The sequence below is a fragment of the Motilibacter deserti genome, from assembly GCF_011250635.1.
Taxonomy (GTDB): Bacteria; Actinomycetota; Actinomycetes; order Motilibacterales; family Motilibacteraceae; genus Motilibacter_A; species Motilibacter_A deserti.
In genome coordinates, this window is the sequence record NZ_JAANNP010000001.1 from 1 (window position 1) to 57,671 (window position 57,671).

Here is a 57,671-nt window from a genome sequence, read left to right on the forward strand (position 1 = left end):
GCAACCCGTCGATCTCAAAGAAACCCATCCCCACCCCCAGGGTCCGAAGACCATAGGACATGAGTGACAGGGCCAAACATATGGCATCCATCCTCAAGCACGCTGTTGAGTTCTCAAGAAACGAACGCACACCCACCCAGGACCCACAAGCCCCAGCCAAGCCGCTTCCGTCCACCCGGACCAAGCCACCCACCGGCGACCCGCCCCGACCTCGCTCCGAAAGCCTACCAGACTTTCTCGGCCCCGGCTCCAGGCCAACCGGCCTTTCACCATCGTCTTTCCTTGCCCTGCGGAAGAGACTTTATCAGACCCTCCCGCCCGGCCCGACCCGGCCACTTCCGCGGCCGTTCCGGTCCTTGCAGAAGAAACTGTAGCAGCCCTTCCGCAGTGGATTCGCGCCTCGCGGCCCTCATCCACCCGAGGAAACAACTCCCGCGACGGGACAATGCCCACGCGGCGCCACACCGTACCCGATGCCGGCAGCAGCCATTTCCGCAGAATGTTGTGACGGACGCTTCGCACCGGCTGAGCCGAGCAGTGGTCCCGTCGTCCCCAACCGCAGGGCCACTCGCGTGTCCACTGCCCGGCGGGGCGAGGATCAACTGTAGCGGACGCGGGCCTGCTGCGCAAACCCCGGCTCTGGCCGGCGCGCGCCTCCACTCGAGGGCGTCACGACCCGCGAGACGCCCGCGTCCCGGCCGGGGGTGGTCTCGAGCCGACGCCTCTGCCGACCCAGGTCTCTTCCCCCTGGGGCCGGGCCGTCCGCACGTGCCACCCGGTGGCCGCAGCATGCGCTGGGCGGCGGGACGGAGCACGGCCCGTTGGCCGGGCCGCGGCGAGGGCTACCCGTCCGGACGTGACCGCAGCGGGGGGCCGAAGGGCGCGACGCCGAAGCGCCCGCGTAGATACGCGTCCCCGCAGGGCCCGCCGACTGTCAGACGCGAACCCCTCGAGCGCGCAGCTGCTCACGCCCGCCACACGTCGGACGTTGAACCACAGCGCGCGCAGCTGCTCACGCCCACCAAGCGTCAGACGTTGAACCCCAGCGCGCGCAACTGGTCGCGGCCGTCGTCGGTGATCTTGTCCGGGCCCCACGGCGGCATCCAGACCCAGTTGATCCGGACGTCGTCGACCAGGCCGTGCAGCACCGACCGCGTCTGGTCCTCGATCACGTCCGTGAGCGGGCACGCGGCGGAGGTGAGCGTCATGTCGAGCACTGCCGTACGCGACCGGTCGTCCACGGTGATGCCGTAGACGAGCCCGAGGTCGACGACGTTGATGCCGAGCTCCGGGTCGACGACGTCGCGCATGGCCTCCTCGACCTCGTCCACCGTCGCGAGGTCACCCGCGGGCTCCGGCTGGGTGAGCTGATCGGTCATCGCACTGCCTCCTGCTTGTCGTCCGCCCCACTAGCAACAGCGCGCGCCGTCGCGTCCTTCCACGCCATCCATCCGAGGAGGGCGCACTTCACCCGGGCCGGGTAGCGCGCGACGCCCGCGAAGGCGACGCCGTCCCCGAGCACGTCCTCGTCGCCCGCTCCCGTCCCTTGCATGAGGGCCAGGAAGGCGTCCGCCACTTGCATGCCCTCGGCCACGGAGCGGCCGGTCAGCAGCTCGGTCAGCACGGACGTCGACGCCTGGCTGATCGAGCAGCCCTCGCCCGAGTAGCTCACGTCCTCGATGACGGCCGCGTCCCCGCCGCCCGAGACACGGACCCGCAGGGTCACCTCGTCGCCGCAGGTCGGGTTGACGTGGTGGGCCTCGGTCGTGAACGGGTCGCGCAGCCCCTTGCGGCGCGGGTTGCGGTAGTGGTCGAGGATGATCTCCTGGTACAGCGCCTCGACGCTCACCCGAACCACTCCTTGACCTTGGCCAGCCCCGCGACCAGCGCGTCCACCTCGTCCGTCGTCGAGTAGACGTAGAACGAGGCCCGCGTCGTCGCGGGCACGCCGAAGCGGTCGCAGACGGGCCGGGCACAGTGGTTGCCCACCCGGACGGCCACACCCTGGGCGTCGAGCACCTGTCCGACGTCGTGGGAGTGGACCGGTCCGCGGGCCGTGTCCAGCACGAACGAGACCGCTCCCCCGCGGTCGACCGGCGTGGCCGGCCCGATGACTCGCAGCCCGTCGACCTCCGACAGCCGCTCGAGGGCGTACGCCGTGAGCGCCTGCTCGTGCGCGGCGACGCGCTCCATCCCGAGCCCGGTGAGGTAGTCCACGGCCGCGCCGAGGCCGACCGCCTCGGCGATCGGCGGCGTGCCTGCCTCGAACTTGTGCGGGAGGGCGGCGTACGTCGATCCCGCCATCGTGACGACGGAGATCATCTCGCCACCGCCGAGGAAGGGCGGCAGCTCCTCGAGCACCTCCCGGCGCCCCCAGAGCACGCCGATGCCGGTCGGGCCGAGCATCTTGTGCCCGGTGAACGCCACGAGGTCGACGCCGGCCTGCGCGAGCGCCGCCACGTCGTAGGGCAGCTGCGGGACCGCCTGCGAGGCGTCGACGACGACCAGCGCGCCGGACACCGCCTTTGCGCGGGCAGCGATCTGCGCGACCGGGTTGACGGTGCCGAGGATGTTCGACACGTGCACGAGCGACACGACCTTGGTGCGCTCGGTGAGCAGCTCGTCCAGCCGGGACAGGTCGAGCCGGCCGTCGTCGGTGATGCCGATCCAGCGCAGCGTCGCGCCCGTCCGCTCGCAGAGCAGCTGCCAGGGGACGATGTTGGAGTGGTGCTCCATCTCGGTGACGAGCACCTCGTCACCGGGGCCGACGAGGTAGGGGCCGGCGCCCCAGGCCAGGACGTTGGCCACCAGGTTGAGCGCCTCGGTCGAGTTCTTGGTGAACACGACCTCCTCGCGCGCCGCGCCGAGAAAGGCGGCGACCTTGTCGCGCGCCCCCTCGTAGAGGGCGGTCGCCTCCTCGGCCAGCGCGTGCACGCCGCGGTGGACGTTGGCGTTGTGCAGCTCGTAGTAGCTGTCCATCGCCTGGAGCACCTGCCGCGGCTTCTGCGAAGTGGCCGCGCTGTCCAGGTAGACCAGCGGCTTGCCCTCGTGCACGGTGCGCGCGAGGACGGGGAAGTCCGCGCGCACGGCGGCGACGTCGAGCGGCGGCACGGAGGTCGCCGCCGCCGACGCGCTGACCGCGGAAGGCGTCACGAAGCCTTCTTCACGTACCGCTCGTAGCCCTCGGCCTCGAGCCGGTCGGCGAGCTCCTTGCCGCCCTCCTCGACGACGCGCCCCTCGACGAACACGTGGACGAAGTCCGGCTGGATGTAGCGCAGGATGCGCGTGTAGTGGGTGATGAGCAGGACGCCCGTCTCCCCGGTCGCGCGGACGCGGTTGACGCCCTCGCTGACGACCTTGAGCGCGTCGATGTCGAGCCCCGAGTCGGTCTCGTCGAGGACCGCCATCTTCGGCTTGAGCAGCTCGAGCTGGAGGATCTCGTGGCGCTTCTTCTCGCCGCCGGAGAACCCCTCGTTGACGTTGCGCTCGGCGAAGGCCGGGTCGATGCCGAGCCGGTCCATCGCCTCGCGGACCTCCTTGACCCAGGTGCGCAGCGACGGCGCCTGGCCGCGGACCGCGGTCGCCGCGGTCCGCAGGAAGTTCGAGACGGAGACGCCCGGGACCTCGACGGGGTACTGCATGGCGAGGAAGAGCCCGGCCCGCGCGCGCTCGTCGACGCTCATCGCGAGGACGTCCTCGCCGTCGAGCGTGACCGTGCCGCCGGTGACGGTGTACTTCGGGTGGCCGGCGATGGAGTAGGCCAGCGTCGACTTGCCGGAGCCGTTCGGCCCCATGATCGCGTGCGTCTCGCCGGAGCGGATCGTGAGGTCGACCCCGCGCAGGATCTGCTTGGCGCCCGTCTCGCCGGTGTCGACGGTGACGTGGAGGTCGCGGACCTCGAGCGTGGACATCTGGAAAGGCTCCTCAGCTGGCTTCGTTGAGCGCGACGTCGACGGAGACGAGCACGTCGTCGCCGTCGAGAGTCACGGGGTAGACGGGGACGGGCTTCGTCGCGGGCAGGCCGGACGGCTCGCCGGTGCGCAGGTCGAACATCGACCCGTGCAGCCAGCACTCGATCCGGCAGTCCTCGACCTCACCCTGCGAGAGCGGCACGTTGGCGTGGCTGCACGTGTCGGAGATGGCGAACACGCCCTCCTCCGTCCGGACCAGCGCCACGGCGACGTCGTCGACCACGAACCGCTTCGGCTCGTCGATCTCCAGGTCGCTCAAGGCGCAGACCCGCGAGCTCATGCTTCCTGCTCCTCGGCGGCAGGGGCGTACGCGGACGCCAGCTCGGCCTCGATCGAGCCGAGCAGGCGCTCCTGCAGCTCGGGGACGCGCACGCGCTGCACGAGCTCGGCGAAGAAGCCGAGCACGACCAGGCGACGGGCCTCGATCTCCGGGATGCCGCGGGCCTGCAGGTAGAAGAGCTGCTCGTCGTCGAAGCGGCCGGTGGCGCTGGCGTGGCCGGCGCCCTCGATCTCGCCGGTCTCGATCTCGAGGTTCGGCACGGAGTCGGCCCGCGCGCCGTCGGTGAGGACGAGGTTGCGGTTGAGCTCGTACGTGTCGGTGCCCTCGGCCGCCGCGCGGATCAGCACGTCGCCGACCCAGACGGTATGCGCCGCGTCGCCCTGCAGCGCGCCCTTGTAGAGGACGTTGCTGCGGCAGTTCGGCACGGCGTGGTCGACGAAGAGCCGGTGCTCCTGGTGCTGGCCCGCGTCGGCGAAGTAGAGGCCGAGCAGCTCGACGTCGCCGCCGGGCGCGTCGAAGGCGACCTGCGGGGTGACGCGGACGACGTCGCCGCCGAGCGTGACGACCAGGTGCTTCAGCGTCGCGTCGCGGCCGAGCCGGATGCTGTGCTGGGTCAGGTGCACCGCGTCGTCGTCCCAGTCCTGGACCGTGACGAGCGTGAGCTGCGCGCTGTCGCTGACGAGCACCTCGAGCCCCGCGGCGTAGGCCCCCGTCCCCCGGTGGTCGAGGACGACGGTCGCCTGGGCGAACGGCCCGAGCTCGACCAGGGTGTGGCCGAACGCGGTGCCGCCCTGCCCGTGCACGGTGAGGTAGGTCGGGCGCGAGGCGACCGCCTCGGCCGGGAACGAGACGACCGTGGCCTGCTCGAAGCCCGCCCACGCCCGCGCGGCGACCCGGTCGCCGGGCTTGCCGGCGCGGCCGAGGCGCTCGTCGCCACGGCCCACGACCTCGACACGCGCCTCGGGGGCGGCGTCGACCTCGACCTTGGCCTCGCTGTCGGCCGGCGCATCGCCCTGCAGCCCGCGCAGGCGGTCCAGCGGTGTGAAGCGCCAGTCCTCCTCGCGGCCGGTGAGCGTGCCGAAGTCGTCCGGGTCGAACGACGCGGGCCGGTCAGCCCGGTTGCGGTCGTCGATCGCGATCGCGCCACCGCCGTGCGAGTGCTCCTTGACGGCCACCCCGGAGACGGGGGCCGCCCCCTCCTCCGGGCGCAGGATCGCGGCCGCCGCCGCGCTCGTCTGGAGCGACTCCTCCAGGGCCGGAGAGACGTTGGTGTTCGAGTCGGTCATCCGACCGCGCCCTCCATCTGCAGCTCGATGAGCCGGTTGAGCTCAAGCGCGTACTCCATGGGCAGCTCGCGCGCGATCGGCTCGATGAAGCCGCGCACGATCATGGCCATGGCCTCTTCCTCGCTCATGCCGCGGGACATGAGGTAGAAGAGCTGGTCCTCGCTGACCTTCGAGACCGTGGCCTCGTGCCCCATCTGCACGTCGTCCTCGCGGACGTCGACGTAGGGGTAGGTGTCCGAGCGGCTGATCGTGTCGACCAGCAGCGCGTCGCAGCGGACCGTGCTCTTGCTGTGGTGCGCGCCCTCGAGGACCTGGACCAGGCCGCGGTAGGACGTGCGGCCGCCCCCGCGCGCGACGGACTTGGAGACGATCGAGCTGGAGGTGTGCGGCGCCGCGTGGACCATCTTCGAGCCGGCGTCCTGGTGCTGGCCCTCGCCCGCGAAGGCCACCGAGAGGGTCTCGCCCTTGGCGTGCTCACCGACGAGCCAGACCGCGGGGTACTTCATCGTGACCTTGGAGCCGAGGTTGCCGTCGATCCACTCCATCGTCGCGCCCTCGTGGCACACGGCGCGCTTCGTGACGAGGTTGTAGACGTTGTTGGACCAGTTCTGGATCGTCGTGTAGCGGCAGCGAGCGCCCTTCTTCACGATGATCTCGACGACGGCCGAGTGCAGCGAGTCGCTGGAGTAGATCGGCGCGGTGCAGCCCTCGACGTAGTGCACGTAGGCGTCCTCGTCGACGATGATCAGCGTGCGCTCGAACTGGCCCATGTTCTCGGTGTTGATCCGGAAGTAGGCCTGCAGCGGGATCTCGACGTGGACGCCCTTCGGCACGTAGATGAACGAGCCGCCGGACCACACCGCCGTGTTGAGCGCGGAGAACTTGTTGTCGCCGGTCGGGATGACCGAGCCGAAGTACTCCTTGAAGAGCTCGGGGTGCTCCTTCAGCGCCGTGTCGGTGTCGAGGAAGATGACGCCCTGCTCCTCGAGGTCCTCACGGATCTTGTGGTAGACGACCTCGGACTCGTACTGCGCCGCCACGCCCGCCACGAGGCGCTGCTTCTCCGCCTCCGGGATGCCGAGGCGGTCGTACGTCGCCTTGATGTCCTCGGGGAGCTCCTCCCACGAGGCGGCCTGCTTCTCGGTCGACTTGACGAAGTACTTGATGTTGTCGAAGTCGATGCCGCCGAGGTCCGAGCCCCAGTCGGGCATCGGCTTCTTGCCGAACAGGCGCAGGCCCTTGAGGCGCGCCTGCAGCATCCACTCGGGCTCGTTCTTGCGGGCCGAGATGTCGCGTACGACGTCCTCGTTCAGGCCGCGCCGGGCCACGGCGCCGGCCGCGTCCGGGTCGGCCCAGCCGTACTCGTAACGGCCGAGGCCCTCGAGCTCGGGGTGGGCGGTCTGGGTCATCGGGACGTCCCTCCTGACGGAGCGGTGGTGCGTGATGCTGCTTCTGACTGCGGGCGCCCACGGTGGTGGGAGCCGGGGCTGGAGCTGCTGACGTGCGTCGTGCAGACGTGCTCACCGTGGGCGAGCGTGGAGAGCCGGCGCGCGGGGGCGCCGACCAGGCGGGCGAAGGACTCGGCCTCGGCGTCGCAGAGCTGGGGGAACTGCGCGGCGACGCTCTGCACCGGGCAGTGGCCCTGGCAGAGCTGGGCGCCCCCGGCGGGCCCGGAGTGGACGCTGGCGGCGTAGCCGTCCGCCGACAGCGCGTCGGCCAGCGCCCGCAGCCGTTCCTCGGCGGAGGGCCCGGCCGCCTCGACCGCGGAAGAGTAGCGGGACTCGATCTCCGCGGCACGCGAACGCGCGAACGCCTCGACGGCCTGCTCGCCGCCCGTCGCGCCGAGGAAGCGCAGCGCCGACGCGGCCAGGTCGTCGTAGGCCGTCGTCATCGCGGCGTGCCCGCTCGTCGTGAGCGCGAACTCCTTCGCCGGCCGACCGCGCCGCCGCGGCCCGGCGACGCGCTGCTCGCGGGCCTCGACACGGCCGCTGTCCACGAGGGCGTCGAGGTGGCGCCGGACCGCCGTGGGCGTCAGCCCCAGCTGGTCGGCGAGCGCGACGGCCGTGGTCGGCCCGCCCTCGAGGATCGCCCTGGCCACCCGGTCGCGGGTGCGCGAGTCCGGCCCCTGGTGCCCCGCAGCGAGCTGCTGCTGCACAGGGGCAGGGCTCTCCGGAGTATCGGCCACGCTTTGCACAACACAAGTGTGGCGTAAATCCCTTCCCGGTGCCGACTCCGCGACCGGTGGCCCTCGTCACGGAAGGCTGCCCTAACCGGTGCTCCGATCGCTCCGCACCCGTACCGGCACCTAACATCTGATGCGTGCACTCCCCCGCCGCCGTCGAGGTCACCGACCTCGTCAAGGCGTACGGCGTCAAGGGGAGGGGCCAGGTGCGCGCCGTCGACGGGCTCAGCCTGCGCGTCGAGCCCGCGTCCGTGACCGCGGTGCTGGGGCCCAACGGCGCCGGCAAGACGACGACGATCGAGACCTGCGAGGGCTACCGGCGCCCGGACTCCGGGCGGGTCCGCGTGCTCGGGCTCGACCCGGTGCGCGAAGCCCGCGCACTGCGGCCCCGGGTGGGGGTCATGCTGCAGGGCGGCGGAGTGCCGAACGCCGTGCGCCCGCTCGAGGTCCTGCGCCACGCGGCCGCGCTGCACGCCCACCCCATCGCCCCCGAGCTGCTCGTCGAGCGCCTCGGCCTCGGCCCTTCGCTGGGTACGCCCTACCGGCGGCTCTCGGGCGGCCAGCAGCAGCGCCTCGCGCTCGCGCTCGCGGTCATCGGGCGCCCCGAGCTGGTGTTCCTCGACGAGCCCACCGCGGGCCTGGACCCGCAGGCGCGGCACGCGACGTGGGACCTGGTCAACGACCTGCGCGCCGCCGGGGTGACGGTCGTGCTCACGACCCACCTGCTCGACGAGGCCGAGCGGCTGGCCGACATGGTCTACGTCATCGACGCCGGACGCGTCGTCGCCGCGGGCACCCCCGCCGAGCTGACGGCCAAGGGCCCGGAGGAGGCGCTGACCTTCGACGCGCGGCCCGGCCTCGAGCTCTCCGAGCTGCTGCTCGCGCTGCCCGAGGGCACGACGGCCGCCGAGGCGCTGCCCGGCCGCTACCGGGTGGCGGGCCCGATGACCCCGCAGACGCTCGCGACCGTCACGGCGTGGTGCGCGGCGCACGGAGTGATGCCGGAGGGTCTGACGGTGGGACGCCGCACACTGGAGGACGTGTTCCTCGACGTGACCGGCAGGGAGCTGCGCGCGTGACGGCCGTCCCCTCGGCGGCGACGGCGCCGCTGACCGACGCGGCGGCGGCGTTCACGCCCCGGCCGGGGGCCGCTCCGGCTCACCGGATGGTGCTGGCCCAGGCCGCCTTCGAGCTCAAGATGGTGCTGCGCAACGGCGAGCAGCTGCTCCTCACGCTGGTCATCCCGGCGCTCCTGCTGGTCGTCGGCGCGACCGTCGACGTGGTTGACGTCGACGCAGGGACGCGGCGCATCGACGCCGTCACCCCCGGCGTGCTGGCCCTCGCCGTGATGTCCATCGCGTTCACCGGACAGGCGATCGCGACCGGGTTCGAGCGCCGCTACGCCGTCCTCAAGCGGCTCGGGTCCACGCCGCTGCCGCGCTGGGGCCTGCTGGCGGCCAAGGCGCTCGCCGTGCTCGCGGTCGAGGCGATCCAGGTCGCCCTGCTCGGCGGCACGGCATTGCTGCTCGGCTGGCACCCGCACGGCAGCCCGCTCGCGGTCGTGGCCCTGCTGGCCGCGGCGTCGGCGGCGTTCACCGCGCTGGCCCTGCTCATGGCGGGGACGCTGCGCGCCGAGGCGACCCTCGCCGGCGCCAACCTGGTGTGGGTCCTGCTCCTGCTCTCCGGCGGCGTGGTGGTCCCGTTGTCGGACTACCCCGCAGGCGCCGCGCGGGTCTTCGAGCTGCTCCCGCTCGCGGCCCTGTCCGAGGGGCTGCGGGCGGTCCTGGAGCACGGGGCGGCCCTGCCCGCCAAGGACCTTCTCGTGCTGCTCGCCTGGGCAGCAGGCGCGGGAGCCCTCGCCGCCCGGTTCTTCCGCTGGGAGTGATCCTCCCGACGCCGCCGCGCGCTGCTGGGGCCGCTCGCCGCGCCTTACCCTGGTGCACGTGCCCGACCTGCCCGACGTGCGCCGCCGTGTCCCCTCGCTGATCGCGAGCCGCCCCACGTGGCGGACGGTCCGGCTGCTCGCGTGGGCGTCCGTGGTCGCCAACGTCGTCATCGTGGTCACCGGCGGCGCGGTCCGGCTCACCGCCAGCGGCCTCGGGTGCCCGACATGGCCCAAGTGCGGCGAGGAGTCGTACGTCACGCACGGCGAGCTGGGCATCCACGGTGCGATCGAGTTCGGCAACCGGCTGCTCACCTTCGTCCTGGCGGCCGTCGCCATCGCGACGCTGGTGGCGGCCGTACGCGCCCGTCCCCGGCGGAGTGGGCCGGTGCGCATCGCGATGGCGCTCTTCCTCGGCATCCCGCTGCAAGCGGTCATCGGCGGCATCACGGTCCTCACGAAGCTCAACCCGTGGGTCGTGATGCTGCACTTCCTGCTGTCGATGGTGCTCGTGGGGCTCGCCACGCTGCTCGTGCAGCGCACCGGCGAGGGCGACGGGCCGGCCCGGCTGGTCGTGCACCCGATGCTGCACCGGCTCGGGTTGGCGATCCTCGGGCTCACGGCGGTCGTGCTCTACCTCGGCACCGTGGTCACCGGCAGCGGGCCGCACGCGGGCGACCTCGACGCGAAGCGGACGGGGCTGGACCCGGACCGGATGAGCCAGCTGCACGCCGACGGCGTCTTCCTGATGGTCGGGCTGACCCTGGCGATGGTCTTCGCGCTGGCCGCGGTGAACGCGCCCGCGCAGGCGCGCCGGGCGGCGGTCGTGCTCCTCGGCGTCGAGCTGGCCCAGGGCGTCGTCGGGTTCGTGCAGTTCTTCACCGGGCTCCCCGAGGTCCTGGTCGCGCTGCACATGCTCGGGGCGGGAGTCACCGTGGTGGCCGCCGTCCGGCTCGTGCTGGCCCTGCGCGTACGGGCGGCCGAGCTCCCGGAGCCGCGCCGGCCCGCGGTCGCGGCCGTCCCGGCGTCGGCGGCCGTCCCCTAGGCCGCGCAGAGCTCGGCGATGCGCTCCATCGCCGCGCGTCCGGCCGACGGGGAGCGGCGGCCGAGCCCGCAGGGGTTGGACACCCCCACGGGGCGGTCGACGCGCTCCTCGATGAGCCGGAGGACCTCGAGCTGCTCGGCGAAGCCCTGCCCCTCGTGGGCGAAGCCGGCCACGAACCGCGTGGTCGTCGGCAGCCGGAGCCGCTCGAGCGGCGCGTAGAACGCCGGCTCCGTGGGCGGCGGGTCCTCCCCGCCCGTGAACGGCGCGTGGACGAACTCCAGCGCCCGGCCGGCCGGCCAGCCGCGAGCGATGGCGTTCGCGAGGTGGACGAGGGGAGCCGCGTCCTGCATCCGCCCGAGCGCCCGGTGGTTCATGTCGCCCAGGCAGAGATGGACCCCGAAGCGGGCCCCCTCCGGCGCTCCGGCGGCGAGGTCGAGCACCCCCCGGGCGAGCACGCGCGCGGCGGCCGGCGCCAGCGGCTCCGGCACCCGGGCCAGCTGCACCAGCTCGGCCGGGGCCTCGATCTGGAACACGACGTCCCGCCCGTGCGCCGCGAAGACGCGCCCGATCTCGGCGAGCGTGGCCTCGGTGAACGCCCGCCGGTGCCGCAGCCCCTCCCGCGGGCCGAGGGTGAAGGCCGCCATGTCGAAGTCGCCCGGGACGCCCACCTGGAACGACAGGCCCGGGCGGGCGTACTCCGTCCGAAGCCGGGAGAAGACCGGCCAGCTCTGCTCGACCGCCGCCACGTGGCCGAAGTCCAAGGTGGCCCCGTAGAGCTTGCGGCCCTTGCGGACGCGCAGGCGCGGGATGCGGTCGTAGTCGGAGAAGTCCCCGTCGCGCGCGACCTCGAGGTCCGGGTGGTCCCGCAGCTCCTCGATCACGGAGACGATCCAGTTGCGCCGCTCCCCCGTCTCTCCGTCGGTGAGGGTCTGCAGCGACGGGCCGAGCGCGTCGAGGGCCAGCCGCATGGCCGACTCCGCGTCCGGCGCCGGGATGCTCCCGACCAGGTGCCCCATCCGCTGGGCCATGCCGCTCCTCTCCCTCGAGGCCGTCGTACGCGAAATGCCGTAGCCCGGGCAGGCTAGTTGCCCCCGAGTTCCCGGGCCATCCCTGCGGCGCACCGGGCGCCCGGGACGGTGCCGGCCCACCCGGCTGCCGCCGGAGGCCCGGCGTGCGCGAGCATGCGACGGGAGCACGCGGGCGCCCGCCGGCCCGGCGGCGGCGCGCTCCATCGAGAGGAGCGCCTGTGCGAGCGATCGCCTACACCCGCAGCGGCGGCCCGGAGGTGCTCGAGCTGGTCGAGCGCCCGGTCCCCGAGCCCGGTCCCGGCGAGGTCCGGGTCCGCGTCTACTACTCCGGCGTGAACCCCACCGACTGGAAGGCGCGCGAGGCTGCCGGGCCGGGGCGGCCGCTGAAGTTCGCGTCGGTGGTGCCGAACCAGGACGGCTCGGGGGTCGTCGACAAGGCCGGGAGCGGCACGAGCCTGGAGCCGGGCCAGCGCGTCTGGCTCTGGGAGGCGGCGTGGCAGCGTGCGGACGGGACGGCGCAGGAGTACGTCGTGCTGCCCGAGCGGCAGGCCGTCCCGCTGCCGGACCAGGCCGGCCTCACGCTGGGCGCCAGCCTGGGCATCCCGGCCATGACGGCGCACCGCTGCCTCACGCTCGGCGACGGCGTCCCGGACCGCCTCACGCCGGGGGCGCTCGAGGGCCGCACGGTCCTGGTGCAGGGCGGGGCGGGCGCCGTCGGCAACGCCGCGATCCAGCTCGCCCGTTGGGCGGGAGCACGGGTCATCACGACGGTGAGCAGCACGCCGAAGGCACGGCTCGCGTCGGCGGCGGGCGCGCACGAGACGGTGAACTATCGCGAGCACGACGCCGCCGCGCTGATCCGCACGCTCGCGCCGGACGGCGTCGACACGGTCGTCGAGGTCGCGCCCGCTGCGAACGCGCAGCTGGACCGGGCGGTCATCGCGCGCCATGCCACCGTCGCGATCTACGCCAACGACGGCGGCGACGAGCTGGCGCTCCCCGCCCGCGAGCTGCTCTCGTCCAACAGCAGGTGGCAGTTCGTCCTCGTCTACACGATGCCGGACGCGGCCAAGCTCGCGGCGGTGGCGGCGATCCGCGCGGCCGTCGCCGACGGCGCCCTGCAGGCCGGCGAGCACGCCGGGCTACCGCTGCACGTGTTCCCGCTCGCGGCCACGTCCGACGCTCACGAGGCGGTGCGTGAGGGCACCGTCGGCAAGGTGCTCGTCGACGTCAGCGCGTGAGGCGGGGGCCGGCGGCAGCGTGAAGGCGAACACCGAGCCGCCCTCGTCGCCGGGGCGTACCCAGATCCGGCCGCCGTGCCGCTCGACGATGCGCTGGCAGGTGGCCAGGCCGATCCCGGTCCCCTCGTAGCCGCGGCGTGCCTCGCGCGCGAACATCCGGAAGATCCGCTCGACGGCGTCCGCGGGCACGCCGATGCCGTTGTCGGCGACCGTGAAGACCCACTCCCCGTCCCCGCCCGGCGCTGCGTCCACGGCGACCTGCGGGCGTACGCCGGGGGCGACGTACTTCAGCGCGTTGCCGACGAGGTTGGCGACCAGCTGCCGCAACAGGGTCCGGTGGGCGTGGACCTGCGGCAGCGGCCCGACCCGCACCCTGCCGCCGGCCCCTTCGATCGCGGGCGCGATGTCGGCGACGACCTCGGCGACGACCACCGCGCTGTCCACCGGCCCGAGCCGCAGGGGCTCGCTGCCGGCGCGGGCGTAGTCCAGCAGGTCGTCGATCAGCGTCCGCATGCGGTCGGCGTTGCGTCGAACGGCGTCCAGAGCGTGCAGCCCCTCAGCCGGAAGCGCTCCTCCGCACAGGTCCGAGAGCAGCTCGCTGTAGCCCGAGATGGAGGTCAGCGGGTTCTTCAGGTCGTGCGCCACCGCGGCGGTGAAGCGGTCGAGCTCGGCGTTGGTGCGGGCGAGCGCGTCGTTGGCCGCGGACAGCTCCTCGTTCGCGCGACGCAGCTCCTCGCGGGCAAGGCGGCGCTGGGTGACGTCCTCGACCTGGGTGACCGTGTAGAGCCCGGCACCCTCCTCGTCACGGACGACGGCGACGTTGACGGCCACCCAGACCGCCTCGCCGTCCGCGCGGATGTAGCGCTTCTCGAAGCGGGCCCGCTCCTTGTCCCCGCGCATGAGCAGCCGCGCCCACTCGGCGTCCTGGGCCAGGTCGTCGGGGTGCGTGATGTCGGCCGTCGTACGTTGCAGCAGCGCGGACCGGCTCATGCCGAGCATGCGGCAGAGCGCCGGGTTCACGTCGAGCAACCGGCCGGCCTCGTGCGGCCGCAGGCTCGCCATCTGCACACCGGTGGGCGCGTTCGTGAAGGACAGCTTGAACCGCAGCTCCGCCTCGCGCAAAGCGGAGGCGGTCTGCCGTTCGTCGGTGACGTCGCGGTGCGCGCTGACGGTGCCGGTCACGCGGCCCTTCGCGTCCTTGAGCACGACGACGACGGCCTCGGCGACTCCGGGCGGCCGGCCCTTGCGGGCGAACGCCAGGTCGCCCCGCCACTCGCCCTGCGCCCGGAGCGCCTCGCCGACCATCGCCAGCCGTTCCGCGGCGCACATCGCGTCGGGACGGCGGCCCAGCAGCTCGGCGCGTGTGTGGCCGGTCATGCGCTCGGCGGCGGGGTTGCAGTCGACGATCGCGCCGGCGGGATCGGTGATGAACACCGCGTCGGTGATCGCGGAGAACACCACGGCCTGGCGCGCGAGGGCGGCCTCCGCGCGCTGCCGCTCGGTCACGTCGTCGAAGACGGCGACGGCACCACCCCGACGCGACAGCGGGTGCGCGCTCACGCGGAGCACCTGAGGGCCGCTGCCGTCGATGTGCACCACGACGTCGACGTCCTCGCAGGACTCCCCGGCAAGGGCACGCGCGAGCGGCAGCTCGTCATCGTCGTACGCCGCGGCGCCGTCGCCGCGCAGCACGCCGTCGCGGTCCTGCAGGGTCTGTGGCATGGCGCCTTCGGCCGTGGTGCCCAGCATCTGCCGCGCCGCCCGGTTGTGGACGACGTAGCGGCCGTCGGCGTCGACCACGGAGACGCCGTCGCTGATGCTCTCCAGGACGTCGTGGAGCAGTTCGGCCTGCTGTCGGGACTCCTCCTCGGCGGCGCGCAGCTCCGCCATCGCCGCGCCCCAGCGCGCGACGGCCCGTTCGCGCGCGATCGCGAGCACGAGCACCAGGCCGGCGAGGAGCACGGTCGCGAGGCCGCCGCCCACACCGATCGCGGTGTCCATCGGGACGAGTCCGGCGGGGGCCGAGCGAACCGGGGGGGCGGTGACGGTGAGCGCCCACGTCCGGTCCACGACCCGGACGCCGACCCTCCGGTGCGGAGCATCACCGGCCCCGGAGCTGCGAAGGGCAGGCTTCGGGTCCGGAGCGACGGCGGCGATCGTCACCGGGTCGCCCGTGACGGCCGGCGCGGCCAGCGTCACCCGGCCCACGGGGCCGACGGCCTCGCGCAGGAGCGCGCGCACCAGGTCGGGGCCGCGTAGGCTGAGCAGGGCCCAGCCGCGGAAGCGCAGGCCCGGGCCCACGACCGGTGCCGCGAGGACGACCGCCAGCTGACGACGGCCGGGCGGCAGCGCCCGGTCGCGCGGCAGGACGAGCGGGCTGGAGACGGCGGGCCGACCCGTCCGGCGCGCGCGTTCGAGCACGTCCGCGAGCTCGGGGTCGGCGGCGGCGTCCCAACCGCTCGCCACGGCGCGTCCGTCGAGGCCGCTCGCGAGCACGACCAGGTCCTCGCCGTCGCGCGGCTCGGCGTACGCGACGCCGCCCGCGCCAGGCAGGTGCGCGAGCGCGAGCGACTGCGCCAGCGCCCCGAAGGACGACCTGTCCGGCGAGACGGAGGCCGAGAGGGAGGCGGCGGCCTGCCGGACCGCGTCCTCGTAGCGGCGGGCCTCGGCGGTCAGCGCGGCCTGAGCGCCAGCCAGCGGCCGCTCGAGGCCGCGGGCGGCGGCGTCCCGCTCTGCCCGGGAGGCGAGGAGCGTGGCCGGCACGACGAGCGCGGCTCCGACGACCAGAACGACGAGGGCGAGCAGCGGCGGGCGCCGGCGCCCGTCAGTTGCTCTCCCGGATCCTCTGGTCACGAGGCCCCTTCGGCGTGCCGGGCACGCAACCTGAGGACAGGAGCCCGCCGGGGCCCGTCAGCCCGCGAGCAGCGCGGGCGCAGCGTGTGGCGGGGTGGGGGGAGCGTCCGGTCCGGTCGGGAAGGTGGCCCGCGCGGTCGTGCCCGCTCCCGGCTCGCTGACGATGCTGAGCGTGCCGCCGTGGGAAGCGGCCACCTCCCGCGCGACAGCAAGGCCGAGGCCGACGCCGGGCTGTCCGTCGTGCCGCGTGGCGCTGCCACGGTAGAAGCGCTCGAGGACACGGGTGCGCTCGTCCGCGGGGATGCCGACGCCGGTGTCGGCGACGTCGACCGCGGCCCAGCCGTCCAGCGCCCGCACCTCGACGCGGACCGCGCCACCGGGCGGCGTGAACGCGACGGCGTTGCACACGAGCGCCTCGACCATGCGCACGAGCCGTGCGCGGTCCCCCTGCGCCACGACCGTGCCGCACGGCACGACCTCCAGGGCCACGCCGCCGCGCTGCGCCGGGCGCGCCCGTGCGGCGGCCGCCGCGCCAGCGACGTCGAGCAGGTCCACGGGCTGCCGGTCCAGGGCCAGCTGGCCGTCCCCGGCCCCCGCTCCCGCGACGAGCAGCAGGTCCTCCACGAGGCGGAGCAGGCGCTTCGCGCCGTTCTCGGCGGAACGGGCCACCAGGGCCTGCTCGTCCGACAGCGGGCCGACGATCCCGTCGAGGAGGAGCTCGAGGTGGCCGAGGGCGGACGTGAGCGGGGTGCGCAGCTCGTGCGACATCAGCGCGAGGAAGGCGTCGCGGACGTCGGCGTCGAGGGTCGCGCCGGGCACACGCTGGTCCGCTGCACGCGCCAGCGGCATGCCCGGCGGCGCCGGCTCGCGCTGCGCGGGGTGCCCGGTCATATCCCGAGGTTCGGCAACCTGATGCCGCCCCGGGAGCGGATCGCCGCCCAGATCACCCGGGTGCCGCAGTACCCCGGATCGTCCGGGCCGGCGGCGCAACGGTCAGTGCAGCAGCGGGTCGATCGCGACGGCGAGGAAGAGCAGCGAGAGGTAGCTGATCGACCCATGGAAGAGCCGCATCGGCTTGAGCCCCGCGCCGCGGGCGCCCGACCCGGCTCGCGCCAGCAGGCGGTGGGCCTCGAGGAGGAAGGCCCCGCCCAGCACGACGGCGGCCACCGCATAGACGGCTCCGGTCCCCGCCACCGGCCAGAGCAGCAGGGAGCAGGCGACCATCGCCCAGGAGTAGGCGACGACCTGACGGGCGACGGTGACGTCGGACGCGACGACCGGCAGCATCGGCACGCCGGCGGCGGCGTAGTCGTCGCGGAAGCGCATCGCCAACGGCCAGTAGTGCGGAGGCGTCCACAGGAAGATCACGCCGAAGAGCACCACCGGCGCCCAGGACAGCGAGCCCGTCACGACGGCCCAGCCGATGAGCACCGGCATGCAGCCCGCAGCGCCGCCCCAGACGATGTTCTGCGGGGTGCGCCGCTTCAGCAGCAGGGTGTAGACGAGCACGTAGAAGGCGATCGTCGCAAGCGTCAGCCCGGCGGCGAGCAGGTTCGTCAGCGCGGCGAAGAGCGCGACCGACACTCCGCCGAGGCCGAGGCCGAAGACGAGGGCCTGGCGCGGGGTCACCGCCCCGGTGACCAGCGGCCGCCGCTCGGTGCGGTGCATGACCGCGTCGATGTCGCGGTCGATGTAGCAGTTGAGCGCGTTCGCGCTGCCCGCGGCGAGCGTCCCGCCGACCAGCGTGACGAGGACGTCGCGCAGGGACGGGAAGCCGCCCGCGGCGAGGATCATCGTCGGCACGGTGGCGACGAGCAGCAGCTCGACGACACGCAGCTTCATGAGGGCGACGTACGCCCGCAGCTGCTCGGCGAGCCTCCGGCGCCCAGCTGCGGGGGCCGCGGGAGCCGCCGACGTCCCGAACCTTCCGGAGTCCGAACCTGCCCGCGGAACCGCGAGAGCGTGCGGACGCGGGTCGACTGCCGTCACTGGCACCTCGTCGAGCATGGGGAGCACCGCTGTGGACGGCGCGCGGACGGGAGTCAGCGTAACCGTCGGTCGCGGGCGGACGACGGCCGGGACACGGTGACGGCGGACACCTCCGTCGTCCGAGCCGGGCGGTTTGCGCAGAGCGCGCCCGCCCCCGCGTCGGGGCGCCGTGATCAGGGCATCCCGCGGCGGGAATAGGGTCTGGGAGCGTAGATGCTGGCCCAACGGGCAGCAGACCCGAGTCGGGGCTCATCGGAGCCGTCTGCGGACGGCGCCTGCCGCGGCCCGAGGCGACATAGGACGTTGTGGAGGGAGACCGGCAAGTGGCGAATACCGAGACCAAGGGCGGCAAGGCTCCGGAGCTGGAGTGGTCGGACGAGGACCGGAAGGTCGTCGACGTCGCCCGTGCGCTGGCGATGGACGCCGTCCAGCAGGCGGGCTCGGGCCACCCCGGCACCGCGATGAGCCTGGCTCCCGTGGCCACGCTGCTCTTCCAGCGGCTGCTGCGCCACGACCCCAGCGACCCGCACTGGGTCGGGCGCGACCGCTTCGTGCTCTCGGCCGGGCACGCCAGCATCCTGCTCTACAACCAGCTATACCTCTCGGGCTACGGCCTGACGTTGGACGACCTCAAGCACCTGCGCCAGTGGGACAGCCTGACCCCGGGCCACCCCGAGCTCCACCACACCAACGGCGTGGAGACCACGACCGGCCCGCTCGGGCAGGGCATCTCCACGGCGGTCGGCTTCGCGATGGCCGCCCGCCGCGAGCGCGGCCTGTTCGACCCGCAGGCAGCGCCGGGCGAGAGCCCCTTCGACCACACGATCTACGTGATCGCCGGCGACGGCGACATGCAGGAGGGCGTCCAGGCCGAGGCCGTGAGCCTCGCCGGCCACCTGCGCCTCGGCGACCTCGTCGTCCTTTACGACGACAACCACATCTCGATCGACGGCAACACCGACGTCGCGTTCAGCGAGGACGTCCTCGCCCGGTTCGCGTCCTACGGCTGGCACGTCCAGCGCGTGGACGACGCCCAGGACGTCGACGCGCTGCACGCCGCGCTGACCGCCGCCCGCGACGAGCGCGACCGGCCGAGCATCATCGCGGCCCGCTCGATCATCGCCTGGCCGGCGCCGAACGCGCAGAACACTGCGAAGGCGCACGGCTCCGCGCTCGGCGAGGCCGAGGTCGCAGCGACGAAGGAGGTCCTCGGCCTCGACCCGACGAAGACCTTCGACGTGCCCGACGAGCTGCTCGCCCACGCCCGTCAGGTAGTCACTCGCGGGAAGGCGCTGCGCGAGGAGTGGGAGAAGTCGTTCCTGGCCTGGCGCGACCGCGAGCCCGAGGGCGCCAAGCTCTACGACCGGCTGCTCACCCGCCGGCTGCCCAGCGGCTGGGACTCGGCGCTGCCGACGTTCCCGGCAGGCAAGGACGTGGCGACCCGCAAGGCCAGTGGCGACGTGCTCAACGCGATCGCCCCGGTGCTGCCGGAGCTGTGGGGCGGGTCGGCCGACCTGCACGAGTCGAACCTCACGCTGATCCACGGCGAGCCGTCGTTCGGCCACCCGGACTCCGGCGCGGCCAACGTCGACCTCTACGGCCGCAACGTGCACTTCGGCATCCGCGAGCACGCCATGGGCGCGGCGATGAACGGCATCGCCATCCACGGCAACACCCGCTTCTACGGCGGCACCTTCCTCGTCTTCAGCGACTACATGCGCGGCGCGGTGCGCCTCGCCGCCATCATGAAGGCGCCGGTCACCTACGTCTGGACCCACGACTCGATCGGGCTCGGCGAGGACGGCCCGACCCACCAGCCGGTCGAGCACCTCTGGTCGCTGCGCGCCATCCCCGGCCTCGACGTGGTCCGCCCGGCGGATGCCAACGAGACGGCGATCGCGTGGCGGGCGATCCTGGAGAAGGACCGGGGGCCGGCTGCGCTCGCCCTCACCCGGCAGGGCGTGCCGACCTACGACCGCTCCCCCGCCGGCCCCTACGCCAGCGCCGAGGGCGTCACCAAGGGCGGCTACGTCCTGATCGACTCCTCGGCCACCACCCCGCACGTGGTCCTCATCGCCACCGGCTCCGAGGTGCAGATCGCCGTGGCCGCGCGCGAGCTGCTCGAGGCACAGGGCGTCCCCACTCGCGTCGTGTCGATGCCGTGCGTCGAGTGGTTCGAGGAGCAGGACGACTCCTACAAGCAGAGCGTCATCCCGCCGGCGGTGCGCGCCCGGGTCAGCGTGGAGGCCGGCATCGCGCAGGGCTGGTGGAAGTACCTCGGAGAGGCCGGCGAGGCCGTCAGCATCGAGCACTTCGGGGCCAGCGCGTCCTACAAGGTCCTCTACGAGCAGTTCGGCTTCACCGCCGAGCGCGTGGTCGCGGCCGCTCAGGCCAGCATCTCCAAGGCCGGGGTCATCCCCGGCAGCACGACGGGCAACTGACCCGCCGCTCGTCCACCCGCGAACAACAATTCGCAGTAGGAGGCACCAGGTGTCCGACTCTCTCCGCCAGCTGTCCGAGCAGGGGGTCGCGGTCTGGCTCGACGACCTGTCGCGGGCCCGGCTGCAGACCGGAAATCTCGAGGAGCTGATCCGTGAGCGCTCCGTCGTGGGCGTCACGACCAACCCGGCGATCTTCCAGAAGGCGATCTCCGGCTCGGAGGTCTACTCCGACCAGCTGCGCGACCTCGCCCTGCGGGGCACGGACGTGGGCGAGGCGCTGCGCGCGCTGACGACCTTCGACGTGCGCTGGGCGTGCGACGTGCTGCGCCCGCAGTGGGAGGCCTCGAACGGCCGGGACGGCCGGGTCTCGATCGAGGTCGACCCTCGCATCGCGCACGAGACCGACCGCACGGTCGCCGAGGCCAAGGCGCTGTGGTGGCTGGTCGACCGGCCGAACCTCCTCATCAAGATCCCGGCGACGCTCGCCGGTATCCCCGCCATCGCCTCCACGCTCGCCGAGGGGATCAGCGTCAACGTGACGCTGATCTTCAGCCTCGAGCGCTACGAGGCCGTGATGAACGCCTACATCGAGGGGCTCGAGCGGGCCAAGGAGAACGGCCACGACATCTCCACGATCGAGAGCGTCGCGTCCTTCTTCGTCAGCCGCGTCGACACCGAGATCGACAAGCGCCTGGACAAGATCGGCTCCGACGAGGCCAAGGCGCTGCGGGGCAAGGCGGCCAACGCCAACGCCCAGCTCGCGTACCAGCTCTACGAGAAGGTCTTCTCCGGCGAGCGCTGGGAAGCGCTCGAGGCCGCGGGCGCCAAGCGGCAGCGTCCCCTGTGGGCGTCGACCGGCGTGAAGGACCCGTCCTACGACGACACGATGTACGTCGTCGAGCTGGTCGCGCCGGACACCGTGAACACGATGCCCGAGGCCACGCTGCAGGCGGTCTACGACCACGGCCAGATCCGCGGGAACACGATCGCCGGGTCCTACGAGGCGGCGCAGAAGGTCCTCGACGACCTCAAGGCCGTCGGGGTGGACTACGACGACGTCGTGCGGCTCCTCGAGGAAGAGGGCGTCGACAAGTTCGAGGTCGCGTGGAACGAGCTGATCGAGTCGGTCACGGGCGAGCTCGAGCGCATGGGCGCCGAGGTCATGCCGGCCGGCGCCACCAAGCCCGCGGGCTCGGGCCCGGCGTCGGCGAGCCCGGAGAGCACGTCCAAGTAGCCGGGCGACCGCGGCGGCCGCCTGACCTCCCGGGGCGGGCGGCCGCGGCGCGTTCAGCTGCGAACAGAAGAGAAGAGGCGCAGTGACAGCGAGCGAGGCCCTGTTCACGAATGGGGCGTCGCCGGGCGGGCTCTCGAGCACGAACCCGCTCCGCGACGTACGGGACCGGCGGCTCCCCCGGGTCGCCGGCCCGTGCGGGCTGGTCATCTTCGGCGTGACCGGAGACCTGTCCCGCAAGAAGCTCATGCCGGCCATCTACGACCTGGCCAACCGCGGCCTGCTTCCCCCGGGCTTCGCGCTCGTCGGGTTCGCGCGCCGCGACTGGGAGGACCAGGACTTCGCCCAGGTCGTCCACGACGCGGTCAAGCAGCATGCCCGCACCCCGTTCCGGGACGAGGTCTGGAAGCAGCTCTCCGAGGGCATCCGCTTCGTCTCCGGCGAGTTCGGCGACAAGCAGGCGTTCGAGACGCTGCGCGAGACCATCCGCGACCTGGACGAGAAGCGCGGCACGCAGGGCAACCACGCGTTCTACCTGTCGGTCCCGCCCAAGTTCTTCCCCGACGTGGTCCGCCAGCTCAAGGAGACCGGCCTCGCCGACGGCCCCGAGCACGCGTGGCGGCGCGTCGTCATCGAGAAGCCGTTCGGCCACGACCTGGCCAGCGCGCAGGAGCTGCAGCGGATCGTGGGCGAGGTCTTCGACCCGTCGTCGGTCTTCCGCATCGACCACTACCTGGGCAAGGAGACTGTCCAGAACATCCTCGCGCTGCGCTTCGCGAACGAGATGTTCGAGCCGATCTGGAACCGCGGCTACGTCGACCACGTGCAGATCACGATGGCCGAGGACGTCGGCATCGGTGGCCGCGCCGGCTACTACGACGGCATCGGCGCCGCCCGCGACGTGATCCAGAACCACCTGCTCCAGCTGCTCGCGCTCACCGCCATGGAGGAGCCGGTCTCCTTCGACGCGCGCGACCTGCGCCTGGAGAAGCTCAAGGTCCTCAACGCCACGCACGCCGGCAAGGACATCTCCCGGTCCACCGCCCGTGGGCAGTACGTCCGCGGCTGGCAGGGCGGTGAGCTCGTGCCGGGCTACCTCGAGGAAGAGGGCATCCCGGCCGACAGCATCACCGACACGTACGCCGCGGTGCAGCTGGAGATCGAGACCCGGCGCTGGGCCGGGGTGCCGTGGTACCTGCGCACCGGCAAGCGCCTCGGGCGCCGGGTGACGGAGATCGCCGTCGTGTTCCACCGGGCGCCGCACCTGCCCTTCTCCCGCAACCAGGTGGAGGAGCTCGGCCAGAACGCGCTCGTCATGCGCATCCAGCCGGACGAGGGCATGACCGTGCGCTTCGGCTCGAAGGTGCCGGGGACCTCGATGGAGGTCCGGGACGTGACCATGGACTTCGCCTACGGCGAGTCGTTCACCGAGTCCAGCCCCGAGGCCTACGAGCGGCTCATCCTCGACGTGCTGCTCGGCGACCCGCCGCTGTTCCCCCGGCACGAGGAGGTCGAGGCGTCCTGGCGCATCCTCGACCCGATCGAGGAGCACTGGGAGAGCCACGGCAAGCCCGACACCTACCCGGCGGGCACCTGGGGCCCGAGGTCCTCGGACGAGATGCTCGCGCGCAACGGGCACGTCTGGAGGCGTCCGTGAGCAGCGTGCGGAGCCCCCTCGAGTCCGAGCGCGCCCGGAGGCCGCAGTGAACATCGACCTCACCGACACCACGTCCAGCAAGATCTTCGGCGCGCTGCTCGACGCCCGTCGGCGCAGCGGCAGCCCGGCGATGGGCGCGGTGCTCACCCTCGTGATCGTCACCGACGAGCAGGGGCACTACGACGCGCTCAAGGCCGCCACGTCGGCCTCGCGCGAGCACCCGTCGCGGATCCTCGTCGTCGTGGCCAGGCCGGGCCGCGGGGCGTCGCGGCTCGACGCCGAGGTGCGCACCAGCGGGGAGACCGGCCCCGGAGAGGTCGTGCTGCTGCGCCTGCACGGCGAGCTGTCCGACCACCCCGACAGCGTGGTGCTGCCGCTGCTGCTGCCGGACGCGCCGGTCGTCGTCTGGTGGCCGGGCACGGCACCGGAGGACCCGGCGCACCACCCGCTCGGGATGATGGCCCAGCGCCGCATCACCGACTCGGCCTCCTGCCAGTCGCCCATCTCCGAGCTGGCCAAGCGCCGCTCTGGCTACTCCGGCGGCGACACCGACCTGTCCTGGACGCGGCTGACCCCCTGGCGCACGCTGCTCGCCGGTGCGCTGGACCACCCGGCAGCGCCCATCACGGGGGCCAAGGTCGCGGCCGAGGCGGAGAGCCCCAGCGCCGAGCTGCTCGCGCTGTGGCTCGGCTCCCGGCTCGGCGTCGAGGTCGAGCGCGCGACGACCGACGGCCCGGGAATCACCGGGGTGCATCTCTGGTCCGACGGCGGCGGCGTGGACATCGAGCGCGGCGACGGCCGGGTGGCGCAGATCAAGGTGCCCGGCTCCCCGGAGCGCTCGGTCGCACTCCCCCGGCGGCCGCTGAGCGAGCTGCTCGCCGAGGAGCTGCGCCGGCTCGACGCGGACGACGTCTACGGCGAGGTGCTCGGCCTGGTCTCGCCCGCGGATGGCTCCGTGGGCGCCGGCGCATGAGCGGGCGGACCTCGCCCGCACCCAGCGTCGTCGTCGCCCCGGACAAGGACGTCCTGGCCGCCGCGATCGCCGCCCGTCTCCTCACGGCGCTCGCCGACGCCCAGGCGCTGCGCGGCACCGCGTCCGTCGTGCTCACCGGCGGAGGCATCGGGCTGGGGGCGCTGCGCGCCGTCGCGGAGTCACCGGCGCTCGGGGCCGTGGACTGGTCCCGCGTCGACTTCTGGTGGGGCGACGAGCGCTACCTTCCGGACGGGGACCCGGAGCGCAACGAGACGGGCGCGCGATCCGCGCTGCTGGACCGGCTGCCGGTCGACCCGGCGCGGGTCCACGCCGTGGCCGCCGAGTCCCCCGACGGGCCCGAGGTCGCCGCGGAGGCGTACGTCGCCGAGCTTGCCGCGGCGGCCGCCGACGGCGCAGCAGCGCCGGCGTTCGACGTCTGCCTGCTCGGGGTGGGCCCGGACTCCCACGTCGCGTCGCTGTTCCCCGAGCACCCCGGCACGCAGGACACGCGGCCGGCGTTCGCGGTGCACGGCTCCCCGAAGCCGCCGCCGACCCGGATCAGCCTGTCCTTCGACACTCTCCGGTCCGCGCGCGAGGTGTGGCTCCTGGTCGCCGGGGCCGAGAAGGCCGACGCCGTCGCGCTGGCGCTCTCGGGCGAGGCCGGCGAGCGGCAGGTGCCGGCGGCGGGGGCGTACGGCACCGAGCGGACGCTGTGGCTGCTCGACCGTGCCGCGGCGGGCAAGCTGCCCGCCTGAGCGTTGCACCGGGCCGGCCGCCCCACCCGCTCGGTGGGACGGCCGGCCCGCGCCCGCGGGCCTCCCGGCCCATCTGCTGCAGAAGTTCTCCTCAAGCCTGTCCCCCGTCCGGCCGATCGAGGCTCGACAGACGAACATCGGAACGGGCGATACGGGGGCCGGCGATGCGCCGACGCAAGAACACGACGGTCCAGGCACCGGTGCCGCGCGACGTCGAGGCGCTCGAGCAGGTCGTGCTCGCGTTCGACGGCGGGCTCGTCGACCTGCAGGACGCGCGGGTCAAGACGACGGACGCGCTCGTACGCGCACTGGACCTCGCCTACGGCGCCCGCTGGGTGCCTGACGGGCAGGGCGGCTTCACCCTCGCCTACGAGACCGGCGAGCTGACCCCTGCCATGGCGCGAGCCGCTGGCGGCGCGCGAACGCTCCCGCCCGACGTCGGGCTGCTCGGCCGGGCGCTGTCGACCCGCAAGCCGGTGCTCGTCGCGCCGCCGGAGGAGGGCGCGAAGTGCCTGCGCTGGGCGGCGGCCCGGGCCGCCGGCGCGGTCGAGGGCGCTCTCATCCCCATGGTCGACGGCAGCGCCGTCGTCGGCGTCATGGAGTGCTACAGCCGTCAGCGGCTCCCCGTCTTCGGCAGTGACAAGTGGGCCGCCATCGGCCGGATCGCGACGCTGGCCCGCAACCAGGCCCTCGCTGCGACCACCCTGCGCGAGACGCTCGACGACCGGCAGGCGGTCACGACGGTCGTCACCCGCGTCGGCGAGGCGGGCAACGAGGAGGCCGCCCTCCGGGTCGCGCTGGAGACCGTCCGCACCGCGTTCGGCTGGGCCTACGGCTCCTACTGGAAGCTCGACGAGGACGAGAAGGTCCTCCGCTTCGACGTGGAGTCCGGCACCGCCGGCGAGGAGTTCCGCCGCGTGACGCTGGCCGCCTCGTTCGCGGAGGGGGTCGGGCTGTCCGGGCGGGCGTGGAAGGCGCGCGACCTCGTCTTCGTGCACGACCTGGCCGACGTGACCGACTGTGTCCGGGCGCCGGCGGCGCAGCGGGCCGGCGTGCGCTCGGGCGTCTGCTTCCCGATCGTGGACGGCACCCACGTGCTCGGGACCATGGACTTCTTCACCACCGAGAGCATCGAGCTCTCCGAGTCCCGTGCCGCGGCGCTGCGCAACGTGCAGCAGCTGGTGTCCCAGCGCCTCGCCGTGCTGCGCCGGGCCGAGGAGGACGCCCAGCGGGCCCGGGTCCTGCTGGACACGGTGTCGCGTCTGCGGGAGGCCACCGACGACGCCGGCCGCGTCGCCGACGAGGCGGTCAGCCGCTCGTCAACGATGACCGCTGAGGTCGAGGGGCTCGCGGCCGCGTCGTCGGCGATCAACGACGTCATCAAGATCATCTCCGGCATCGCCGACCAGACCAACCTGCTGGCGCTCAACGCCACCATCGAGGCGGCGCGGGCGGGCGAGGTCGGCCGCGGCTTCGCGGTCGTGGCGAACGAGGTCAAGGAGCTCGCTCGGGAGACCGGGGACGCCACGAAGCGCGTCGCCGACCAGGTCGCGGGAATCCAGGCGAGCAGCGAGACCGTCGCCGCCGGCATCCACGCCACGAGCGAGATCATCGGCCAGCTCGACGGGGTGCAGGCCCGGATCGCCGACGTCCTCGAGGAGCAGGCGCGGATGGCCGGCCACCTCTGACCGACGCTTCAGCAAAGCGAGCTTCCTACGTCGCAGTCGCATGGAAGTGCGCGGGCGCGACTCCTCGGCGAACACGAGCGCGGAGCGTCTGTGCGGGACCGCCCGTCCGACATGAGCGTGCGCCCCGACGCGCCTGACGCCCACCCATGCAGAGCGCTCCCCGGGACAGCCCTTCCGACCGGGGAGCGACTGGAGAAGTTCGGTGCTCATAGCGCGTCACGCGAAGCAGTCTTCGCGCGTACGACTGACGGCGACTACCCCGACGAGCGACGGCGTTCTAGTTCGAGCTGTTGACGCGAAGGCTTCCGCGGCCGCCGTCACCCTTGTACAGGTCGACCTGCGCAACGTACTCGCCCGGAGTCAAGACGGGCGTTCGCAGCTCCCCGTCCGGCTTCAGCTGTGTGTCACCCACCTCGTTCCGGTGGATGTCGTAGAGAACGAGCTTGCCACGCCGTGGCCAGGTCGCCCCAGAGATGCGCAACGTCAGTCGGTCGGCAGTCACCACACGGAACCGGACGTCCGCCCTCTCCTCGTTGCGATCCACGTCCACGGTCACTGCTTCGCCGTCGACGGCTGCCACGAGCTCCGATCCGCTGACGAACGAGGAGGGTCGGCCACCGCCTGACGTGTCCCCTGCCAACGGCGCCACGACAGCGGCCACGGCCGCCACTGCTCCGGCCCCGAGCGCCCACCCCGTAGCCGTCGGTCCCGGGGCTCGCCCCGTGCGCCGACCGAAGAGCTGGCGGAGGTCGCCAACCAACCGGCGCGCTGCCGCCCGGAGGTCCTCATGGTGCAACTCGACCGCCTCGAGATGAGCGACGTCAGAAGGCGATCCCACTGAGTCGGTGAGCAGGGGGACCACGAACACGCCCTCCCGCGACCGAGCCTCGTCCAATGCCCACTCGCGCTCCTTCGCGCAGAACTCCGAGGCGCGGTAGGCGGCCGTGACCAGCAACAGCACGAGGTCGGACCGACGGACCTGGTGGCGGAGCTCGCGCTCGAAGTCCTGGCCGGCGAGCAGCACCTCACGGTCCAGGACCACACTCAGCCCCCGCGCGCGGAGCTCGCCCTTCAAGGCGTCCGCGAGCACCTTGTCCTTCCGGGCGTAACTGAGGAAGACCCGCGTCCGCGGGCGCCAGAGCCGGTCGGCGACGCGGGAGACGGCGCCGCGTACTCGTGGCGCGACGAAAGGAGCTGCGGTCACGTGGTGGGAGACGTCTGACATGTCGCCCTTGATACGTCTCACCGACCAGTCGACCGCGCGTCGTGGTGCCGACCACGGGGCACTCTGCGCGTCCCCCTGCTCAGCCTCAGCTTGCCAAAGCGGACGAAGAAGCCGAGAGGGGCGGCCCCGGAGACCCCGGGACCGCCCCTCTGACGTACGGGACAGCTACTCGCCGCGCCGCTTGCGCAACTGCTCGAGCGCCTCGGCGAGGATCGCCTCGCCGTCGGACTCCGTGCGACGCTCCTTCACGTAGGCCAGGTGCGTCTTGTAGGGCTCGGTGCGCGGCGGCTCCGGGGGCTTCTCCCGGTCCTGCCCGGCCGGCAACCCGCACCGCGGGCAGTCCCAGACCTCCGGCGGCGCGACCCCGGGCTCCTCGGCGAAGCTGGGGACGCTCTCGTGCCCCTTCGCGCACCAGTAGGACACCCGGACGCGCGGAGCCGTGTCCCCCCGCTCCGCCTCGCCCATGGGGCCGGCGCCCACCCGACTGCCCCGAATGGCATTGCCGCTCGCCACGCTGGTCCTCCCCTGCTCGACTGAAGGGTGCTCGTACGGTCCCGCTCGACCTGACCCCGGCGCGCGGAGCGCGCCGGCGGGGTCAGACCTTCGCGAGCAGCCCGAGGGCGACCACGGACGCGAGCCAGATGAGGCCGATCCCGATGGTGAGGCGGTCGAGGTTGCGCTCGACGACGCTGGACCCGCCCAGCGACGACGACACGCCGCCACCGAACATGTCGGAGAGGCCCCCGCCCTTGCCCTTGTGCAGCAGCACGAGCAGCACCAGGAGCGCGCTCGTGACGATGAGCACGCCGGAGAAGATCATCTCGGTGATGGACACGCAGAGCCTTTCTGGGCCACTCGTCAGCTCGACGCTGGACAGCGTACGACGAGGTGGGGCGCTGGGGGACGTAGACGGGCGGACGGCGGTCTTTTCGCCGTCCGCCCGTCGGCGACGGTCAGGAGGCGGCGGTCTCGCCGAACCGGACGATCTTGCAGAAGTCCTCGGCGTCGAGGCTGGCGCCGCCGATCAGCGCGCCGTCCACGTCCTTCTCGGCCATGATCGCGCCGGCGTTGGAGCCCTTGACCGAGCCGCCGTAGAGCACGCGGACGCTGTCGGCCACGTCGCCGGACCAGCCCTCGGCGAGCTGGTCGCGGATCGCGGCGCAGACCTCCTGCGCGTCCTGCGGCGTTGCAACCTCGCCGGTGCCGATGGCCCAGACCGGCTCGTACGCGATGACGACCTTGCGGACCTCGTCGCCCGACAGCCCCGCGAGGCCGCCGGTGAGCTGGCTGATGCAGTGCGGCACGTGGCCGCCGGCCTGCCGGACGTCAAGCCCCTCTCCGATGCAGAGGATCGGGGTCAGCCCGTGCTTGAGCGCAGCCTTGACCTTCGCGTTCACGAGCGCGTCGTCCTCGGCGTGGTACTGGCGGCGCTCGGAGTGGCCCACCACGACGTAGGTGCAGCCGAGCTTCGACAGCATCGCGCCGGAGATCTCGCCGGTGTAGGCGCCGGAGTCCTTGTCGGACAGGTCCTGCGCGCCGTACGCGATCTTCAGCTCGTCGCCGTCCACCAGCGTCTGCACGCTGCGCAGGTCGGTGAAGGGCGGCAGGACGACGACGTCAGCGCGGTCGAAGTCCTTGTCCTCGAGGCGGAAGGCGAGGTCCTGGACCAGCCGGATCGCCTCGAGGTGGTTGAGGTTCATCTTCCAGTTGCCCGCGAAGAGCGGCTTGCGGGCACTGTTGTCCGAAGAGCTGGGAGTCGCCAAGGTTCATGCCTCCAGGGCTTGCAGGCCGGGCAGGGTCTTGCCCTCGAGGTACTCGAGGCTCGCCCCGCCGCCGGTCGAGATGTGTCCGAACGAGCTCTCGTCGAAGCCGAGCGCGCGCACGGCGGCCGCGGAGTCCCCGCCACCGACGACCGTCAGCGCGCCGCGGCTCGTGGCGTCGGCGAGCGCCTGCGCCACGGCCCGGGTCCCGCCGGCGTAGGGCTCCATCTCGAAGACGCCCATCGGGCCGTTCCAGAACACCGTGCGCGCATCCGCGAGCTTGGACGCGAAGAGGGCGCCCGACTCGGGGCCGATGTCGAGGCCGAGCCGGTCGGCGGGGATGGCCTGCGCCGGCACGACCTGCGGGTCGGCGTCCGCGGCGAACGCGGTCGCCGCGACGATGTCGACCGGGAGCACGAGCTCCACGCCGGACTCCTGCGCGCGCTGCAGGTAGCCCGTGACCGTCTCGAGCTGGTCCTCCTCGAGCAGGCTCTTGCCGACCTCGTGGCCCTGGGCCTTGAGGAACGTGAAGAGCATGCCGCCGCCGACGAGCAGCTTGTCGCCGGACTGCATGACGCCGAGCAGGTTGTCGATGACGCCGAGCTTGTCCGAGACCTTGGACCCGCCGAGCACGACCACGTAGGGCCGCTCGGTCTGCGTGGTGAGGCGCTTCAGCACCTCGACCTCGGCCTCGACCAGCCCGCCGGCGACGTGCGGGACGCGCTGGGGGACGTCGTAGACGCTGGCGTGCTTGCGGTGCACCGCACCGAAGCCGTCGCCCACGTAGGCGCCGTCCGCGCCGAGCAGGGCCACGAGGGCGTCGGCGAACGCGCCGCGCTCGGCGTCGTCCTTGCTCGTCTCACCGGCGTTGAACCGCAGGTTCTCCAGCAGCGCGACCTCGCCCTCGCCGAGCCCCTCGACGGCGGCGCGCGCCTCCTGCCCGACGGTGTCGGTGGCGAAGGCCACGGGGCGGCCGAGGACCTCGGAGAGCCGGGCGGCGACCGGGGCGAGGGTGTACTTCGGGTCCGGGGCGCCCTTGGGGCGGCCCAGGTGGGCGACGACGACGACGCGTGCACCGCGCTCGGCGAGCGTCGAGATGGTCGGCGCGCTCGCCCGGATGCGGCCGTCGTCGGTGATGCGGGTGCCGTCCAACGGCACGTTCAGGTCCGAGCGCACGAGCACGGTGCGGCCGCGCACGTCGCCGAGGTCGTTCAGCGTCTTCATCGGATCGCCCTCACAGCAGAAGGTCCTCTCCGCACGAGTGCGGCGACCCCCGGGCTCCTAGAAGCCCGGGGACCGCCGCGTTCGTGGGACTTAGGGGATGAGCCGGGGAGCCCGGGTCAGAGCGAGCTGCCGACCAGCTTCGACAGGTCGACGAGGCGGTTGCTGTAGCCCCACTCGTTGTCGTACCAGCCGAGCACCTTGACCTGGTTGCCGTTGGCGATCGTCAGCGAGGCGTCGAAGATGCAGGACGCCGGGTAGGTCACGATGTCGCTGGAGACGATCGGGTCCTCGGTGTACTCGAGGATGCCCTTCAGCGGCCCCTCGGCCGCGGCCTTCATCGCGGCGTTGACCTCGTCCTTGGTGACCTCGCGCTCGAGCTCGACCGTGAGGTCGGTCGCCGAGCCGGTCGGCACCGGGACGCGCAGCGCGTAGCCGTCGAGCTTGCCCTTGAGCTCCGGGATCGCGAGCGAGATGGCCTTCGCGGCGCCGGTCGTCGTCGGGATGATGTTGGTCGCGGCGGCGCGGGCGCGACGCAGGTCCTTGTGCGGGAAGTCCAGGATGACCTGGTCGTTCGTGTAGGCGTGGACGGTCGTCATGAGGCCCTTGACGATGCCGAAGCTCTCGAGCAGCACCTTCGCCATCGGCGCGAGGCAGTTGGTCGTGCACGACGCGTTCGAGATGATGTTGTGCGACGCGGGGTCGTACTTGTCATCGTTCACGCCCATGACGATGGTGATGTCCTCCTCCTTGGCAGGAGCGGAGATGATCACCTTCTTGGCGCCGGCGCTGATGTGCTTGCCCGCGTCCGAGGCGGTCGTGAAGCGACCGGTCGACTCGATGACGATGTCGGCGCCCAGCTCGCCCCAGGGCAGCGCGCCCGGGTCCCGCTCGGCGAGCGCGCGGATCTTGGTGCCGCCGACGATGAGGTTGTCGTCGTCGTAGGCGACCTCGCGGTCGAGCCGGCCGAGGATGCTGTCGTACTTCAGCAGGTGGGCGAGGGTCTTGTTGTCCGTGAGGTCGTTGACCCCGACGAACTCGATGTCGGCTCCCTGCGCGAGGGCGGCGCGGTAGAAGTTGCGCCCGATACGGCCGAAGCCGTTGATGCCAACGCGAACCGTCACTTGATCTCCTCGAATAGCTCCTGTCTGCAGGCGCACCTTACCGCGCGCCGATGAGCGCCCCCCGGGCAGTCCGACACGTGGACGAGGGGCCTCCGGCCTGTCAGCGACGTCGCGGTCACCCGCGGACCGCTCAGGCCAGCATCTCCGGCGTGATCGAGGCCTCCGTCGTGGGCAGGCCGTTGTCGAGCGCGTGCTTGTCCGCCATCGCGAGCAGCCGCCGGATGCGCCCCGCGACCGCGTCCTTGGTCATCGGCGGGTCGGACAAGGCGCCCAGCTCCTCCAGGCTCGCCTGCTTGTGCTCGAGCCGCAGCTCACCCGCCACCCGCAGGTGCTCGGGAACGCTGTCGCCGAGGATCTCCAGGGCCCGCTGCACCCGTGCCCCGGCGGCCACGGCCGCCCGTGCCGAGCGGCGCAGGTTGGCGTCGTCGAAGTTGGCGAGCCGGTTGGCGGTGGCGCGCACCTCCCGCCGCATGCGCCGCTCCTCCCAGGCCAGCACCGACTCGTGGGCGCCGAGCCGGGTCAGCAGGGCGCCGATGGCGTCGCCGTCGCGTACGACCACGCGGTCCACGCCCCGGACCTCTCGGGCCTTGGCGCTGACGTTGAGCCGGCGGGCGGCGCCCACGAGCGCGAGCGCCGCCTCGGGGCCGGGGCAGGTCACCTCGAGCGAGGAGCTGCGGCCCGGCTCGGTCAGCGAGCCGTGGGCGAGGAACGCCCCCCGCCAGGCGGCCTCCGCGTCGCAGATGCCACCGGACACCACCTGTGCGGGCAGCCCGCGCACCGGCCGGCCGCGGCCGTCGAGCAGCCCGGTCTGGCGGGCCAGGGACTCCCCGTCCTTGACCACCCGCAGCACGTAGCGGCTCCCCCGGCGCAGGCCGCCGGGGGCGACGATCGCGAGCTCGGAGGCGTGGCCGTAGACCTCGGCGATGTCGCGCCGCAGCCGGCGGGCCGCGGCCCCGGTGTCCAGCTCGGCCTCGACCACGATCCGGCCGTTCACGATGTGCAGGCCGCCGGCGAAGCGCAGCAGCGCCGACACCTCCGACTTGCGGCAGCACGACCGGGTGACCGGGAGCCGGCTGAGCTCGTCCTTCACTGCCGCGGTCATCGCCATGGGGCAGCCTCTCCTCCGACAATCGATGCGTACGCGGCCGCGAGCAGGCCGGGGTCGTGCCGCGGCGACCCGTCGGGCACGCCGACCGGCTCCAGGACCAACCGCCCGCCGGCGGACGCGACCACGTCCTCCAGGCCCTCGCGGTCGGCCACGGTAGCCGGGTCCGCGAGCACGACGTCCAGCTTCAGCCCCGGCGCGTGCGCGAGCAGGACCTCGACGTGCGCCTCCGGGGTGAACCCCTTGGTCTCGCCCGCCTGCGGGGCGAGGTTGAGCACGAGCATGCGCCGGGCCGGCGTGTCCAGCAGCGCCTGGGCCAGCCCCGGGACCTGCAGGTGGGGCAGCACGCTCGTGAACCACGAGCCCGGGCCGAGCACAACCCAGTCGGCGGCGCGGATGGCGTCCACCGCCTGCGCGCACGCCGGGGGCCGCTCCGGCATGAGCTGGATCCCGAGGACCTGTCCCGGCGTGGTCGCCGCGGCGACCTGGCCGCGCACGGTCGTGATCTCGTCGGGCCGGTCCGGGTCCGCGCCTAGGACGGTGGCCGCGATGTCGAGCGGGACCTCTGCCATCGGGAGCACCCGCCCCTCGCAGCCGAGCAGCCGCCCCATCCACTCCAAGGCCGCCACGACGTCGCCGCCGAGCCGCTCCCACAGCGCGACGATCAGCAGGTTGCCGACCGCGTGGCCGTGCAGCTCGCCGCCACTGACGAAGCGGTGCTGCACCACGTCGGCCCAGGTCCGCCCCCACTCGTCGTCCCGGCACAGCGCCGCCAGCGCCTGGCGCAGGTCGCCGGGAGGGAGCACGCCGAGCTCGCCGCGCAGCCGCCCGCTGGAGCCGCCGTCGTCGGCGACGGTCACGACCGCGGTGAGAGCGCGCGTGACCCGGCGCAGCGCGGACAGCGAGGCCGCGAGCCCGTGGCCGCCCCCGAGCGCGACCACCGCCGGTCCGGGGACGTGCCCGTCCGTCGCCGTCACTCGCGGCCCAGGTCGCGGTGGACCACCGTCACCTCCGCGCCGGCCGCGCGCAGCCTGCGGGCCAGCTCCTCGGAGATCGCGACGGACCGGTGCTTGCCGCCGGTGCATCCCACCGCGAGCGTCGCGTAGTGCTTGCCCTCGCGCTCGTAGCCGTCGGTCACGATGCCCAGCACGTCGCTGAAGCGGTCGACGAACTCACGGGCGCCCGGACGGGACAGGACGTAGTCGCGGACGTCGGGGTCCTGCCCGGTCTGCGGGCGCAGCGTCGGGACCCAGTGCGGGTTCGGCAGGAACCGGCAGTCGACGACGAGGTCGGCGTCGACCGGCAGGCCGTACTTGTAGCCGAAGGACATCACGGTGGCGCGGACCCCGTGCGAGGCCGCCTCGTCGAAGGCGCGGCGCACGGCGTCGGCGAGCTGGTGCACGTTGAGCGCGCTGGTGTCGAGCACCACGTCGGCGTCGCCGCGCACGTCCTCCAGCAGGCGGCGCTCGGCCTGGATGCCGTCGAGGATGCGCCCGCCCTCCTGCAGCGGGTGGGGGCGGCGTACGGACTCGAACCGGCGCACCAGGACGTCGTCGGCCGCCTCGAGGAACAGCGTGCGCACCGTCATCCCGACGCCGGCCAGGTCCTCCAGCGCCGCGCGCAGGTCCAGCGAGAAGGCGAGGCTGCGCACGTCGACCACCGCGGCCATTCGCGGCACCGAACCCGCGGTCCTGCTCGCGAGGTCGGCGAGCCGGGGCAGCAGCGACGGCGGCAGGTTGTCCACGACGTACCAGCCGAGGTCCTCGAGCGTGTTCGCAGCCGTGCTGCGGCCGGCGCCGGACATGCCGGTCACCAGCACGAGCTCGACGGGGGGCCGCGCCGGAGCCTCCGGCTCGTCCTGCCGCGAGCCCTCCTGCGGCACGGCCGGAGCCTCCTCCCGCGTCGCGTCCACTACGCCGTCCCTCCCGTGCCGGTCCGCACCGCGGCGGCAGCCGCGTCGTCCCCAGCCGGCAGGCCGGGGGGCTCGTCCTCCGGCGGAGTGCCGCCGGAGCCGGAAAGCATTGCACCCGCAGGCTGCTTTGACAGCCCCGCGCCGGGGCCCGCGAGGGCGGCGACCACCGCTTCGGCCGTCCGCGGCCCGATGCCGGGCAGCGTCGCGATCTCCTCCGCCGTGGCCTCGCTCAGCTTCTTCACGGAGCCGAAGTGGCGCAGCAGCGCCTTGCGGCGCGCGTCCCCGAGGCCGGGCACGTCGTCCAACACGCTCGCGCGGACCGACTTCGCCTTGCGCTGGCGGTGGAAGGAGATCGCGAAGCGGTGCGCCTCGTCGCGTACGCGCTGCAGCAGGTAGAGCCCCTCGCTGCTGCGCGGGAGGATGACCGGGTGGTCGTCGTCGGGCAGCCACACCTCCTCGAGCCGCTTCGCCAGCCCGCAGAGGGCCACGTCGTCGACACCCAGCTCGTCGAGCGCCCGCTGGGCCGCGGCGACCTGCGGCGGGCCGCCGTCGACGACGACGAGGTTCGGCGGGTACGCGAACTTGCGCGGGCGCCCCGTCTCGGGGTCGATGCCGCGCGGGGCGCCCGACCCCGGCTGCTCGGCCTCGCCCGGCGCCCCGCCGTCGACGGGGTCCAGCGCCGACAGCCCGCCCTGCTCGACGCCGGCCTCACCCGTGCGCTCGCGCTCGTCGAGATAACGCCGGAACCGCCGGGTGATGACCTCGTGCATCGACGCCACGTCGTCGGAAGTGCCGTTCAGGCCTCGGATGGCGAAGCGGCGGTACTCGCTCTTGCGCGCGAGCCCGTCCTCGAACACCACCATCGAGGCGACGACCTCGTCGCCCATCGTGTGCGAGACGTCGTAGCACTCGATGCGCAGTGGCGCGGACTCCAGCCCCAGCGCCTCCTGGATCTCCTGCAGCGCCCGCCCGCGGGTCGTCAGGTCGCTCGCCCGGCGCGTCTTGTGCAGCGCGAGGGCCTGCTGGGCGTTGCGGGCGACGGTCTCCATCAGCGCCTTCTTGTCCCCGCGCTGCGGGACCCGCAGGTCCACCCGCGCACCGCGCACGAGCTGGAGGATCTCGGCGACGACCGTGGGGTCCTCCGGCAGGGCGGGGACGAGCAGCTCGCGGGGCACGTCGTTGCCCGCGTCCAGGTAGAACTGCTCGACGAAGCGCTCGACCAGCGCCGGGGTGTCGACGTCCTCGACCTTGTCGACGACGAAGCCGCGCTGGCCGCGGACGCGGCCGCCGCGTACGTGGAAGACCTGCACAGCGGCCTCCAGCTCGTCCTCGCAGAAGGCGACGACGTCGGCGTCCGTGCCCTCGGGCAGCACGACCGCGCTCTTCTCCATAGCCCGCCGCAGCGCGCCGATGTCGTCACGCAGCCGGGCCGCCCGCTCGAACTCCAGCTCGTCCGAGGCCTCCTGCATGCGCTGCTCGAGCCGGCGCACGAAGCGGGTGGTGGACCCGGCCATGAAGTCGCAGAAGTCGTCGACGATCTGCCGGTGCTCCTCGGCACTCACCTTGCCGACGCAGGGCGCCGAGCACTTGTCGATGTAGCCGAGCAGGCACGGGCGCCCGACCTGGGACGCACGCTTGAAGACGCCGTTGGAGCAGGTACGCGCAGGGAAGACGCGCAGCAGCAGGTCGAGCGTCTCGCGGATGGCCCAGGCATGGGCGTAGGGGCCGAAGTAGCGGACGCCCTTGCGCTTGGGACCGCGCATCACCGTGAGCCGCGGGTAGTCGTCCGACACAGTGACGGCGAGGCTGGGATAGCTCTTGTCGTCGCGGTACTTCACGTTGAAGCGCGGGTCGAACTCCTTGATCCAGGAGTACTCCAGCTGGAGCGCCTCGACCTCGGTGTTGACGACCGTCCACTCGACGCTCGCGGCCGTGGTGACCATCGTCGCGGTCCGCGGGTGCAGCCCCAGGACGTCCTGGAAGTAGTTGTTCAGCCGGTTGCGCAGGCTCTTCGCCTTGCCGACGTAGATGACCCGGCCGTGCGCGTCGCGGAAGCGGTAGACCCCCGGGGAGTCCGGCACCTCCCCCGGTGCGGGGCGGTAGCTCGCGGGATCGGCCATGGATACCGATGCTACGTTCGCGCCGGCGCTGCCCGGCTCTGCCGGATGGCTCGTCCGGGGCGCACGGACGCCGAGCCCGCGCGGTCGGGACCGAGCGCGCCCCGACCGCCTCCGCCGGGCGTCAGGTGTCGGACGTCGGCAGCAGGCCCTCGCGCACGGCCACCGCGAGCGCTTCGAGCTTCGAGTGCACGCCGAGCTTGGCCAGGATGTTGGCCACGTGGTTGCGCACCGTGTTGACGCTGACCGACAGCCGCTCGCCGATGGCCGCGTTGCCCAGGCCCTCGGCGATCAGGACGAGCACCTCGAGCTCGCGGGGGGTCAGGTCCGAGCCGAGCCCGCGCTGCACGCGGTGCAGCCGGGGCAGCAGCCTCGACAGCAGCGCAGGGCTCACGAGAACCTCGCCGACCGACGCGGCCCGCACGGCGGCCACGAGGTCGTCGACCTTGCCGGACTTGGACAAGAAGCCCGAGCACCCGGCCTCGGTGGCGGCCACGAGCGTCGCGTCATCGGTCGCGGCCGTGACGACGACGATCTTCGCGCTCGGCGCGATCTGCTTCACCCGCGGGATCTCGTCGACCCCTCGCCCGTCGGGCAGCCGGTGGTCCAGCAGGACGACGTCGGGCGGGTCGAGGGCCACCCGCTCGCGGGCCGCCGCGAGGGTGCCGACGATGCCGACGACCTCGATGTCGGGCTCCTGCTCGAGGACGAGCGCGACACTGGACGCCACCATCTCGTGGTCGTCCACCACGAGCACGCGGATCGCCCGCTGTTCGTGGTCAGACAAGCCTTCCGGCACAGGGCACCCTCCTGCTGCGAAGCTACCACGCTGCCCCGGACGTGCTGTCACGACGACGGCGGGCCGACGGCCCGCCGTCGGGGTGACGACAGGCCGTCCCGCGGCCGGAGCGGCGGCCGCGGACCGGAGCCGGTCAGACCGCCTTCTGCACCCGCCGACGAGCCGGGCTCTTCCCGGCGGCGGCGACGGCGCGGCGCTGGCCCGGCCCGCCGCCCATCCCGAGCACCTCGCGCAGGAACCGGCCCGTGTGGCTCGTCGGGTGCGCAGCGACCTCCTCCGGCGTGCCGGTCGCCACCACCGTGCCGCCGCCCGTGCCGCCCTCCGGGCCCATGTCGATGACCCAGTCGGCGCTCTTGATGACGTCGAGGTTGTGCTCGATGACGAGCACGCTGTTGCCCTGGTCGACCAGCCGGCCGAGGACGCCGAGCAGCTTGTTGATGTCCTCGAAGTGCAGGCCCGTGGTCGGCTCGTCCAGCACGTAGATCGTGCGCCCGTTGGACCGCTTCTGCAGCTCTGAAGCGAGTTTCACGCGTTGCGCTTCGCCTCCCGACAACGTCGGGGCGGGCTGGCCGAGGCGGACGTAGCCGAGGCCGACGTCGACGAGGGTCTTCAGGTGGCGCGAGATCGCCGGCACCGCCGAGAAGAACTCCGCGGCCTCCTCGATGGGCATGTCGAGGACCTCGGCGATCGTCTTGCCCTTGAAGTGGACCTCGAGCGTCTCCCGGTTGTAGCGCGCCCCGTGGCACACCTCGCACGGGACGTAGACGTCGGGCAGGAAGTTCATCTCGATCTTGATCGTGCCGTCGCCGGAGCAGGCCTCGCAGCGCCCTCCCTTGACGTTGAAGGAGAACCGGCCAGGCAGGTAGCCACGGACCTTCGCCTCCGTGGTCTCGGCGAAGAGCCGGCGCATGTGGTCGAACACGCCGGTGTAGGTCGCGGCGTTGCTGCGCGGCGTGCGGCCGATCGGGCTCTGGTCGACGTGCACGACCTTGTCGAGGTGCTCGAGGCCGGTCACGGTCTTGTGCCGGCCCGGCACCTGGCGCGCGCGGTTGAGCTTGTTGGCCAGCACCGTGTAGAGGATGTCGTTGACCAGCGTCGACTTGCCCGAGCCGCTCACGCCGGTCACGGCGACGAGCTGGCCGAGCGGGAACGCGACGTCGACACCCTGCAGGTTGTGCTCCCGGGCGCCCTTGACGACGAGCTCGCGGCCCGGGTCGCGCGGCCGGCGCTCCGGCGGGGTGGGGATCGACTTGCGGCCGGAGAGGTAGGCCCCGGTCGGCGAGTCCGGGTTGGCCAGCAGCCCCGCGACGTCACCGGTGTGGACGACCTGGCCGCCGTGCTCCCCCGCCCCCGGGCCGATGTCGACGACCCAGTCGGCGGTGCGGATCGTGTCCTCGTCGTGCTCGACCACGATGAGCGTGTTGCCCAGGTCGCGTAGCCGGGTGAGGGTGTCGATGAGCCGGCGGTTGTCGCGCTGGTGCAGGCCGATCGACGGCTCGTCGAGGACGTAGAGCACGCCGACGAGGCCGGAGCCGATCTGGGTCGCGAGCCGGATGCGCTGGGCCTCGCCGCCGGAGAGCGTGCCGGCTGCCCTGTCGAGCGAGAGGTAGTCGAGCCCGACGTCGAGCAGGAACCCGAGCCTCGCCCCGATCTCCTTGAGGACCCGCTCGGCGATCTGCTTCTGGCGGGGAGTGAGCTCGAGGTCGGCCAGGAAGCCGGCGCAGTCGCGGATCGGCAGTCCGCAGACCTCCGCGATCGACTTGCCGCCGACCGTGACGGCCAGGATCTCGGGCTTGAGCCGCGCCCCCTTGCAGGCCGGGCACGGGATCTCGCGCATGTAGCCCTCGTAGCGCTCCTTGCTCCACTCGGAGTCGGTCTCGGAGTGCCGGCGCTTGACGAAGGGGATCGCCCCTTCGAAACCGGTGAAGTAGGAGCGCTCGCGGCCGAAGCGGTTCTTGTACTTCACGTGGACCTGGTAGTCCAGGCCGTTGAGGACGGCGTCCTTCGCCCGCTTCGGCAGCTTGCGCCACGGCTCGTCGAGGCTGAAGTCGAGGGAGGACGCGAGCGCCTCGAGCAGCCGGACGAAGTAGTCGGCGGACTGGCCGACCGACCACGGGGCGACGGCGCCCTCGCGCAGCGAGAGGTCCTCGTCGGGCACGAGCAGCTCGGGGTCCACCTCGAGCTTGGTGCCGATGCCGGTGCACTCGGGGCAGGCGCCGTAGGGGGCGTTGAACGAGAACGACCGCGGCTCGAGCTCCTCGAACGACAGGTCGTCGTAGAGGCAGGCCAGGTGCTCGCTGTAGACGCGCTCGCGGCCCGGGTCGTCGTCGGGCAGGTCGACGAAGTCGAACACGACCAGGCCGCTGGCGAGCCCGAGCGCGGTCTCGACGGAGTCGGTGAGCCGGCGCTTGGACGAGGCCTTGACCGAGAGCCGGTCGACGATCACCTCGATGGTGTGCTTGTAGCGCTTGTCCAGCTTCGGCGGCTCGCTCAGCTGGACGACCTCGCCGTCCACCCGGGCCCGGCTGTAGCCCTTGGTCTGCAGCTCGCCGAAGAGCTCGGCGTACTCGCCCTTGCGGCCGCGGACCACCGGGGCCAGCACCTGGAAGCGGGTGCCCTCGGGCTGCTCCATCACCCGGTCGACGATCTGCTGCGGCGTCTGGCGGGCGATCGGCCGCCCGCACTTGGGGCAGTGCGGCGTGCCGGCGCGCGACCAGAGCAGGCGCAGGTAGTCGTAGACCTCGGTGATGGTGCCGACGGTCGACCGCGGGTTGCGGCTGGTCGACTTCTGGTCGATCGACACCGCCGGGGAGAGGCCCTCGATGAAGTCGACGTCGGGCTTGTCCATCTGCCCGAGGAACTGCCGGGCGTAGGACGAGAGCGACTCGACGTAGCGGCGCTGGCCCTCCGCGAAGATCGTGTCGAACGCGAGGCTCGACTTGCCCGACCCCGACAGCCCCGTGAAGACGATGAGGCTGTCCCGGGGCAGGTCCAGGGAGACGTCCTTGAGGTTGTGCTCGCGCGCACCACGGACGATCAGGCGGTCAGCCACGGGCCCCTCTCGCATCTGCGTGGGTAGTGCTCGCCGCGCACGGTCGTGCGCGGCTGGTCGTGCTGGGTCGTGCCCTTCGGTGCTCCGGTCGTGCTGGTCGGAGCCCTGCGGCGTCGGACGGGAGACGCCCGCTCGTGCGCGCGCCGGAGCCCGGTCCAGGCCGCGTTCCATGCTAGGTGCCGCCACCGACAGTCGCCCCCGACGAGTCGGCCGCCGGACTTGTCCGGCATGCCGCCGGTCACAAGCACACGGCAAGGAAGCGGCAACTGGATCTTCCTAGCGTCGCACCGACACGAGATCCGCGACCTGACGCTGCAGAAGGAACCATGACCTCCAACGACAGCACGACCCCGCACGCTTCCCTCGACCGCCGCACGCTGCTCAAGCGGGCCGGCGTGGTGGGCGCCACGGCCGTGTGGGCCGTGCCCACCATCACCAGCACCGGCTCCGCCTGGGCGGTGGGCAGCCCCGCCCCGGGCGGCGGCGGCGATCCGGTCCCCGTACCCACGGGCACGGTGAAGGGCAAGGTCGTCGACGGCGCGACGCTGCGTCCGGTGGCCGGGGCCACCGTCACGGCAGGCACCGTGTCGGCGACGACGGCTGCCGACGGCACCTACACGCTGGCCAAGGTGGCGAGCGGCTCCGCGTCCGTCAGCGTGAGCGCGCCCGGCTACACGACCGCAACGGCCCAGGTCGACGTCCCCGCCAACGCCTCCGTCACGCGCGACTTCGCCCTGTCCACCACGGGCAGCTTCCGCGCGATCCTCTCGTGGGGCAACGTCTCCGACCTCGACCTCTACGTGAGCGGCCCGAAGCCCGACGGCACGCGGTTCACCGCGTCGTACAACAACTACCGGCCGGTCCCCTACGTCTCGCTGGACGTCGACTCGCGCAACCCCGGCGGCACCGAGACGACGACCATCACGGTGGACACCCTCGGTGGGTCGTTCGTGCCGGGCGAGTACCGGGTCTGGGCCTACAACTACTCCGGCAGCCCCGCCTACGACACCAACGGCGCGCGCCTGTCGCTCTTCGGCCCGAGCGCGCAGCTGGGCACCTGGGACGCCGCGGCGGCCGGGGGCTCCGCGAGCGACCGCTACTGGTACGTCGTCGCGTTCACCGTGGCGGCCGATGGCTCCGTGACCGCGCTGGACGTGAAGCAGCAGCGACGCGCGGACGCGGCCGGGCTCTGAGCCTTGCCCGGGGGCCGGCAACTGCGGGGAGGGGCAGCGGCCGGCCCCCGGCGAGCAGGCAGGATGGCGCAGTGAGCTACACCGGGGACGTACGCGTGGGCGGGCCGCCCGACGTGCTGGAGCTGCCGTCGATCACGGTCGTCAAGCTGGCCGTGGGGCCGATGGACAACAACGCCTACCTGCTGCGGTGCCGCCGCACAGGTGGAGTGCTGCTCGTCGACGCCGCCGGCGAGGCCGACCGGCTGCTCGCCCTGGTCGACGAGTACGCACAGGGCAGGCTCGACCGCGTCGTGACGACGCACCGCCACCCCGACCACTGGGGCGCCCTCGCCGCTGTCGTCTCGGCCACCGGCGCACGGACCGCGGCCGGGGAGCCCGACGCCGACGCCATCCCCGTGCGCTGCGACGACCGGCTCGTCCACGGCGACTCGGTCCCGGTCGGCGAGACGGGCGCGGGCGCGGCCCGGCTGCGGGTCGTCTCGCTCGTCGGGCACACCCCCGGCTCGGTGGCCCTGGTCGCCGAGGAGGCCGAGCCCGAGCCGCACGTGTTCACCGGCGACTCGCTGTTCCCCGGCGGGGTGGGCAAGACGCACTCCCCCGCCGACTTCACCTCGCTGCTCGGCGACGTCGAGCGCGAGCTGTTCGGCCGGCTGCCCGACGCCACGGTCGTCCACCCTGGCCACGGCAAGGACACCACCCTCGGCGCCGAGCGCCCCGCGCTGCCGGAGTGGCGGGCGCGCGGGTGGTGAGCGAGACCCGCGACTGCGAGCGCCTCGGCCCCTACCTGGCGCTCGACGCCGTCGTCGAGGTGTCCGTCGAGGACGCGCGGACCGCGGCGTACCTGCGCCGGGCGCTGTCCGGCCTGCCCACGGCGCCGGCTGGCGCGCGCCCGGTCCGCTACGCGCTGCGCCGCGTCGACGCCGGCCACGTGCTCGAGCGCAACGACGAGCCCGTGCTCGTCGAGCCGGACCGCGGTTGGCTGCCCACCGCGTACCTCCTCTGGCACCTCAACCGCGACGCGGTGAACGCGACGCTGCCGCGCGCCACCGTCCTGCACGCGGCCGCGGCCAGCTGGGCCGGCGGCACGGTGCTCCTCCCCGCCCCGATGGAGACCGGCAAGTCCACGCTCGTGACCGGCCTGGTGCGAGCGGGCTTCTCGTACGTCACCGACGAGGCCGTCGCCGTCGACCCGGCCACGCTGGCCCTGACGAGCTACCCGAAGCCGATCGGCCTCGACCCGGGCTCCTGGCCGGTGCTGCCCGACGCCCGCCCCGACGACGCCGACGTCCTGCCCGAGCAGTGGCTCGTGGCCGCGTCCGGCCTGGCCGGCTCCGGCGGCGTCGCCCCGCAGCCGGTGCCGCCGGCCCGCCTGGTCGTCCTGGCTTCGTTCGAGCGCGGCGCACGGGCCCGCCTGGAGATGCTGACTCCGGGCGCCGCGGTCCTCGAGATGGCCAGGAGCTGCTTCGGCTGGCCGGGCACCGCCCGCCGGGACCTGCCGGTCCTGGCCCGGCTTGCAGAGTCCGTCCCGAGCTTCCGGCTCCCGCGCGGGGACCTCGACGGAGCGGTCGCCACGCTGCGGTCCGCCCTCGAGCGGGCGGCGGCATGACCGGGCGGCCACGGCTGCGGCCCGGCGTGCTCTGGGTCGACGTCGCCGACGAGCGCGTCGGCTACGACGAGCAGGCCGGCCGGCTGCACCTGCTCAGCCCGGTGGGCGCCGCGGTCGCGGACCTGCTGGAGTCCGGCCGCTCCGTCGACGAGGCCGTCGACCAGCTGACCGGCGCCTCCGGTCGCACGCGGGGCGAGGTCGAGCGCGCCGTCCACGACGTGCTGGCCGCGCTGGCCGCGGCGGGCCTGCTGCAGGACCGACCGGGCCCCGCCGGCCCCGGCCCCGGGGGCCCGGCGGGCTGACTCGCTGCCCGTCGCGGTCAGACGCGGCGGCGTCCCCCAGAAGGTGCCGTCGCCGCTCCGGCTGGGACCGTGCCGCAGCCGCTCCGGCGAGGCGCTGCCGCCGCTCCGCTGCGGATGAAGCCGTTCCGGCTAGCGGGACGACCGCGCTTCGTCGGGACGGCCCGGCTCCGGCACGCCGGCGTCCGACGCGTCCTCCACCGAGGTGGCCGCGGTCGCGCCAGCTGGCGCGGAGGGCGCCTGGTCCGAGAGGTCGACCACCGCGTGCCCGTCGGCGGAGGGACGGGCGTTGGCCAGCGGGTCCTTGGCCAAGGGGTCCCTGGCCAGCGCTGCCGTGCCGTTCAGCCCGGCGGGCAGCGCGGGAAGCGCCGAGACGGCCTGTGGCTGGGCCCGGCCCCACTCCAGCTCCACGTCACGCAGCAACGCCTCGAGGTAGGCCCGCAGCTGCACGCGGGTCACCTGGCCGAAGGCGCGCAGGTAGGCGACCTGCTCCTCGAGCTCCTGCTTGGCCTGCGCCGAGTCGGTGCCGGCCGCGACCGGCTCGGCCGCCGGCGCACCACTGGGCAGGGCCGGGGCCCCGTTCGGCGCGGGAGCCGCGGCGGAGGCCTCGAGCGCGAGCCGCTCGGCCTGCTCGACGATGGCCTTGGCGCGCACCCGCGCCTCCTCGACCAGCTCCTCGGCGTGCTGCCGGGCGTCGCTCGTCACGCGACGGCTGTACTGCTCGGCGTCGGCGACGTACTGGTCCGCGGTCTGCTGGGCAGCGGACAGCACTCGCACGGCTTGGAGCGACGCGGCGTCGCGACGCTCGCCGCCGCCCTCGCCGTCCGGGCTCGACACCTGCTCCTTGAGGCGGATGACCTCGTCGCGCAGCTCGCCCTTCTCCCGGATGAGCCGGGTCAGCTCCACCTGGACCCGCTCGAGGAAGACGTCGACCTCGGTCACGTCGTAGCCGCGGCGACCGAGGCCCGAGCGACCGAACAGGACGCTGTGGACGTCGGCAGGACTCAGCCGACGGGCCCACTCCTGGTGGTCGGGCACGGAGTTCGTGGGGGTCGTCATGACGTCAAGCTCCCTTCGGCACTGGGCCCCGGCCGGCTCGGGGCGAACCTCTCCGCTCGGATGCGGTGCTCCGGCACGCCCGCCTTGATGAGCTCCTTGACGGTCTCGTCGACCATCAGCGGCGCCCCGCACACGAACACGTCCCTGCTGCCCCACGGGCCGTCGCGGACCACCACGTCGCTGACGCGCCCCTTCTCCCCGGGGTAGTCGTCCTCGTCGGAGACCACGGGCACCACGGTCACCCACGGGTGGGCGCGGGCGAGCGCCTGCAGGCTCTCGAGGTCGTAGAGGTCGGCAGCCGTCCGTGCCTCGACGTAGAAGTCGACGCGGCGGGCGACGTCGTCCTGCGTGACCTGCTCGAGGATCGCCTTGAGCGGGGCCACGCCCGTGCCGCTCGCGACGAGCAGGAGGTCGCGGTCGGACGTCGTGTCGAGCACGAGCCCGCCCTGGGGCGGCCCGAGCCGGACCGCGTCGCCGACCGCGAGGTGGCGGACGAGGGCCGAGCTCACCGGGCCGCCGTCGTGAGCCTGCACGTGCAGCTCCAGGACGTTGTCCTCGCGGGGAGCGTTGGCGACGGCGTAGTAGCGCCAGAGCCGGGGCCGCAGCTCACTCTCCACGGCCACGGCCTGGCCCGGGACGAAGTCGAGGCGCTCGCGCGGCTCCAGGCGGACGACCGCGATGTCGAGCGTTCGCCGCTCGTGCGAGACCACGCGCGCGTCCCACCAGGCCGGGTCGTCGGACTGACCGGCGGCCTCGGTCATGACGGAGGCGATGACGCCGTAGGCCTCGGCCCAGTCGGCCGCGAGCTCGGGCGTCCACGCGTCACCGGCGAAGTGCTCGAGCGTGGCCAGGAGGCTGGCCCCGACCGCCGGGTAGTGCCCGGCGAGCGTCCCGAACTTGCGGTGGTCGCGACCGAGGTCCTGCAGGAACGGGACGAGTACGTCCACATTGTCCACATTGGTCACAATGTGTCCGAGCGCGGCGAACAAGCGGTCGCGCTGCGTCATCATCGAGACGGGGAACAGTGAACGGGTCTCGGGATAGTTCAGGAACAGGTGCGAGTAGAAGAACAGCGGGACCTCATCGCCGTTCGCACCGACGACCTCGAAGCTGTCGCGCATTCGCTGGATGTCCACCAGAAGCTCTCCTCCCCCACTGTCCTTGTCTCCGCCGTGCCCGGGCCGGCACGGTGCTGCCGGCTACGAACCGGATGGCACGGGATCCGCGACGATGTCGTCGCGGTGGGCGCCGAGCGCCGCTGCGACGGTCCCGAGCGTCTCGTCGTCGACCCCGAGCGACGTGAGCGTGGCCGCAAGGTGGCCCACGACCCGGTCGAAGTCCGCGGACGTGATGCCGAGCGAGCGGTGCGCCTGCGCGAGGTCCCGCCCCTCGTAGGCCTTCGGCCCGCCCGTCACCTGGACGAGCAGGGCAGCCTGGTGCTGACGGAGCCGCGCCATGTCGACGCCCTCGAAGTAGCCGGCGAGCGCAGGGTCACCCAGCACGCGGCGGTAGAACTCGTCCACCGCGGCACGAATGCCATGCTCCTGGCCGAGAACGTCGTAAATCGACACGGATCGCCTACTCCAACCTTCCAGGTGCCCGGGCCATCGCGGCCCGGCGGGACCGACTGTAGGGGGTGCCCGCCGCGTGCGTAACACAATCCCCAGACTTCGGATACGCGCTGATCACACCAGGCGGGCACGAGGAAGTTGCCGGCCGCCGAATTTCCGTCCAGGCACGGACGGTGCTACTCGGCATTCCGTGACGAGCAAATAACGGAGCGTCGCAGCCGATGGCCTGCCGCCGGTCCAGGCGGCAGGCGCACCCTATGGGCCGGTCTGCACAGTTCGCCCGGGCCCGGCGCGAGGGGTTCGCCGCCTCTTCGGACGAAGTTCGGCAACTCGAACGGTGCGACGGCCCCGTCGTTGCTAGCGTCCGACCGCTCTGGCTCGTCCAGGGCGGCACAGCTCGCAAGCGACACAGGGGGGATTGCGATGGACGACAGCGCGCAGACGCTGCCGACGGGCAGCGCGGTCGACCGACGGACGATGCTCAAGCGCGCGGGTGCGCTGGGCGTCGCGGCGGTGTGGGCGACGCCGGTCCTGCAGAGCACGGGAGTGGCCTACGCGGTGGGGAGCCCGCCGCCCGGCGGCACCCCGGTCCCGCCCGGCGGCATCAACCAGCTGCCGCTGCGGGGCGTGCTCGTGGTGCGTTTCGACGGCTCGCCCGACCGGGTCGCTCTCAGCATCTACAACGGGGGCTCCACCCTCGACCGCACGATCAACAACGAGGACAGCACGTTCATCACGTCCAAGATCGGAACGTGGCGCGACGCGAGCAGCGCGGAGCGCAGCCGCTTCACGACGTTCGGCGCGACGACGTACGCCGGCTCCGCTGCGCTCTTCGTCACCCTGCCGGCGGGCGTGGCCTTCGTCGACGGCGTGACATACACCTTCGACGGCAGCTTCTACAACTGCGGTGACGGCGACAAGTACACGACCGCCTACCGCAGCGGCAGCACCGTCTACTTCGTCCGCGCCTGCAACGAGTCGAGCGGCGGGGAGTCCTAGCCGCTGCCTCCTCGCGTACCCGCGACAGCAAAGCACGAGGGGACGGCCCAACCGGGCCGTCCCCTCGTCGCGTCGTGGGGCCAGGCCGCGAGTCAGCCGACCCCGGCGGTCCGCATCCCGCGCAGCTCCTTCTTGAGCTCCTGGACCTCGTCACGCAGCCGGGCGGCGAGCTCGAACTGCAGCTCGGCCGCAGCGGTCCGCATCTGGTCGGTCAGCGTCTGGATGAGCTCGGCGAGGTCGTTGGCCGGCATGCCGGAGGCCAGCTGCTTGGCGTGGGCGCCGACGTCCGCCTTCGAGGACAGGCCCGGCACGGGGGACTTGCCGCGCGACTGCTGCCGGCCGGACCCGCCCAGCAGCTCGGCCGTGTCGGCTTCCTCGCGGGCCAGCAGGTCGGTGATGTCCGCGATCCGCTTACGCAGCGGCTGCGGGTCGATCCCGCGCTCCTTGTTGTAGGCGACCTGCTTCTCGCGCCGTCGGGCGGTCTCCTCGATCGCCTGCGCCATCGAGGGCGTGATCTTGTCGGCGTACATGTGCACTTGGCCGGAGACGTTGCGGGCCGCGCGCCCGATCGTCTGGATCAGCGAGGTCGCGGAGCGCAGGAACCCCTCCTTGTCCGCGTCGAGGATCGCGACGAGCGACACCTCCGGCAGGTCGAGGCCCTCGCGGAGCAGGTTGATGCCGACGAGCACGTCGTACTCGCCCATGCGCAGCTCGCGCAGGAGCTCGACCCGGCGCAGGGTGTCGACCTCGGAGTGCAGGTAGCGGACCCGGATGCCGAGCTCGAGCAGGTAGTCCGTGAGGTCCTCGGACATCTTCTTGGTGAGGGTCGTGACCAGGACCCGCTCGTCGCGCTCGGTCCGCTGCCGGATCTCGTGCACCAGGTCGTCGATCTGGCCCTTGGTGGGCTTGACGATGACCTCGGGGTCGACGAGCCCGGTGGGCCGGATGACCTGCTCGACGAACTCGCCTCCCGTGCGGGTCAGCTCGTAGGCCCCCGGTGTGGCCGAGAGGTAGACCGTCTGGCCGATCCGCTCGAGGAACTCCTCCCACTTGAGCGGTCGGTTGTCCATCGCGCTCGGCAGCCGGAACCCGTGCTCGACGAGCGTCCGCTTGCGGGACATGTCGCCCTCGTACATCGCGCCGATCTGGGGCACCGCCACGTGGGACTCGTCCACGACGAGCAGGAAGTCCTCGGGGAAGAAGTCGAGCAGCGTGTTGGCCGCCGACCCCGGCTCGCGCCCGTCGATGTGCAGCGAGTAGTTCTCGATGCCGGAGCAGAACCCGACCTGGCGCATCATCTCGATGTCGTAGGTCGTGCGCATGCGCAGCCGCTGCGCCTCGAGCAGCTTGCCCTGCTTCTCCATCTTGGCCAGCTGGTCGCCGAGCTCGCGCTCGATGCCGGCGATCGCGCGCTCCATGCGCTCGGGGCCGGCCACGTAGTGCGTCGCCGGGAAGATGCGGACCTGCTCCTGCTCGGCGATCACCTCGCCGGTCAGCGGGTGCAGCATGAGGATGCGCTCGATCTCGTCGCCGAACATCTCGATCCGGACGGCGAGCTCTTCGTAGACGGGGATGATCTCGATGGTGTCGCCGCGCACCCGGAACGTGCCGCGGGTGAAGGCGAGGTCGTTGCGCGTGTATTGGACCTCGACGAACCGGCGCAGCAGCGTGTCGCGGTCGATCTCCATCCCGACGTGCAGCTCGACCATCCGGTCGACGTACTCCTGCGGGGTGCCGAGGCCATAGATGCACGAGACGGTCGCCACCACCACGGCGTCCCGCCGGGTCAGCAGCGAGCTCGTCGCCGAGTGGCGCAGCCGCTCGACCTCCTCGTTGACCGAGGAGTCCTTCTCGATGTAGGTGTCCGTCTGCGGGACGTAGGCCTCGGGCTGGTAGTAGTCGTAGTACGACACGAAGTACTCGACCGCGTTGTTCGGCAGCATCTCGCGCAGCTCGTTCGCCATCTGCGCCGCGAGCGTCTTGTTCGGCTCGAGCACCAGCGTCGGGCGCTGCAGGCGCTCGATGAGCCAGGCGGTGGTCGCGCTCTTGCCGGTGCCGGTCGCGCCGAGCAGCACGACGTCCTTCTCTCCCGCCCGGATCCGCCGCTCGAGCTCGGCGATCGCGGTGGGCTGGTCGCCGCTCGGCTCGAACTCGGACACGACGGAGAAGGGCGTGGCCGAACTGCGCTGGAGGTCGGTGACGGGTCGCACGCATCGAAGGTACGTCGCCCCACCGACAGTCGTGCCGGCGAGCGGTTGCCTCAGCTCTGGGCGGACGGCGCGTGCCGGGCCAGCCGCTCCCACAGCCGGTCGACTTGCGCCTGCAGGTGCTCCACCGGCCCCCCGCCGTCGAGCACGACGTCGGCGGCGGCCAGCCGCTGCTCGCGCGTCGCCTGGGCGGCGATGCGGGCGCGGGCTTGCTCCTCGTCCAGACCGCGGGCGGCCACGAGCCGCCGGACGCGCACGTCCTCCGGCGCGTCGACCACCACGACGAGGTCCAGGCCCGCGGTCAGCCCCTTCTCCACGAGGAGCGGCACGTCGTGCACGACGACGGCGCCCGCGGGGGCCGCGGCGACGGCCTCGGCCCGGCGCCGGGCGACCTCGGGGTGGACGATCGCCTCGAGCCGCTCGCGGGCGGCGGCGTCCGCGAACACGACGCGGCCGAGCGCGAGGCGGTCGAGGGAGCCGTCCGCGGCGAGCACCGAGCGGCCGAAGGCGGCGACGACGGCGGCCAGCCCGGGGGTGCCGGGGGCGACCGCCTCGCGGGCCAGCAGGTCCGCGTCCACGACGAGCGCGCCGAGCTCGGCCAGCCGCGCGGACGCCGTCGATTTGCCGGACGCGATCCCGCCGGTCAGCCCCACCTGCAGCACGCGCCCATTCTTCCCGCGGGGGCGGGCCGACGACGAGGCCCGTCCCCATCCCCGTCGTCGCCCCCGCCGCAGACGCCGGACGCCCCCGGCCCGAAGGGGCAGGGGGCGTCCGGTTCGGGGGTGCGGGTCAGGCCCCGCCGGTGAGCTTCTCGCGCAGCGCGGCGAGCGCCTCGTCGCTGGCGAGCGTGCCGCCGGCGTCCGCGACGGGCGCGTCGGAGGAGTAGCTCGACGGGGTCTCGGCCGACGCCTCGACCTCGGCAGCAGCCGCCGACGCGATCTGCTTGCGGTGCGCCTCGAAACGCGCCTGCGCCTCGGCGTACTGACGCTCCCACTCGGCCTGCTGGGCCTCGTGGCCGGGCAGCCACTCGTTGGTCTCCGGGTCGAAGCCCTCGGGGTAGATGTAGTTGCCCTGCTCGTCGTACGTCGCGGCCATGCCGTAGAGGGTCGGGTCGAACGTGTCGCCCTGCGCCTCGCCGGTCTCGTTGGCCTGCTTGAGCGACAGCGAGATGCGCCGGCGCTCGAGGTCGATGTCGATGACCTTGACGAAGATCTCGGTCCCGACCTGGACGACCTGCTCCGGCAGCTCGATGTGGCGCTCGGCGAGCTCGGAGATGTGGACCAGGCCCTCGATGCCCTCGTCCACCCGGACGAACGCACCGAACGGCACCAGCTTGGTGACCTTGCCGGGGACGACCTGGCCGATCTGGTGCGTGCGGGCGAACTGCTGCCACGGGTCTTCCTGGGTCGCCTTCAGCGACAGGGAGACGCGCTCGCGGTCCATGTCGACGTCGAGGACCTCGACGGTGACCTCCTGGCCGACCTCGACGACCTCGCTCGGGTGGTCGATGTGCTTCCACGAGAGCTCGGACACGTGGACGAGGCCGTCCACGCCGCCCAGGTCGACGAAGGCGCCGAAGTTGACGATCGAGGAGACGACGCCCGAGCGGACCTGGCCCTTCTGCAGGGTCTGCAGGAACGTCGAGCGCACCTCGGACTGGGTCTGCTCGAGCCACGCGCGGCGGGACAGGACCACGTTGTTGCGGTTCTTGTCCAGCTCGATGATCTTCGCCTCGAGCTCGCGGCCGACGTAGGGCTGCAGGTCGCGGACGCGGCGCATCTCGACCAGCGAGGCCGGGAGGAAGCCGCGAAGCCCGATGTCGAGGATGAGGCCACCCTTGACGACCTCGATGACGGTGCCGGTGACGACGCCGTCCTCTTCCTTGATCTTCTCGATCGTGCCCCAGGCCCGCTCGTACTGCGCGCGCTTCTTCGACAGGATCAGCCGACCCTCCTTGTCCTCCTTCTGGAGGACGAGGGCCTCGACGTTGTCGCCGACGCTGACGACCTCGGAGGGGTCGACGTCGTGCTTGATCGAGAGCTCGCGCGAGGGGATGACGCCCTCGGTCTTGTAACCGATGTCGAGCAGGACCTCGTCCCGGTCGACCTTGACGATGACACCGTCGACGATGTCACCGTCGTTGAAGTACTTGATCGTGGAGTCGATTGCGGCAAGGAAGTCTTCCGCGGACCCGATGTCGTTGATCGCGACCTGGCGCGTGGCAGGGGCCTCGACTGGGGTGGACGTCATGTAGGAGGGGCTCCGTAGCGGGCAATGAGTGTGTCGGCGTGCGCCGGGACCCGTTGTCGGCTGTGCTCGAACTGCACCAGAGGCTGTCCACCAGAGGCACGGCACCGACCCGGGGCGAAACCGGTGCGGCGCCGCAGTTGCTCACACTGCTGAGCGCGGCCCACTCGGTCTGAGGTCGCGCAGGCCCACGTACGCAGTCTCAAGGATAGGGCCCGGCAGCATAGCGGTCAACGCGGAGGAAGGACGTCGGTGACGGTGGAGTTCGACGAGGGGCCCGGACGGTCCCGACCGTCTGCCGGGCAGCCGGGCTGGGACGGCGACGACGGCGGGGCGGCCGTGACCCGGCGCGCTGCAGGGCCGGGCGAGAGCGCCCGGGCGAACCGGCACTGGTGGGACGCGGCCGCCGCCAGCTACCAGGACGAGCACGGCGCGTTCCTCGGCGACGAGGACTTCGTGTGGGGACCGGAGGGCCTGCGCGAGGCCGACGCCGGCCTGCTCGGGCCGGTGGCGGGCCGCAGCGTCCTGGAGATCGGCTCCGGCGCGGCGCAGTGCGCGCGCTGGCTCGTCGCCGCGGGAGCGGCCTGGGTCGTCGCCATGGACGTGTCGTTCGCCCAGTTGGAGGCGTCGCGGCGCATCGACGCCCGGCGCGGGTCGCACGTCCCGGTCGTGCAGGCCGACGCGCAGCGCCTGCCGTTCGCCGCCGCCTCCTTCGACATCGCCTGCTCGGCGTACGGCGGGGTCCCCTTCGTCGCCGACTCGGCCGGGGTCATGCGCGAGGTCGCGCGTGTGCTGCGCCCCGGCGGGCGCTGGGTGTTCTCGGTCACCCACCCGGTCCGATGGGCCTTCCCGGACGACCCAGGGCCCGCTGGGCTCACCGCTCGCGACTCCTACTTCGACCGCCGCCCCTACGTCGAGCAGGACGCCTCCGGCACGGCGACGTACGTCGAGCACCACCGCACGCTCGGCGACCGGGTCCGCGAGCTGACCGCCGCCGGGCTGCGCCTCGTCGACCTCGTCGAGCCCGAGTGGCCCGACGGGCACGACCGGGCCTGGGGCGGCTGGAGCCCGCTGCGCGGCCGCCTGCTGCCCGGCACGGCGGTGTTCGTGTGCGAGCTGCCCTCCGGTGGCACTGCGGGCGGCGCGAGTTAGGTTAGGGTTGCCTGACCGAGAACTGCACGTCAGGAGCCCTCATGCCCCACGCCCCCTCGCCGCTGCGCCACCTGCGACGGCGTGCCGCCGTCGCCCTGAGCGTGCTGACGGTCGGCCTCGTCGCCGCGTGCGGCGGCTCCGACGACGGCGACGCCGCTGACAGCGGGGCGCAGCCGTCCGGCTCCGCGAGCGCCGGGGCGTTCCCCGTCTCCATCCCGCACGCCCTCGGCACCACCACCGTCGAGGAGCAGCCCGAGCGCGTCGTGACGCTGGGCTGGGGCAGCCAGGACGTCGCGCTGGCACTGGGCGTCGTGCCGGTGGGCATGCCGAAGTTCACCTACGGCGGGAACGCCGAGGGGATCCTCCCCTGGGACGAGGACAAGCTCGCCGGCGCCGAGCCGACGCTGCTCGACGAGAGCGACGGGGTCCCGTTCGAGGCCGTCGCCGCCCTGCAGCCGGACCTCATCCTCGCCACGTACAGCGGCATCCAGCAGGCCGATTACGACCGGCTCGCCCAGATCGCGCCGACCGTCGCGTACCCGAAGACGCCGTGGCTCACCAGTTGGCAGGAGCAGACCACGCTGGTCGGCACCGCGCTGGGCAAGGCCACGCAGGCGCAGCAGCTGATCGCCGACACCGAGGCCGCGATCGCCAAGGCCGGCGCCGACAACCCCGTGCTCAAGGGCAAGACGTTCACCTACGGCAACGCCGCCGGGCCGGGCGCGATCTCCGCCTACGTCGCGGGCGACCCGCGCGTCACGCTGCTCACCGCCATGGGGATGCAGCCGGCGCCGGGCATCGAAACGCTGGAGCCGGGGACGGGCCAGTTCTACGCCGATGTGAGCATCGAGCAGGCCGACACGCTGGACTCCGACGTGCTCGTGATGTGGTACGGCTCGGCGGACGTCCAGAAGCAGGTCGAGGCCCAGAAGCTGTTCCAGGAGCTGCCCGCCGTCCAGCGCGGCTCCTACGTGGCGCTCACCGACCAGAGCTTCGTCTTCGCCACGTCGGCTGTCAGCGTGCTCAGCATCCCCTGGTCGCTCGACACCTTCGTCCCGCAGCTGGTCGAGGCCGCCGAGAAGGCTTGAGCCGTCGGTCGGCCACGCCTAGCGCCGGCGGCAGCCGGGGAGGATGCGCCCCGTGAGCGACTCGTTCTGGGTGATGACCGGCGCGGCCGGCGGGATCGCGCAGGCTCTGCGTCCCGGGTTGCGCGACCTCGTCGGACGCTGGCGGCTGCTCGACTCCCGGCCCGTGCCGGACGGCGACGCGCACGGCGACGAGTCCCGCGTCGTGGACCTGCGCGACCGCGCGGCGCTGATCGAGGCGGTGCGGGGCGCCACCGGAGTGGTGCACCTCGGGGGGCTGGCCTCCGAAGCCGACCGCGAGGACATCGTCGAGGTCAACGTCCTCGGGACGGCCCACGTGCTCGAGGCCGCCCGGCAGGCCGGCGCGCGGCGCGTCGTGCTGGCGAGCAGCAACCACGCGACCGGGTTCTACGGCGTGGACGAGCGCATCGGCCCGGGAGCGCCTCCCCGGCCGGACTCGTTCTACGGCGTCAGCAAGGTGGCGGGCGAGGCGCTCGGCAGCCTCTACGTCGACAAGTTCGGCCTCGAGGTCGCCTGCATCCGCATCGGGCACTTCGCGGAGCGGCCCGAGACGGCGCGCGACCTCAGCATCTGGATCAGCCCCCGCGACACCGTCGCCGCCTTCTCGGCGGCGATGACGTTCGCCGATCTGCGCTTCAGCGTCTTCTACGGCGTCTCGGCCAATACACGCGGCTGGTGGGACATCGAGCCCGGGCGGCGCATCGGCTACGAGCCGCGGGATGACGCGGAGGCGTACGCCGGCACGGTCCCCCCGGTGCCGGACGACGAGACGGGCCGGCTGCAGGGCGGGGAGTTCGTCCCCGCGGCGGCCACGCTCGACCCGCAGCGCTGAGCATTCAACCGAAGGAGTGGCCCACATCTCAGCTATGACGGGCTTCTCGTGGGTAACACGTTCGCCGTGCTGCCCCCTCGCTCCCGCCGGATCCTCGCCCGCTGGCTGCTCGTCCTCGCGCTGGCCGAGGTCCTCGTCGCCGGCGTGGGCATGTGGAAGGCCGGCTGGCCGTTCGTCGCCCAGTTCCTGCTCGTGACCGTGTGCATGACGGTCGCGGCCGCCCTCGTCGCGCCACCGCAGGCCGCCTCGCGAGCGCAGCGCCCCCTGACCTGAGGCCGGGCCGAGCGCCTGGCGGCACGGATCCGCGGCAGAGGCCCGCTCGAGGCCCTTCCGGCCGCCGTGTTGCCCCCCCGTTGCCAGCGCCCTCAAGGCAGCTCGACGGTCTCCGCCCGCCAGATCTCCCCGAACGCCAACTCGAGGTGCGAGCGGAGCGGGCGCCGGGACCGCCGCAGGAGCGCGGCGACGAGCAGCGGCGCCTGCCCGGCGAGCTCGACCGGGCGTACGCTGCGCGGCCTCTCGGGCCCCTCAGGAGTGTCGACCTCGTGGATGCCGAGCGCACCCGCGACGACGGACACCAGCACTTCGGTGTCGACCGCTGCCCAGGCCGCCGCCCCGCGCACCGCGTCGTCGAGCGCGTCGAGCACCTCGTCGGCGGCGAGCCCGTCCGGATAGACGTCCTCGAGCAGCTGCCGGACGACGGCCCCCAGCACCAGCCCGACCCGCTCCGGCTCCTGGACGGCCAGCCGCGCGACGGCCTCGTCGTACGCCGGCGCGTCGTCGCCTCGGGCGGCCTCGACCGCGTCGACGACCGCGTCGGCGAGCTGGCGGGCAGCGGGCGGCAGCTCGCCCAGCCGGATGGAGACCACGGGGACCTCAGCCGCGCGCCGTCAGTGCCCGGCGTCCTGCCAGGTGCGCCCGACGCCGACGCTCACGTCGAGCGGCACGGACAGGCTCGCGGCCGCGCCCATCTCCCGGCGCAGCAGCGCCTCCAGCTCCTCCCGCTCCCCCGCCGCCACCTCGAGCACGAGCTCGTCGTGGACCTGCAGCAGCATCCGCGACTTCAGCTTCGCTGAAGCCATCGCGATGTCGACCTTGAGCATCGCGACCTTGACGATGTCGGCCGCCGAGCCCTGGATCGGGGCGTTGAGCGCCATGCGCTCGGCCATCTCCCGGCGCTGCCGGTTGTCGCTCGTGAGATCCGGCAGGTAGCGCCGGCGGCCGAGCACGGTCTCGGTGTAGCCCGACAGCCGGGCCTTGGCCACGATGTCGCGCAGGTAGTCGCGCACCCCGCCGAAGCGCTCGAAGTACTCGTCCATGAGGCCCTGCGCCTCGTCGTAGCCGATGGTGAGCTGCTTGCCCAGCCCGTAGGCCGACAGCCCGTAGGCCAGCCCGTAGGACATGGCCTTGATCTTGGCCCGCTGCTCCAGCGAGACCTCCGCCGGCGGGACCCCGAACACCCGCGACGCGGTGAAGGCGTGCAGGTCCTCGCCCGACTGGAAGGCCTCGATGAGCCCGGCGTCCGCGGACAGGTGCGCCATGATCCGCATCTCGATCTGGCTGTAGTCCGCGGTCATCAGCGACTCGAACCCGGGGCCGACGACGAACCCCTCCCGGATGCGCCGCCCCTCCTCGGTGCGGATCGGGATGTTCTGCAGGTTCGGGTCCGTGGAGGAGAGCCGGCCCGTCGCAGCGATGGTCTGGTTGAAGGTCGTGTGGATCCGGGCGTCGTCGCGGACCTCCGCCAGCAGGCCCGTGACCGTCTGCTTGAGCCGGGACGCGTCGCGGTGGCGCAGCAGGTGGGCCAGGAACGGATGCTCGGTCTGGACGTAGAGCGACTGCAGCGCGTCGGCGTCGGTCGTGTAGCCGGTCTTCGTGCGCTTCGTCTTCGGCATCTTGAGCTCGTCGAAGAGCACGACCTGCAGCTGCTTCGGCGAGCCGAGGTTGATCTTCTTGCCGATCACGGCGTACGCCTCGTCGGCCGCCTGCTTCACGTGGTCCGCGAAGTAGGCCTCGAGGCCGCCCAGGTGGTCGAGGTCGACCGCGATGCCGTCGCGCTCGAGCCGCCCGAGCAGCGGCACGAGCGGGAGCTCGACCTCCTGCAGGAGCGGCCCCTGCCCCTTCTCCTCCAGCTCCACGTCGAGCGCGTCGGCGAGGTCGACGACCGCCCGCGCCCGCAGCATCGCCGACTGCGCGCGGGCGTCCTCGTCGACGCCGTCGAGCGAGAGCTGCCCGTCGTCGGCGCCCTCCGCCCGCAGCTCGCGCTGCAGGTAACGGATGACGAGGTCGGACAGGTCGAAGGTGCGCGTGTCGGGGCGGGCGAGGTAGGCCGAGAGCTGGGTGTCGCTGGTGACGCCCGCCAGTGACCAGCCGCGCTCGCGCAGGGCGTGCAGCGGCCCCTTCGCGTCGTGCAGCGCCTTCGGCCGGTCGGGGTCGGCCAGCCACTCCCCCAGGGCCGCGTCGTCGTCCGGCAGCAGTGTCGTCGGGTCGACGTACATGGCCGTGCCGTCGCCGGCCGCGAGTGCGAGCCCGTGCACCTCGCCGGTGCCGCTGCGCCACGTGCCGACGACGTGCACGCCCGTGCGG

The 57,671-nt window shown here is 73.0% G+C and carries 51 protein-coding genes (1 of these 51 running past the window's edge); 19 read left to right on the plus strand and 32 right to left on the minus strand.

Annotated elements, in window-relative coordinates:
- Window positions 1-1,028: 1,028 nt before the first annotated feature.
- Genes G9H71_RS00005 through G9H71_RS00040 form a run of 8 tightly spaced genes read right to left on the minus strand, consistent with a single transcriptional unit; the run spans window position 1,029 to window position 7,692 of the window.
- Window positions 1,029-1,379 (minus strand): metal-sulfur cluster assembly factor, encoded by a 351-nt coding sequence (locus G9H71_RS00005; protein ID WP_166276091.1) that lies wholly within the window; start codon window positions 1,377-1,379, stop codon window positions 1,029-1,031.
- Window positions 1,376-1,849: a Fe-S cluster assembly sulfur transfer protein SufU gene (gene sufU / locus G9H71_RS00010; RefSeq protein ID WP_166276094.1), complete on the minus strand. Its 474-nt coding sequence runs from the start codon at window positions 1,847-1,849 to the stop codon at window positions 1,376-1,378. The genes G9H71_RS00005 and sufU overlap by 4 nt, the downstream gene beginning before the upstream one ends.
- A complete protein-coding gene (locus G9H71_RS00015) occupies window positions 1,846-3,153 on the minus strand; it encodes a cysteine desulfurase (RefSeq protein ID WP_166276097.1) in 1,308 nt (435 codons plus the stop codon). The genes sufU and G9H71_RS00015 overlap by 4 nt, the downstream gene beginning before the upstream one ends.
- Window positions 3,150-3,911: a Fe-S cluster assembly ATPase SufC gene (sufC, locus tag G9H71_RS00020; protein ID WP_166276100.1), complete on the minus strand. Its 762-nt coding sequence runs from the start codon at window positions 3,909-3,911 to the stop codon at window positions 3,150-3,152. The genes G9H71_RS00015 and sufC overlap by 4 nt, the downstream gene beginning before the upstream one ends.
- Before the next feature lie 13 nt (window positions 3,912-3,924).
- Entirely contained in the window at window positions 3,925-4,251 is a 327-nt protein-coding gene (locus G9H71_RS00025) for a non-heme iron oxygenase ferredoxin subunit (protein WP_166276103.1), read from the minus strand.
- Window positions 4,248-5,537: a Fe-S cluster assembly protein SufD gene (gene sufD, locus G9H71_RS00030; RefSeq protein WP_166276106.1), complete on the minus strand. Its 1,290-nt coding sequence runs from the start codon at window positions 5,535-5,537 to the stop codon at window positions 4,248-4,250. The genes G9H71_RS00025 and sufD overlap by 4 nt, the downstream gene beginning before the upstream one ends.
- Window positions 5,534-6,946, minus strand: coding sequence for a Fe-S cluster assembly protein SufB (gene sufB / locus G9H71_RS00035; protein ID WP_166276109.1), 1,413 nt, complete (start codon window positions 6,944-6,946; stop codon window positions 5,534-5,536). The genes sufD and sufB overlap by 4 nt, the downstream gene beginning before the upstream one ends.
- Complete coding sequence (locus tag G9H71_RS00040; protein WP_166276112.1) at window positions 6,943-7,692, minus strand: helix-turn-helix transcriptional regulator; 750 nt, start codon at window positions 7,690-7,692, stop codon at window positions 6,943-6,945. The genes sufB and G9H71_RS00040 overlap by 4 nt, the downstream gene beginning before the upstream one ends.
- Window positions 7,693-7,856: 164 nt before the next feature.
- On the opposite strand from G9H71_RS00040, the gene G9H71_RS00045 reads away from it, so the two are divergent.
- The 3 genes from G9H71_RS00045 (at window position 7,857) to G9H71_RS00055 (ending at window position 10,646) form a co-directional block, all read left to right on the plus strand.
- Entirely contained in the window at window positions 7,857-8,798 is a 942-nt protein-coding gene (locus G9H71_RS00045; protein WP_166276115.1) for an ABC transporter ATP-binding protein, read from the plus strand.
- An 86-nt stretch (window positions 8,799-8,884) separates the two neighbouring features.
- Entirely contained in the window at window positions 8,885-9,604 is a 720-nt protein-coding gene (locus tag G9H71_RS00050; RefSeq protein WP_166278730.1) for an ABC transporter permease, read from the plus strand.
- Between the two features lie 76 nt (window positions 9,605-9,680).
- Window positions 9,681-10,646: a COX15/CtaA family protein gene (locus tag G9H71_RS00055; RefSeq protein WP_166278733.1), complete on the plus strand. Its 966-nt coding sequence runs from the start codon at window positions 9,681-9,683 to the stop codon at window positions 10,644-10,646.
- Here G9H71_RS00055 and G9H71_RS00060 read toward each other — a convergent pair.
- On the minus strand, window positions 10,643-11,674 hold the full coding sequence (locus tag G9H71_RS00060; RefSeq protein WP_166276118.1) for a hypothetical protein: 1,032 nt from the start codon (window positions 11,672-11,674) through the stop codon (window positions 10,643-10,645). The genes G9H71_RS00055 and G9H71_RS00060 overlap by 4 nt on opposite strands.
- Window positions 11,675-11,892: 218 nt before the next feature.
- Between G9H71_RS00060 and G9H71_RS24820 the strand changes: the two genes are divergently transcribed.
- Window positions 11,893-12,915: an NADPH:quinone reductase gene (locus G9H71_RS24820; protein ID WP_166276121.1), complete on the plus strand. Its 1,023-nt coding sequence runs from the start codon at window positions 11,893-11,895 to the stop codon at window positions 12,913-12,915.
- On the opposite strand, the gene G9H71_RS00070 is transcribed toward G9H71_RS24820, so the two are convergent.
- The 3 genes from G9H71_RS00070 to G9H71_RS00080 all read right to left on the minus strand — a co-directional run bounded on the left by G9H71_RS00070 (window position 12,817) and on the right by G9H71_RS00080 (window position 17,775).
- A complete protein-coding gene (locus G9H71_RS00070) occupies window positions 12,817-15,768 on the minus strand; it encodes a PAS domain S-box protein (RefSeq protein ID WP_166276124.1) in 2,952 nt (983 codons plus the stop codon). The genes G9H71_RS24820 and G9H71_RS00070 overlap by 99 nt on opposite strands.
- A 57-nt stretch (window positions 15,769-15,825) precedes the next feature.
- Complete coding sequence (locus G9H71_RS00075) at window positions 15,826-16,659, minus strand: sensor histidine kinase (RefSeq protein WP_166276127.1); 834 nt, start codon at window positions 16,657-16,659, stop codon at window positions 15,826-15,828.
- Window positions 16,660-16,761: 102 nt separating this feature from the next.
- Window positions 16,762-17,775 carry a heme o synthase gene (locus G9H71_RS00080; RefSeq protein ID WP_166276130.1) on the minus strand — a complete coding sequence of 338 codons (1,014 nt, stop codon included), beginning with the start codon at window positions 17,773-17,775 and terminating at the stop codon, window positions 16,762-16,764.
- Between the two features lie 305 nt (window positions 17,776-18,080).
- On the opposite strand from G9H71_RS00080, the gene tkt reads away from it, so the two are divergent.
- The 6 genes from tkt (at window position 18,081) to G9H71_RS24300 (ending at window position 26,502) form a co-directional block, all read left to right on the plus strand.
- Window positions 18,081-20,198, plus strand: coding sequence for a transketolase (gene tkt, locus G9H71_RS00085; RefSeq protein ID WP_166276133.1), 2,118 nt, complete (start codon window positions 18,081-18,083; stop codon window positions 20,196-20,198).
- Window positions 20,199-20,247: 49 nt separating this feature from the next.
- Entirely contained in the window at window positions 20,248-21,432 is a 1,185-nt protein-coding gene (tal, locus tag G9H71_RS00090) for a transaldolase (protein ID WP_166276136.1), read from the plus strand.
- Between the two features lie 82 nt (window positions 21,433-21,514).
- Window positions 21,515-23,086 carry a glucose-6-phosphate dehydrogenase gene (gene zwf, locus G9H71_RS00095; protein ID WP_331272620.1) on the plus strand — a complete coding sequence of 524 codons (1,572 nt, stop codon included), beginning with the start codon at window positions 21,515-21,517 and terminating at the stop codon, window positions 23,084-23,086.
- Between the two features lie 46 nt (window positions 23,087-23,132).
- Window positions 23,133-24,059 carry a glucose-6-phosphate dehydrogenase assembly protein OpcA gene (locus G9H71_RS00100; RefSeq protein ID WP_166276139.1) on the plus strand — a complete coding sequence of 309 codons (927 nt, stop codon included), beginning with the start codon at window positions 23,133-23,135 and terminating at the stop codon, window positions 24,057-24,059.
- The gene (gene pgl / locus G9H71_RS00105) at window positions 24,056-24,814 is read left to right on the plus strand and encodes a 6-phosphogluconolactonase (protein WP_166276142.1); all 759 of its coding nucleotides are present in this window, start codon (window positions 24,056-24,058) and stop codon (window positions 24,812-24,814) included. Before G9H71_RS00100 ends, pgl begins: the two co-directional genes overlap by 4 nt.
- A 164-nt stretch (window positions 24,815-24,978) precedes the next feature.
- Window positions 24,979-26,502: a methyl-accepting chemotaxis protein gene (locus tag G9H71_RS24300; RefSeq protein ID WP_166276145.1), complete on the plus strand. Its 1,524-nt coding sequence runs from the start codon at window positions 24,979-24,981 to the stop codon at window positions 26,500-26,502.
- A 277-nt stretch (window positions 26,503-26,779) separates the two neighbouring features.
- Here G9H71_RS24300 and G9H71_RS00115 read toward each other — a convergent pair whose 3' ends face one another.
- The 12 genes from G9H71_RS00115 to uvrA all read right to left on the minus strand — a co-directional run bounded on the left by G9H71_RS00115 (window position 26,780) and on the right by uvrA (window position 40,817).
- Window positions 26,780-27,727 carry a toll/interleukin-1 receptor domain-containing protein gene (locus G9H71_RS00115; protein ID WP_166276148.1) on the minus strand — a complete coding sequence of 316 codons (948 nt, stop codon included), beginning with the start codon at window positions 27,725-27,727 and terminating at the stop codon, window positions 26,780-26,782.
- Window positions 27,728-27,892: 165 nt separating this feature from the next.
- On the minus strand, window positions 27,893-28,240 hold the full coding sequence (locus G9H71_RS00120) for an RNA polymerase-binding protein RbpA (protein ID WP_166276151.1): 348 nt from the start codon (window positions 28,238-28,240) through the stop codon (window positions 27,893-27,895).
- An 82-nt stretch (window positions 28,241-28,322) separates the two neighbouring features.
- Window positions 28,323-28,547 carry a preprotein translocase subunit SecG gene (gene secG / locus G9H71_RS00125; RefSeq protein WP_166278739.1) on the minus strand — a complete coding sequence of 75 codons (225 nt, stop codon included), beginning with the start codon at window positions 28,545-28,547 and terminating at the stop codon, window positions 28,323-28,325.
- Between the two features lie 133 nt (window positions 28,548-28,680).
- The gene (gene tpiA / locus G9H71_RS23190; protein WP_231133957.1) at window positions 28,681-29,490 is read right to left on the minus strand and encodes a triose-phosphate isomerase; all 810 of its coding nucleotides are present in this window, start codon (window positions 29,488-29,490) and stop codon (window positions 28,681-28,683) included.
- 3 nt (window positions 29,491-29,493) lie between these two features.
- On the minus strand, window positions 29,494-30,711 hold the full coding sequence (locus G9H71_RS23195; protein WP_166276154.1) for a phosphoglycerate kinase: 1,218 nt from the start codon (window positions 30,709-30,711) through the stop codon (window positions 29,494-29,496).
- A 116-nt stretch (window positions 30,712-30,827) separates the two neighbouring features.
- Window positions 30,828-31,832, minus strand: coding sequence for a type I glyceraldehyde-3-phosphate dehydrogenase (gene gap, locus G9H71_RS00140; RefSeq protein WP_166276157.1), 1,005 nt, complete (start codon window positions 31,830-31,832; stop codon window positions 30,828-30,830).
- A gap of 130 nt (window positions 31,833-31,962) precedes the next feature.
- Complete coding sequence (gene whiA, locus G9H71_RS00145) at window positions 31,963-32,940, minus strand: DNA-binding protein WhiA (protein ID WP_166276160.1); 978 nt, start codon at window positions 32,938-32,940, stop codon at window positions 31,963-31,965.
- Entirely contained in the window at window positions 32,931-34,022 is a 1,092-nt protein-coding gene (locus tag G9H71_RS00150) for a gluconeogenesis factor YvcK family protein (RefSeq protein ID WP_166276163.1), read from the minus strand. The genes whiA and G9H71_RS00150 overlap by 10 nt, the downstream gene beginning before the upstream one ends.
- Window positions 33,911-34,741, minus strand: a complete 831-nt coding sequence (rapZ, locus tag G9H71_RS00155) for an RNase adapter RapZ (RefSeq protein WP_196791553.1) — start codon at window positions 34,739-34,741, stop codon at window positions 33,911-33,913. Before rapZ ends, G9H71_RS00150 begins: the two co-directional genes overlap by 112 nt.
- Before the next feature lie 107 nt (window positions 34,742-34,848).
- Window positions 34,849-36,969: an excinuclease ABC subunit UvrC gene (gene uvrC / locus G9H71_RS00160; protein WP_166276169.1), complete on the minus strand. Its 2,121-nt coding sequence runs from the start codon at window positions 36,967-36,969 to the stop codon at window positions 34,849-34,851.
- A 121-nt stretch (window positions 36,970-37,090) separates the two neighbouring features.
- Window positions 37,091-37,753 (minus strand): response regulator, encoded by a 663-nt coding sequence (locus G9H71_RS00165; protein WP_166276172.1) that lies wholly within the window; start codon window positions 37,751-37,753, stop codon window positions 37,091-37,093.
- Between the two features lie 145 nt (window positions 37,754-37,898).
- The gene (uvrA, locus tag G9H71_RS00170; RefSeq protein WP_166276175.1) at window positions 37,899-40,817 is read right to left on the minus strand and encodes an excinuclease ABC subunit UvrA; all 2,919 of its coding nucleotides are present in this window, start codon (window positions 40,815-40,817) and stop codon (window positions 37,899-37,901) included.
- A 326-nt stretch (window positions 40,818-41,143) separates the two neighbouring features.
- Between uvrA and G9H71_RS00175 the strand changes: the two genes are divergently transcribed.
- The 4 genes from G9H71_RS00175 (at window position 41,144) to G9H71_RS00190 (ending at window position 43,918) form a co-directional block, all read left to right on the plus strand.
- On the plus strand, window positions 41,144-42,010 hold the full coding sequence (locus G9H71_RS00175; protein WP_166276178.1) for a carboxypeptidase-like regulatory domain-containing protein: 867 nt from the start codon (window positions 41,144-41,146) through the stop codon (window positions 42,008-42,010).
- Between the two features lie 71 nt (window positions 42,011-42,081).
- A complete protein-coding gene (locus G9H71_RS00180; RefSeq protein ID WP_166276181.1) occupies window positions 42,082-42,759 on the plus strand; it encodes an MBL fold metallo-hydrolase in 678 nt (225 codons plus the stop codon).
- Window positions 42,756-43,616: a hypothetical protein gene (locus G9H71_RS00185; RefSeq protein ID WP_166276184.1), complete on the plus strand. Its 861-nt coding sequence runs from the start codon at window positions 42,756-42,758 to the stop codon at window positions 43,614-43,616. The genes G9H71_RS00180 and G9H71_RS00185 overlap by 4 nt, the downstream gene beginning before the upstream one ends.
- Window positions 43,613-43,918, plus strand: a complete 306-nt coding sequence (locus G9H71_RS00190; protein WP_166276187.1) for a PqqD family peptide modification chaperone — start codon at window positions 43,613-43,615, stop codon at window positions 43,916-43,918. The genes G9H71_RS00185 and G9H71_RS00190 overlap by 4 nt, the downstream gene beginning before the upstream one ends.
- A 129-nt stretch (window positions 43,919-44,047) precedes the next feature.
- Here the strand turns inward: G9H71_RS00190 and G9H71_RS00195 are convergent, their stop codons facing one another.
- From G9H71_RS00195 to G9H71_RS00205, 3 genes are all read right to left on the minus strand, one after another.
- Window positions 44,048-44,974, minus strand: coding sequence for a DivIVA domain-containing protein (locus tag G9H71_RS00195; protein ID WP_166276190.1), 927 nt, complete (start codon window positions 44,972-44,974; stop codon window positions 44,048-44,050).
- Window positions 44,971-46,110: a globin domain-containing protein gene (locus G9H71_RS00200; protein WP_166276193.1), complete on the minus strand. Its 1,140-nt coding sequence runs from the start codon at window positions 46,108-46,110 to the stop codon at window positions 44,971-44,973. The genes G9H71_RS00195 and G9H71_RS00200 overlap by 4 nt, the downstream gene beginning before the upstream one ends.
- Window positions 46,111-46,173: 63 nt before the next feature.
- Window positions 46,174-46,545, minus strand: coding sequence for a group I truncated hemoglobin (locus tag G9H71_RS00205; RefSeq protein WP_166276195.1), 372 nt, complete (start codon window positions 46,543-46,545; stop codon window positions 46,174-46,176).
- A gap of 423 nt (window positions 46,546-46,968) precedes the next feature.
- On the opposite strand from G9H71_RS00205, the gene G9H71_RS00210 reads away from it, so the two are divergent.
- Window positions 46,969-47,544, plus strand: coding sequence for a hypothetical protein (locus tag G9H71_RS00210; protein WP_166276197.1), 576 nt, complete (start codon window positions 46,969-46,971; stop codon window positions 47,542-47,544).
- Window positions 47,545-47,636: 92 nt separating this feature from the next.
- Here the strand turns inward: G9H71_RS00210 and uvrB are convergent, their stop codons facing one another.
- From uvrB to rpsA, 3 genes are all read right to left on the minus strand, one after another.
- A complete protein-coding gene (uvrB, locus tag G9H71_RS00215) occupies window positions 47,637-49,754 on the minus strand; it encodes an excinuclease ABC subunit UvrB (RefSeq protein WP_166276200.1) in 2,118 nt (705 codons plus the stop codon).
- A gap of 50 nt (window positions 49,755-49,804) precedes the next feature.
- Window positions 49,805-50,413: a dephospho-CoA kinase gene (gene coaE / locus G9H71_RS00220; protein WP_331272622.1), complete on the minus strand. Its 609-nt coding sequence runs from the start codon at window positions 50,411-50,413 to the stop codon at window positions 49,805-49,807.
- Window positions 50,414-50,540: 127 nt separating this feature from the next.
- Entirely contained in the window at window positions 50,541-52,001 is a 1,461-nt protein-coding gene (rpsA, locus tag G9H71_RS00225; RefSeq protein WP_166276203.1) for a 30S ribosomal protein S1, read from the minus strand.
- A gap of 336 nt (window positions 52,002-52,337) precedes the next feature.
- On the opposite strand from rpsA, the gene G9H71_RS00230 reads away from it, so the two are divergent.
- Genes G9H71_RS00230 through G9H71_RS00245 form a run of 4 tightly spaced genes read left to right on the plus strand, consistent with a single transcriptional unit; the run spans window position 52,338 to window position 55,361 of the window.
- Window positions 52,338-53,150, plus strand: a complete 813-nt coding sequence (locus G9H71_RS00230; RefSeq protein ID WP_407939662.1) for a class I SAM-dependent methyltransferase — start codon at window positions 52,338-52,340, stop codon at window positions 53,148-53,150.
- Between the two features lie 41 nt (window positions 53,151-53,191).
- Entirely contained in the window at window positions 53,192-54,238 is a 1,047-nt protein-coding gene (locus tag G9H71_RS00235; protein ID WP_166276206.1) for an iron-siderophore ABC transporter substrate-binding protein, read from the plus strand.
- A gap of 52 nt (window positions 54,239-54,290) precedes the next feature.
- The gene (locus tag G9H71_RS00240) at window positions 54,291-55,088 is read left to right on the plus strand and encodes an NAD-dependent epimerase/dehydratase family protein (protein ID WP_331272624.1); all 798 of its coding nucleotides are present in this window, start codon (window positions 54,291-54,293) and stop codon (window positions 55,086-55,088) included.
- Window positions 55,089-55,136: 48 nt separating this feature from the next.
- Window positions 55,137-55,361, plus strand: a complete 225-nt coding sequence (locus G9H71_RS00245; protein WP_166276212.1) for a hypothetical protein — start codon at window positions 55,137-55,139, stop codon at window positions 55,359-55,361.
- Window positions 55,362-55,453: 92 nt separating this feature from the next.
- On the opposite strand, the gene G9H71_RS00250 is transcribed toward G9H71_RS00245, so the two are convergent.
- Together G9H71_RS00250 and polA are read right to left on the minus strand one after the other, a co-directional pair.
- On the minus strand, window positions 55,454-55,954 hold the full coding sequence (locus G9H71_RS00250) for a hypothetical protein (protein WP_231133958.1): 501 nt from the start codon (window positions 55,952-55,954) through the stop codon (window positions 55,454-55,456).
- A 21-nt stretch (window positions 55,955-55,975) separates the two neighbouring features.
- Window positions 55,976-57,671: the 3' portion of a DNA polymerase I gene (gene polA / locus G9H71_RS00255; protein ID WP_166278754.1), read on the minus strand. 1,022 nt of this gene lie beyond the right edge of the window; only the last 1,696 of its 2,718 coding nucleotides appear in the window; the start codon falls outside the window, past its right edge; it ends in the stop codon at window positions 55,976-55,978.

Coding starts and splice junctions, on each gene's coding strand:
- G9H71_RS00005 (WP_166276091.1), bottom strand. CDS start 1,379: ATGACCGATCAGCTCACCCAGCCGGAGCCCGCGGGTGACCTCGCGACG.
- sufC (WP_166276100.1), bottom strand. CDS start 3,911: ATGTCCACGCTCGAGGTCCGCGACCTCCACGTCACCGTCGACACCGGC.
- G9H71_RS00025 (WP_166276103.1), bottom strand. CDS start 4,251: ATGAGCTCGCGGGTCTGCGCCTTGAGCGACCTGGAGATCGACGAGCCG.
- sufD (WP_166276106.1), bottom strand. CDS start 5,537: ATGACCGACTCGAACACCAACGTCTCTCCGGCCCTGGAGGAGTCGCTC.
- sufB (WP_166276109.1), bottom strand. CDS start 6,946: ATGACCCAGACCGCCCACCCCGAGCTCGAGGGCCTCGGCCGTTACGAG.
- G9H71_RS00050 (WP_166278730.1), top strand. CDS start 8,885: ATGGTGCTGGCCCAGGCCGCCTTCGAGCTCAAGATGGTGCTGCGCAAC.
- G9H71_RS00060 (WP_166276118.1), bottom strand. CDS start 11,674: ATGGCCCAGCGGATGGGGCACCTGGTCGGGAGCATCCCGGCGCCGGAC.
- G9H71_RS00075 (WP_166276127.1), bottom strand. CDS start 16,659: ATGACCGGGCACCCCGCGCAGCGCGAGCCGGCGCCGCCGGGCATGCCG.
- G9H71_RS00080 (WP_166276130.1), bottom strand. CDS start 17,775: ATGCTCGACGAGGTGCCAGTGACGGCAGTCGACCCGCGTCCGCACGCT.
- pgl (WP_166276142.1), top strand. CDS start 24,056: ATGAGCGGGCGGACCTCGCCCGCACCCAGCGTCGTCGTCGCCCCGGAC.
- G9H71_RS24300 (WP_166276145.1), top strand. CDS start 24,979: ATGCGCCGACGCAAGAACACGACGGTCCAGGCACCGGTGCCGCGCGAC.
- G9H71_RS00115 (WP_166276148.1), bottom strand. CDS start 27,727: ATGTCAGACGTCTCCCACCACGTGACCGCAGCTCCTTTCGTCGCGCCA.
- secG (WP_166278739.1), bottom strand. CDS start 28,547: ATGATCTTCTCCGGCGTGCTCATCGTCACGAGCGCGCTCCTGGTGCTG.
- G9H71_RS23195 (WP_166276154.1), bottom strand. CDS start 30,711: ATGAAGACGCTGAACGACCTCGGCGACGTGCGCGGCCGCACCGTGCTC.
- whiA (WP_166276160.1), bottom strand. CDS start 32,940: ATGGCGATGACCGCGGCAGTGAAGGACGAGCTCAGCCGGCTCCCGGTC.
- G9H71_RS00150 (WP_166276163.1), bottom strand. CDS start 34,022: ATGCACCGGCGGCAAGCACCGGTCCGTCGCGATCTCCGAGGAGCTGGC.
- rapZ (WP_196791553.1), bottom strand. CDS start 34,741: ATGTCCGGCGCCGGCCGCAGCACGGCTGCGAACACGCTCGAGGACCTC.
- uvrC (WP_166276169.1), bottom strand. CDS start 36,969: ATGGCCGATCCCGCGAGCTACCGCCCCGCACCGGGGGAGGTGCCGGAC.
- G9H71_RS00175 (WP_166276178.1), top strand. CDS start 41,144: ATGACCTCCAACGACAGCACGACCCCGCACGCTTCCCTCGACCGCCGC.
- G9H71_RS00190 (WP_166276187.1), top strand. CDS start 43,613: ATGACCGGGCGGCCACGGCTGCGGCCCGGCGTGCTCTGGGTCGACGTC.
- G9H71_RS00195 (WP_166276190.1), bottom strand. CDS start 44,974: ATGACGACCCCCACGAACTCCGTGCCCGACCACCAGGAGTGGGCCCGT.
- G9H71_RS00210 (WP_166276197.1), top strand. CDS start 46,969: ATGGACGACAGCGCGCAGACGCTGCCGACGGGCAGCGCGGTCGACCGA.
- rpsA (WP_166276203.1), bottom strand. CDS start 52,001: ATGACGTCCACCCCAGTCGAGGCCCCTGCCACGCGCCAGGTCGCGATC.
- G9H71_RS00235 (WP_166276206.1), top strand. CDS start 53,192: ATGCCCCACGCCCCCTCGCCGCTGCGCCACCTGCGACGGCGTGCCGCC.